Genomic DNA, 57,671 nt, shown 5'->3' with positions numbered 1-57,671 from the left:
ACGCACTCGATGCCAGCCTGTGCCAGCGCATGATCGACTCGTTCCAGCAGTTGTCGCGCCTGCAGACGCGAAACGAGCGGGGCTCGATCAAGGCACTCACGTCGAGCGCGTGGACCGAACTGAACGTCAGCAAGGTCGCCGATGCGTCCTTTGAAGGGCTGTTCCGCGAACAAATCCAGCGCCACCTCGATCTCTACAACGAGCGCACCGGACTGACCCTGCCGGTGCCGGCACGCGGCCGGCTGGAAAACCTGCGCATCAAACGCTACCTGGTCGAAGCGGCCGACCAGTTCCAGCCACACTTCGATGCGCTGGATTACACCTGCAACCGCTACATGGTGTTTCTGTGGTACCTCAACGACGTGAGCGAGGGCGGTGAAACCGAGTTCTGCGACCTCGACATCCGCGTCAGCGCGTGCGCCGGTCGCCTGCTGATGTTTCCGCCGTACTGGATGTTCCAGCACGCCGGGCTGCCGCCGCGCTCGAACGACAAGTACATCATCTCCACTTATTTGCTGTTCTGATCGACCGTTCGCGACGACTCGACCGTTCGGGACGACGGATCCAGCCAGATCACGCTGGCGAGGCGGCCGCTGCTCGCGCCCTCCCGACGATACGAATAGAAGCGCGTATCCACGAAGGTGTCGTGGCCGCCACCATGGATTCGCGTCACTCCTGCCGCCTGGAGCCGTCGCCTCGCCAGGGCCGGCAGGTCGCATAGCCAATGACCGGATCGCGTTGCAACGAAGCAATCGGCCGACGCCGGGTCGGTCGCCATGAAATTCCGGCGGACTTCTTCACCCACTTCGTAGGAGGCCGCCCCGATGCACGGCCCCAACCAGGCCAGCAGGCGTCCTGGCGGGGTTTCCAACTGGGTCAGGGTCGCCTCCAGCACGCCCGCCGCCAACCCGCGCCATCCGGCGTGGGCGGCGCCAATCTCACTGCCATCGTCGGCGCAGAACAGCACCGGCAGGCAGTCGGCGGTGAGAATCGCCAGCACCGTGCCCGGGATATGCGAGACCGCCGCGTCGGCCTCCGGCTCGTCGGTGCTGGGCAAAGGGCCGAGTTGGGCGACGTTGACGCCATGCACCTGGTGCAACCAGCGCGGCGCGGAAGGCAGGCCGAGCACCTGCTGCAGGGCGCCACGATTGGACTGCACCGCATCGGGGGCATCGCCGCTGCGCAAGCCGAGATTGAAGCGCTCGAACGGCGGCGCCGAAATACCCGGGCCGTGCCGGGTGGTGATCGCGGCGTGCACCTGCGGCGGAGCGGGCCAGTCGGGAAATATCCAGCTGTCGTTCATGGCAACGGGAATGGGGTGGGGAGTCGCGGAGCATCGCATACTCGATGCCTTTATTCCGCGCACCCGGTCAATGGTGATCCGGACCGTTCTCCACCAGATCCGCGCGCAAGGCCTCGATCAGCAACCGCTGGTCGTCCGGTCGCTCAACGCTGAAGCTCATGGCTTCGCCGGTGGCCGGGTGGATGAATGACAGTTTTTCGGCGTGCAGCGCCTGGCGGCGAAAGCCGCGCAGGGTTGCCGCCAGCTCCGCGGTGGCACCCTTGGGCAGCTTCAGGCCCCCGCCGTACAACGGGTCGCCGACCAGCGGATGGCCGATATGCGTCAGGTGCACGCGGATCTGGTGGGTGCGCCCGGTCTCGAGCTGGCATTGCAGCAGGCTGTGCGCGCGGAAACGCTCGCGCAGGCGGTAATGAGTTACCGCACGCTTGCCGTCCTCTTCGTCGCGCACCGCCTGGCGCAGGCGATCGCCCATGCTGCGGCCGATCGGCTCGTCCACCGTGCCGCCGGCCACCATGGTGCCCAGCACCACGGCCTCGTATTGCCGCTCCACCTCGTGCCGGGACAGCAGATCGACCAGCGCGGTATAGGTGGGCAGGGTACGCGCCACCACCATCAGGCCGGAGGTGTCCTTGTCGAGCCGGTGCACGATCCCGGCGCGGGGCAGTTCCGCCAGCTTCGGATCGTGGTGCAGCAAGCCATTGAGCAGGGTACCGGCCGGATTGCCGGCACCGGGATGCACGACCAGGCCAGCCGGCTTGTCGAGCACCAGCAGGTGTTCGTCCTCGTGCACGATGTCCAGGACGATCGCCTCGGGGTGGCTGCGCACCTCGGTTTCCAGCTCCACGTCCAGTTCCACCCGCTCGCCGCCGCGCAGCAACTGCCGCGGGGGCGCGGGGGCACCGTCCAGGGTCACCACGCCGGCCTTGATCCAGCTGCTGAGGCGGGAACGCGAGTATTCGGGGAACATCTCGGCCAAAGCCTGGTCGAAACGCCGTCCTGCCGCAGTCAGCGGAACCTCGGCCTGTTGCCGGATCGTGGTCATGTCCGTCTCCGCGGGCGGAAGCCGGTTTCGGCTATCATGCATCTTCTTTGTTCAAACATCTGAATTCATTCCTATGCGCCTATCAAGCGGCTCGCCCACGTTGTCGTTGTTCCCACTGCCTGCCGTCAAGCTGCTCGCCGCATTCGTGCTGGTCCTCTCGATCAGCGCGTGCTCGATGTTTGGCCACAAGCGCGAAAACATCGACACGATGTCGCTGGATGCGCTGTACAACACGGCGCACAGCGCGATGGAAAACGGCAACTATGCGGTGGCCAGTCGCGCCTACCAGCGCCTGATCGCGCGTTTCCCCTCCGGCGCGTACAACGAGCAGGCCCAGCTTGACCTGGCCTATTCGCAATACAAGGACAACCAGCCGGACGACGCCCTGTCGACGGTCAACCGCTTCATCAAGACGTTTCCGGCCAACAAGCATGTCGATTATGCCTATTACCTGCGCGGCCTGATCAATTTTGGCCGCACCACCGGTTTCGTCGAACGCGTCACCAAGAGTACCGGCGGCCAGTCGCGGCGCGACCAGGCTTACAACCTGCAATCGTTCGACGACTTTTCGGAACTGTCGCGACGTTTCCCCGACAGCGCGTACACTGCCGACGCACGCCAGCGCATGATCTACCTGCGCAACCTGCTGGCGCAGTACGAGATCAACGTGGCCGAGTTCTACCTGCACAACAAGGCCTATGTCGCCGCCGCGGATCGTTCCCAGTACGTGATCGAGCACTACCAGCAGGCGCCGCAGACCGGCGATGCGCTGGCCATCCTCACGCGCAGCTATCTGGCGCTCGACCAGAAGGAACTTGCCACGCAGACCCGCGACGTACTGGCGCTGAATTATCCGCATCACCCGTACCTGACCGACCCGAAGTGGCCGCGTGCGCCGTCCACGCTGCGCAAGTTGATCCCGTTCTCCGGGCATCACTGATCCGGCCGCTGCGCGAGCGGGAATGGGGTCGGCATTCCCCGTTCCCTCTTCAATGCCATCCTGATGTGATGGGATAGCGCCGTTCGCGCCCGAACGCACGGGTGGTCACGCGCGGACCGGGAGCCGACTGTCGGCGCTTGAATTCGTTCAGCAGCACCAGGCGCACCACCAGGCGGACGGTATCGGCAGCGAAACCCTGCGCCACGATCTCCGCCTGCGCCTGCTCGGACTCGATGAAGCGGCCCAGGATGGCATCCAGTTCGTCGTAAGGCGGCAGTGAATCCTGATCGGTCTGGTTGTCGCGCAGTTCGGCCGACGGCGGGCGTTCGATGACTTCTTCCGGGATTGGGGATTGGGGATTGGGGATTCGGGAAAAGCCGGCATCTAGCGGAAGCGCGCCTTTACGAATCCCGAATCCCCAATCCCCAATCCCGGCTCTATTGCGCCAGCGCGCCAAGCGGTACACCACGGTCTTGTAGACATCCTTCAGTGGCGCATAGGCACCGCACATGTCGCCGTAAAGCGTGCAATAACCGACCGCCATCTCGCTCTTGTTGCCGGTGGCCAGCAGCAGTTTGCGGTGCTTGTTGGACAGCGCCATCAGCATCACGCCGCGGGTGCGCGACTGCAGGTTCTCCTCGGTGGTATCGCTGCCCTTGCCGGCGAAGGCCGGGGCCAGCGCGATGATGAACGCGTCGACGGTCGGCTCGATGTCGATGACGTGGTATTCCACTCCAAGCCTTTCGGCCTGCGCGCGTGCACCGTCCAGCGACAAGGACGAGGTGTAACGCGTGGGCATCATCACCGCGGTGACCCGATCCGCACCAAGCGCATCGACGGCCAGCGCCAGGGTCAGCGCCGAATCGATGCCGCCGGACAGGCCAAGCAGCACCCCGGGGAAACCGTTCTTGTCGATGTAGTCGCGGATGCCACGCACCAGCGCGGCGTACAGCGTCGCCTCGATCGAACTGTCGGCTGCCACCGGCCAGTCTTCGGCGGACAGGGTGCGCGTGGCCGGATCGAACTCGGCCCACAGCAGGGCATCGACGAAGGCCGGTGCGCGCGCGGCGATCGAGCCGTTGCCATTCACCAGCAGCGCGCTGCCGTCGTAGACCACCTCATCCTGGCCACCCACCAGATTCAGATAGACGATGGCGCAGCCGCTTTCCTGCGCCCGTGCCTGCAGCACGGCTTCACGTTCGGCCTGCTTGCACTCGTCCCACGGCGAAGCGTTGATCACCATGATCAGCTCCGCGCCGCTGGCCGCAGCCTGGGCCACCGGCTCCGGCTGCCAGACGTCTTCGCAGATCAAGATGCCAAGGCGCACGCCATCGATCACCGTGGTGACGGTTGCATGGCCCGGACGGAAATAGCGCTTGTCGTCGAACACCCCGTAGTTCGGCAACGCCTGCTTGTGCGCCGTGCACTCCACCTTGCCATCGCGCAGCAGGCTGGCCGCGTTGAACACCTCGCCCTCGCTGTGCGGGTGGCCGACCACGGCGGCGATGCCGTGGGTGCGCTCGGCCAGGGCCTTCAACTCGTCATCGCAGGCGGCGAGGAAGCTCGGTCGCAGCAACAGGTCTTCCGGCGGATACCCGCTCAAGGTCAGCTCGGGAAACGCCACCAGTCCCGCGCCACCGGATCGCGCCTGCGCGATCAGCCCGCCCACCTTCGCGGCATTCGCCGCCACCGCGCCGACCGCAAAATCGTATTGGGCCAGCGCCAAACGCAGCTTTGCCATGAACTCGAGCTCCAGAGACGACGAAGGCCGCGACGCGTCGCGGCCTTCGCATTTTACGGTACGGCGATGCCGACTTACTTCATCAGCTTCGCAAGCGCCTTGCCCAGGTCGGCCGGCGACTTCACCGTGGTGACGCCCGCCTTCTCCAGCGCGGCGAACTTGGCGGCTGCCGTGCCCTTGCCGCCGGAGATGATCGCGCCGGCATGGCCCATGCGCTTGCCGGCCGGGGCCGAGGCGCCGGCGATGAACGACACCACCGGCTTGGTCACGTACTCGCCGATGAACTCGGCCGCGTCTTCCTCGGCGCTGCCGCCGATCTCGCCAACCATGATGATGCCTTCGGTCTGCGCATCGTCCTGGAACAGCTTCAGGCAGTCGATGAAGTTCAGGCCGTTGATCGGGTCGCCACCGATGCCGATCACCGTGCTCTGGCCGAGGCCTTCGTTGGTGGTCTGGAACACCGCTTCATAGGTCAGCGTGCCGGAGCGCGAAACCACGCCGACCCGGCCCTTCTGGTGGATGTGACCGGGCATGATGCCGATCTTGCATTCACCGGGGGTGATGATGCCGGGGCAGTTCGGCCCGATCAGCACGATCTCCGGGTGCTGCTGCAGCACGTTCTTGACGCGCAGCATGTCGAGCACCGGGATGCCTTCGGTGATCGCCACGATGACCTTGATGCCGGCGTCGATCGCTTCCAGGATCGAGTCGGCCGCGAACGGCGGCGGCACGAAGATGACGGACGCATCGGCACCGGTTTCGAGCACGGCTTCATCGACCGAGTTGAAGACCGGCAGGCCGATGTGTTCGGAGCCGCCCTTGCCCGGGGTCACGCCGCCGACGACCCTGGTGCCGTAGTCGAGGCACTGCTGTGCATGGAAGGTGCCCTGCTGGCCGGTGAAGCCCTGCACGATCACCTTGGTGTTCTTGTTGACGAGTACGCTCATGTTTCGATTGCTCCTCAGGCCTTGGCCGCAGCCACGGCTTTCTGCGCCGCGTCGTTGAGATCGTCGGCCGGCGTGATCGCCAGGCCGGAGTTGGCCAGCAGTTCGCGACCCTGATCGACATTGGTGCCCTGCAGGCGCACCACCACGGGGATCTTCAGGCCCACTTCCTTGACTGCGGCGATGATGCCCTCGGCGATCATGTCGCAGCGCACGATGCCGCCGAAGATGTTGACCAGGATGCAATTCACCTTGTCCGAGGAGGTGATCAGCTTGAACGCCTCGGTCACGCGCTCCTTGGTGGCGCCGCCGCCGACGTCGAGGAAGTTGGCCGGCTCGCCGCCCGCCAGCTTGATCACGTCCATCGTGGCCATCGCCAGGCCGGCGCCATTGACCATGCAGCCGATGTTGCCGTCCATCGTCACGTAGTTGAGATTGCTCTGCTGCGCCGCGGCTTCGGCTGCGTCTTCCTGGGTCAGGTCGCGCATGGCGGCCAGGTTCGGATGACGGTATTCGGCGTTGTCGTCGGAGTTGACCTTGCCGTCGAGCGCGGCGAGGTTGCCGTCTTCCAGCACGGCCAGCGGGTTCAGCTCGACCAGGGCCAGGTCCTGCTCGTTGAACAGCTTGTACAGGCCCAGCATGATTTTCGTCAGCTGGTTGACCTGCTTGCCGTTGAGATCCATCGCGAAACCGAGCTGGCGGCACTGGTACGGCTGCAGCCCTTCGACGAAATCGATCACGATGGTGTGGATGTCTTCGGGCGTGTCCTTGGCGACCTGCTCGATGTCCACGCCGCCATGCTTGGAGGCGATGAACGAAACGGCCTTGGAGTCGCGATCGACCAGGATCGACAGGTACAGCTCGCGGGCAATGTCGGTGGCGTCGGTGACCAGCACCAGGTTCACCGGCAGCGCGCGGCCGGCCGACTGGTAGGTTTCCATGTTGGTGCCGAGCATGCCCTTGGCGGCGGCGCGCACATCGTCAAAGCTGCGGCAGAACTTGACGCCACCGGACTTGCCGCGGCCACCGGCGTGGATCTGCGCCTTGACCATCCATTGCGTGCCACCCAATGCCTTGGCGGCATCGACGGCGGCGTCGGGGGAGTTGGCAACCTTGCCCGGCGGCACGGCAATACCGTACTGCGCAAACAGTTCTTTGGCCTGGTATTCGTGGAAATTCATTCGATACCTCGAGCGAACGGAGAAACGATGGCGGCCGCACGCGCGAAATGGAGCGTGGGTCAGGAGAGTCGGACGGTGGAATGACACGCTGCCGGGACGGGACGCAGCGGCCAGACACGGGCTGAACCGCACCATACGGCCGCCTATTTTCGCGGAAGCGGGCCACAATGGAAAGGGCAACCGCCCAGACAGGCCACGCAGGCCGGTTTCATGCGGCCCGGCAGGCAACCGCGGCGCCAGTGGCGCGCCGGTCGGCCCGTCATATACTCGTCCGCAACCGCCTTGGAATCATCAGCCACGTGTCCAGTCCAGCATTGCTCACAGACCCGCGCGCAGGTACGGCAACGATCCGCCACGAGCTCTCGTTCCTCAATGTGTTCCGGCTGGTGCAGTCCCTGGTGTACATCGGCCTGGCCTTCAGCCCCGCCGGCATGGGCTGGCCGCAACTGACCTCGCCGGTCTTCGCGCGCACGCTGTCCACGGTTTACCTGATATTCGCGCTGGTGGCGCTGCTGCTGAACCGGCGCAGCATGTCCTATGTCCGCACCGCGGTGGCGGTGACCCTGGTGATCGACATTGCCGCGGCGATGATGGCCATCGCGGCAATGCACGATGCACGCATCGGGATCGCGATGATGCTGGCGGTGAACCTCTGCGCCGGCGCGCTGATCCTGCCGTTGCGCCTGTCCGGGTTCTTCGCCGCGCTGGCCACGCTGGGCATGCTCGGGATTTCCGTGTTCGGCTGGTCCCTCGCCGCCCATGCCAGCGATCGCGACCTGCTGGAAGGTGCCCTGTTCGGCCTGGCCTACTTCGCCACGACCGCCCTGTGCAGCGTGCTCGGCCAGCAATTGCGCGCCACCGAGGCGCTGGCCGAACAGCGCAGTACCGACCTGGCCAACCTGTCGCAGATCAACGAGTTGATCATCCGCCGCATGAAAACCGGCGTGCTGCTGGTCGACGACGCCAACCGCATCCACCAGATCAACGAGTCCGCCTGGATGCTGCTGGGCAACCCCGGCGCCGACCAGCGCGACCTCGGCCAGCTGGCGCCGGAGCTGTCGCGCCGCCTGTACCACTGGATGACCTCCGGCAAGCTGGACGAAACCGCCACCCAGCTCGCCGACGGCGTGCCCGAGGTGGTGCCGCGCTTCACCCGGCTGGCGCCGAACGACGACTCGCACGTGCTGATCTTCCTGGACGACACCTCGCTGCTGTCGCGGCGCGCGGAGGAACTCACCCTGAGTTCGCTCGGCCGCCTGTCGGCCTCGATCGCGCACGAGATCCGCAACCCGCTGGCGGCGATCCGCTATTCCGCCCAGTTGCTGGCCGAATCCCGCACGATGGACAGCACCGACCAGCGCATGGTCGAGATCATCAACAACCACTGCATCCGGCTGAACGAGATCATCGAGAACATCCTGCAGCTGTCACGGCGCGAGCGCTCGCGCCCCGAGACACTGGACCTGGGCCACTGGGCACAGGACTTCGTCGAGGAATACAGCCAGGGCAACGACCTCGGCGTCGACTCGCTGCGCTCGATCGCCACCAGCAGCGTGCCGGTGGTGGCGCTGGCCGATCCGCAACAACTGCAGCAAGTCGTCTGGAACCTGGTGCAGAACGCCCTGCGCTACGGTCGTCTGCCGGGCGAACCGGCCCGCGTCATGGTGGTCGCCCGCCAGGGCGAGCATGGCGTACCCATCCTCGAGGTGATCGACCGCGGCCCGGGCATCGCGCCCAAGGTGGCGGCGCAGATCTTCGAGCCGTTCTACACCACTCACGAGTACGGCACCGGCCTCGGCCTGTACCTGGCACGGCAGATGAGCGAAGCCAACCAGGCCGCGCTGGAGTACGTGCGCGTGGCCGGCGGCGGCAGTTGCTTCCGGCTGACCTTGACGCCAGCGCAGATGAACAAGGCCACCAGCGACGACGACGACGAGAGCTGAAGACCCGGGTGCGCCGTTATCGCTGCCGAACCGGCAGGACGGCGGCCGATTCCCGTCACCAACGATGCAGAGTATCGTGCCTGCGGTGCCGGAACAGGTCACCCGATGAGTCGTCTTGCGTGGATATTCCCCTTGCTCGGCCTGCTCTCTCTGCCGTTGTTGGCAGAGGTTGTTCAGCACGCACCCATACAGGTCGGCAACGCGGACAACCGGATCGCCCTGCAAGCCGGCGCGTCGGCGCCACGCTTGTTGTGGCTCGTGCATGATGGCGATTCCGCATGGCAAGGCGTGGTGGCTGACACCCTGATCGGGCACGCCAGGATCGGCGATGCGGACATTCCCCTGCACTGGCGATTCGATCGCGACGCCAGTCGAAGCCGCGGGGACTCCGCGAGCCTGGTGTACGAGGATCGGGCGGCCGGGTTGCGGCTGTATTGGGAATGGCGCGCGCCCGCACGGCATGGCCCCCTCGAGCATGTCATCCGGATCGAAAATCTCGGTGGAAAGGAAATCTGGATTCCGTTGCAGGACAGTTTCCGCTACGCCTGGAAAATCCCGGCGACCCAGCCGCTGCAGCAGCTGTGGATCGACAAGGGTGCCGGCGAACCGCCGCCGGTCGGGACGCATCTGGTATCGATCGCCGATGGCCATGACTGGCACGCCACATCGAGCACGTTTGCACACCCGCGCCCCGGCGAGGCACGCGAGATCATCCCGTGGCTGCTGGTGCGCGGCGCGGATCCGAAGACGGGCGGCTGGTACGTTGGGGTCGAGTTCAGCGGTCGCGTCGCGATGACGCTGAAACGGCGCGGCGCGACGCTCGAAGGCTCGGTCGGACTCAACCCCGAACCCGGCCCGTTCAGCACCCGACTGCTGCCGGGTGAAACCTTCGCCACCCCGACCGTCTTCGTCGGCGCCGACGACGGCGACATCGACGATACCGGCAACATGCTGCATCGCTGGGTTCGCCAGGTACTGAACGACCCGGGCACGCTGCGCAATCCCGACTATCCGCTGGTGACGGTCAACAGCTGGGGCAGCGCGATGGCGATCAGCGAGGCGCAGGCGCGACGCATGATCGACGATGCGCAGCGCCTGGGTTTCGAGATGTTCCATCTGGACGCGGGCTGGTTCCGCGCGGTCGGCGACTGGCATCCGGACCCGAAGAAATTCCCACATGGCCTTGCAGCGCTGTCGGATTACGCACACCGGCACGGCCTGAAGTTCGGACTCTGGGCCGACTGGGCCCAGGCCGGTACCAGCCCCGGAAAAGGTGCGCTCAACGTCGCCGATCCGAAAGTGCGCGACTGGCTGACCACGGATCCGCCGCCGGGCTGGAAGCCGGCCGGATTCAAGGGCATCACGATCGACCTGGGCGTACCCGCTGCGCAAGCCTGGGCAACCGGCGAGACCAACCGCATCGTGCACGACTACCATGTCGACATGCTCGAGCACGACGGCTATGTGGTGGCCCAGGGCTGCGATCGCAGCGATCACCCGCACGCCGCGATCGATCCGGCCAGGACGCACCGTTACAGCGACGACGACTTCCTGTGGGTCGACAGCTCCAACTCGACCGATGTCAGCCTGCATGCCACGCGCGCCTACTACGCGATCCAGGATGCACTGAAACGCCATCATCCCGGCCTGCTGCTGGAGATCTGCAACGACGGTGGACGCATGGTCGATTTCGGCAGCGCGGCCCACGGCGACTACTTCTCCATCGTGGATTCCTACGACCCGCTATCCAACCGGCAGGCCTTCTACGACGCCAGCCACGTACTGCCGCCCGCCATGCTCGAAACCTACGTCAAGGCGTGGCCGACGCCGCGGATCGAGAATTTCCGCTACATGCTGCGCAGCGGGATGATGGGCTGGTTCACGCTGATGATCGACACCAACAGCTGGACGCCCCGGCAGCATGCCGTCGCAGCGCGGGAAATCGCGTTCTACAAGTCGACGTTGCGCCCGTTGATCCGTGCCGCGGATCTGTACCACGTGGGCCCGCGGCCGGACGGCAAGGGCTGGGACGGAACCGAATACTTCGATGCCGGGCGCGACCAGGGGGTGCTGTATGCCTTCCATGGCAGCGCGGCGACACCAGGCGCGTTCCGATTCAAGCTGCGCGGGCTGCGCAGCGGACATCGGTATCGCCTGCATTTCAGGGACCACTCGTCACCCGACAGCGTGCTGGACGGGGGCGACCTGATGCGGTCCGGCTTGTCCGTGTCGCTGCCGACGACGAATTCTTCCGAGCTGGTGGCGATCGAGGGCCTGCCATGACGAGAAGACATGGCTGGCCGCTGGCACTTGCCCTGCTCTGCGCGTGCACCTCACCTGCGGCATGGCCAGCCGCCACCACGCCCCTTGCCGTCAGTGCAGGCAAGCCGGCAATCGACGCATACTCCGACGGCAAACTGGTGGTTCAACCCGCCGTGATCATCGCCGCCGCCAAGGCCTTCCGGGATCCGGATCCCGCCCTGCAGGCGATGGTGCGTTCGGCCCTGCTCAATACCGGCACCCAGATCGTGGCAGCAGCCGACGGCACCGCCTACGTCAGGACCGGCGACATTCCCGCCGAATGGTTGCGCGACTCCAGTGTGCAGGTCGAGGCGACCTATCTCGACTATGCCTACGATCCGCAAATCCGCGCCCTGATCAAGGCGGTGATCCAGCGCCAGGCGAAGTACCTGATCGTCGATCCCTATGCGAACGCATTCAGGCAGGACTATACGGTGTGGGAGCGCAAGTTCGAGCTCGACTCGTTGTGCTACCCGATCCTGCTCGCCTGGAAATACTACAAGGTGACCGGCGATGCGTCGGTGTTCACGCCCGAGGTCAGAAAGGCCTTCCTGCGCGTGCTCGACGTCATGCGGATCGAACAGCACCATCGGCGCCGGAGCTCCTATCGCTTCAAGTCCGACACCCAGCAGGCAGGCGTCAATCCGGTGGCGTGGACCGGCATGATCTGGACCGGCTTTCGCCCATCCGATGACCCCTGTGTCTACAACTATCTGATCCCCGCCGAGATGATGGCGGTGCAGGCCTTGACGGCACTGAAGGAGATTGCCGCGGTCTATCACGACCCGAAGATGGCGGCTCGCGCCGAAACGCTGCGCCAGCAGGTGCATGCCGGCATCCAGAAATACGGCATCGCCAAAGGGCCCGACGGGAAGCCGATCTACGCCTACGAAGTCGACGGACTGGGCCACGCCAACCTGATGGACGATGCGAACCTCCCCGATCTGCTGGCGGCGCCGTATTTCGGGTATGTCCGCATCGACGATCCGATCTACCAGAACACGCGGCGCTTCGTGCTTTCCGCGGCCAACCCATTCTACTACGCCGGTCCGCTGGCAGCGGGGCTGGGCAGCCCGCACACGCCACCGGGCATGGTCTGGCCGCTCGGCCTGCTGGCCGAAGGCTTCACCACCGACAACCCGGCCGAACGGCAACGCGTGCTGAAAATGCTGCTGGCCAGCGATCCCGGCGACCATCGCCTGCACGAGTCGTTCGATCCGCACGACGCCCGGAAATTCACGCGCGAAGACTTCGGCTGGCCGAATGCCTTCTTCACCGAATACATCGCAAGGCTGCGCGGCGCGCCTGCGCATCCCGTGCCGAGTCTGGCGGGCCTGCGATTCGCCAGGCGCGCGGCACACTGATGCAGGTGCTGCAGCCTCCCGATTTGCGGACAGACTCGCAGGTCGCAGCGTCTTTCGGCCAATCGCCGCAACTCATGGGATCATCGATGAGTCGCCAGGCAAATTGCCGCGGCACGGAAACTTGCATGCGCCGCTGACGCGCGCGCACTATTCCGGCCATCGGCCGAACCACGCCTCTCCTCGCCGGAGTTGGGTGGATCACACAGGGAAACAACGGATGGCTGGAAATTTCACGCTCAAGCCAGCCGGCGGCACCAACCCGACGTCACCCGCCGTCGCGCCCGCGCTGCGTTCCTTCGATCTGTTCCCGACCCGGATCTGGCAAGCCGGCCTGCCCGCCCTGGCGCCGCGCCTGCAAGAGTGGATCACGGCCACGCTGGCCCTGCGCGCGGCCCATCCGCAACCAGCCGGTCGAACCAATCGCCAGGGCTGGAACAGCGAAGACATGTCGATACTGGAGCAACCGGTGTTTGCCCCGTTGCGACAGGCGATTCATTCCGGCTGTGCCGCGGCGCTGGGCGAGATGGGCGTGCGCGGTGCTCGGTTCGCGCTGCAATCGTGGATCAACCTGCACGACCGCGGCGGCTTCAATTTCCTGCATGTGCATGAGGGCTGCCTGCTGTCCGGCTGCTTCTATCTGAGCGTGCCCGCCGGCTCCGGCAAACTGGTGTTCCGCGACCCGCGGCCGGGCGTGATCCACGGCTACGTCAAGGGCGCAGTGCCGAACGGCTACAGCGATATCCGGCTTGCACCCGAGACCGGCCTGCTGGTGTTGTTCCCGTGCTGGATGGAGCATTTCGTGGAGCCGCACGAAAGCGACGAGCCGCGCATCTCGATCTCCTTCAATGCAGTGACGGCCTAAGCGCGGCCATCGGGTACCACATCGAACGCCACCGTCAGGCGCGTCCGTTCACCGGAAAAAGGCAGCGTGCCGTGCCAGAAATACGACGGGAACAGCACCAGCATGCCCACTTCGGGGCGCACCACGTGCTGCGCCGGCAAAGTCGGCGTGGTGACGATGCCGGGCTCACCGAAGCTGAGCAAGCCGTCCCGGCTTCGCGTGTCGGCCATGCTGTCGGGCAGGTCGATATAGCAGGCCGACGAGATCCATCCGCGCGGATGCACGTGGCTGGTGTGGAAACCCGCCGTGCGCAACCTGACCGACCAGCTGCCATTGAAACGCCAGCCGCCGTGGTTGCGCCGGCGCAACGGGTCGGTGCCGTGGCCAATGTGCTGCAGGTAAGCATCGATCGGTGCCGCAAAAGTCTTGAACAGCGCCTGGATCGCCGGGTCGGCGCTGCGCGTCAGGTCGTCCGTGGTCTCCGTGCCGTGGCGCAGTGACTGGAACAGCAGCGGGTGGCGCTGCCCGTCATGCAGGCGCGCCAGGCTACGTTTCACGTCGGCAAGAAAACTGGCCTGATCGTCCCAACCGGGCGGCACGGCCACCGCCTGTGGCAACACCCATTGTGCGTAGTCACAGAGTTCTTGGTAGCGCGGATCACCGAGCAGTCGCCAGGCCGTGGTCTGCAGGGCGATGAGGTATTGATCGTCGGGAGCGGCCGCCAGCAACACATCGCAATCGGGCAGCGCGCCGAGCGCGTCGCCGACGCCGAGCCGGGCAGCCACCAGCAAGGTGCGCGCGGCCATGTCCGCAGGCGCAACGCGCAGCGCGCGCGCGGCCAGCTCCAGCGCGATCGACGGCTCGAATTCCAGCGCGGCCAAACCAGCGCGCACCAGCAACGCCGGCGCGGCGTGCGCGAGTGCGGCCGGCGCTGACAGACAGGCATATGCTCCACGCGGGTCGCCGGCGCCCTGCAGGATGGCCGCCTTCGCGGCGCGCAAGGCATCGTCGTTGGCGAACATGAGCAGGGCCTGATCCAGCGTCGCGGTAGCCTGCACGCGGTCGCCGGTGCGCATCCAGACCAGCCGGGCAAGATGGCTTTGCGCGTCGGCCAACTGCGGTTGCAGGCGCAGGCAATCGCGCAAGGCCGCCTCGGCACCCTCGAAATCGCCAAGCGCCGTCAGACTGCGGCCACGCGTGTAGTAGAGCAGCGCGGTCGGGCGCCCCTGCGCCACCGCCCGGCGCGTCAGTCGCTCGGCTTCCGTGGGTTGATTCGCGGCGTCGAGCGCAATGGCCAGGGCATGCGCAGCAGCAGGATGATCTGGCGCCGCGGCCACGACATGCCGATAGAACGCCACCGCGTCATCCTGTCGGCCCAGCGCGGCGAGCGCCGCCACATGCTGGGTGACCAGTTCGGCGTCCGCGCTGCCGCCGGTGCAGTGGCGCTCCAGCACCTCAAGCGCCTGCGCCGGGCGCTGCGTATCGTTGAAATGGCGGGCGAGCACGAGAGCGGCCCGCGGAAACGCCGGCGTGCCGATGGCGGCTTGCTGCAACAGCGGCTCGGCCTCGCCGGCGCGGCCGCTATTGAGCAGCAGCTCACCCAGGGTGGCCAATGTAGGCGTCCAAGCCGGATCGATCAGCAGCGCCTCGCGCAGGAGTGCTTCGGCGCCCACGGCGTCGCCCAGCGCCAGGCGGGTTCCGGCCAGCAGGCGTTTTGCCTCGGCAAAGTCCGGATGCTCCGCAACGATCGCTGCGAGCCGGTTGTGCGCGTCGCGGAAACTTCCCTGCTGCAGCAGGGCGCTGATTTGCCGCATCGCTTCGATGACCGCGGGGGACGTCACGGCCATGCGACGACGCACTCGCATGATGGATGCATGTTTCACCTCTCAGAGCTTGTGACGAAAACCACATCCTGCGGTTTTCTTCTATCGCGAATCCGGCACATGTCCGGACTCGCTCACGCGAATCAATCACTTGCGTGATCGATCCGCGTCCGGCCATCGGGCAACTGCTCCTGCGTTGCCTCAACTCGGGCATCCTTGCCCTCGCCATGGCCGGGCTTCGAGTTTGAAAAAATCACAAACTCTCATGCCATCGACCGTTGAACGCCGGATCGCAGCATCGAACAGGCGATGAGCGTGCAGGGCGACTTGAAGGCCTCAATGTAACTGGCCGGTGCGCCAAACGAAACGGCCCGGATCGCCGAGGGAAACGATCCGGGCCACCCTGAACGATGCATCCAGGGTAAGTCGAGGAGCTAGAAGCTGTACTTGGCCTGGAGATTCACCTCGCGGCCCTCGATCGAACGGGCCATGATCACGCCGCCGATACCGGTATTGACGCCAAACACCCGCGAGTTGCCTTCAGTCAGACCGATTTCGTTGGTCAAGTTGGTTCCGCGCAGGGTGAACTGCCAGTTCTGCTGGACATTGGCAACGATGCCCGCATCCAGCGTGTGGTACGGACCCAATGGCTGCAGGCCGGACTGGTCTTCATAGCGCTGACCGATATGCGTATAGGTCACGAATCCGGTGATGTCGCCCCACCCGGTCACGATGCGGTAGCTCGGGGTAAACATGTAGCGCAGCTTCGGCTGGCGTTGCAGCGGCTGGCCATTCAGGCCGACGCACTGCGTGTTGCCGTTGATGTCGGTGAACTCCGCGCAGCCGTTGTAGTTGGTGTAATGGCCGTCCATGTAGTTGCCGACCAGGGTCAGCTTCAGGTTCTCGATCGGCGACCAGGAACCATTGAAGTTCAGCCCCTTGGTCGAGGAGCCATAGGTGGAAATGGCCCCGATCGGCACGCCGGAAGTCGAGGTCTCCTGATATTGCAGACCGGTGAACGTGCGGTGATAGACGCTGAGATCCACATAGACGGTGGGCGACTGGTACTTGAAGCCCGCCTCGAGGTTGCGCACCTTCTCCATCGGCGCGAAGTTGCCGCCGGTGCCCCGGATGCCATTGTCAAAATCGTCGAAATGCGCACCGGTATTGGCCCGCACGTACACGCTCATGTTGCTGGCGATCTCGTAGTTCGCGCCGATCGTGAACGAGGGATGGCTCTTGTTGTAATCCTCGTGATCATACGTGCCGTTGCAGACCGGCGTACCGTTGTCGTAGAGCGTGTAGGCATTGCCGTCCAGATCGATCTTCGTGGTGTTGCAGGTGTTCTGCGTGACGTGCTGGTTCTCCACGCGGCCGGAAACGTCGAACAACCACTGGCCGATCTTCCAGGAGTCCGACAGGTACAGGGCCTTGTTTACGGCCACGCCGTTTTCCGCGATGTCGTAATTCCCGGTGAAGTCGACAAAGCCCTGCGGGTTGGTCACGTAGTAGGTCTGGCCACCCTGCACATAGCTCAAGGTGATTGGCCGGGCATTGTTGGTGTTGGTCATCAGCATCTGGTTGCCGAGGGACCAGTTGTCGGTGTCGGTCGAGCGGGCGTAGTAGAACCCGGCGGTCAGGGTATTCCCGTCGAAAAGATCCTTGCTGACGCGGAAGTCGTTGTTGAACGTGTGCAACTCTTTCTGGATGAACCACCAGCCCTGGTGGATGACGCTCTGATCCATCGGGACGGCGCCGCCGCCGACATAGTTGGCCTGCACGTTGTAGCTGGTGGGATAGTTCAACGTGTCGCCGTCGACGGGCTTGTTGCTCGCGTCGCAGAAGCCGGCCGGCTGGGCCATGTTGCAGCCATACAGGTAATAACTCAGCGGCTTCGGGTTGGGGCCCGAGAAGAGCGCATTGGTATTGAGCTGCCCCCCGCCGACCACGAAGTGGTCGTCCACGCTCCATTCGCCGAACTTGCCGCTGTAGCTGCCGCCGAAATAGTTCAGCTTGCCGCCTCGTCCGTTGGCGAGATCGGCGTTCAACATGTTGCCGTAGGGTCCGGGCACCTGGACGTGCTGCATCGCCTTGCTGTAGTAGGTTCCAGTCAGCGCGTCGATGCCGGGGAAGCTGGAGTAGTTGGAACCGCTGCCCTGGATGATCGCCGTCGGCGTGATGAACTGGTTCTTGTCGTCCAGTGCACGCGCCCACAGCAGCAGGCTTCCATTGTCCATGTCGTGTGACACGGTCGCCGTCAGCTGGCCACCGTTATCCGACAGGAACTGCGGATCGCGCACGCCATCGGACCGGCGATAGAAGCCGCCGATGCTGCCATACCAGCTCTCGGCGATGGGGAAGCCGAAGAAGCCGTCCACGCGATACATGCCTTCATTGCCGTAGGTCACGCCGACGTCACCCGAGGGCACGTCCGTGCCCTGGCGCAGAAGGAAGTTGGCGGTGGCGCCCATTTGTCCGGGGCCGAAGATCGCGCCCGGTCCACCCTGCACGATCTCGACGCGATCAATGGTGTCGTCGAGACGGAACAGCGAGCTGCTGTCCATGAACGACAGCGACGGCAGTCCATACAGTGGCGTGCCGTTGACCATCATCGTGAAGAACGGCGCGTCGCCACCGCCCGGAAAGCCGGCGATCTCGATGTTGGCGCCGGTCTGGCCGCCGCTGGACTCCGGCCAGATCCCGGGCGAGATCTTCAGCAGATCTGCGGTGCTCTTCGGATTGGCGTCGGTGATCTGCTGGCGATCGGCGGTGACGACGTTGTAGCTCGCATCGATTTTCTTCACGCCACCGGCGTTGGCGGTCACCACCACGGCCTGCAGGGACTTGACATCCTTGAGGTCGGACTTGGGGCCTCTCTTGGCGGCCGGAGTGCTGGCGGCCTGCGTATCGGTCTGGGTATCGGCCTGCGCCGCCGGTGCAGGTCCGTTGGGGCCTGCCGCCCATACCATCTGCGGAAGCGCGGCGGTGATCGCAGTCACCAGCGCGAGTCTTATTAGTTCAGGATGATTCATGGTACTCCCTCCTCAAGGCGGTGTAGGAACACCGGTTTCTGATTCAAAGTTGCGTACGTTCTGATTTACCGACGGTCGATCCGGTGACAATCCCGCTCAGCTCCACACCACAAAATCCTCCAGCCTGAATGCGGCCAGATCCGGCAACACGGCATCGGCCTCGCGCAGAACCTGTGCGTCTCCGATACCCAGGGCCACCATGCCCGCAGCCTTGATTGCCGCTATTCCTGCCTGCGCGTCTTCGATGCCCAGACAGTCGGCGGCATCGACGCCCAGGGCGTCGGCGGCACGCCGGAAGATCTCCGGATCGGGCTTCGCCCGGACGATCGCCGAGGCATCGACGATGTGATCGAAGAATTCGCCGATCCCCATTCGATCGACCAGTTCGCCCGCGCTACGGCTGGCCGACGCCAGCGCCACCTTCAGGCCGGCGCGGCGCACCCGCTTGAGCGCCTCCAGCGCGCCCGGAAGCAGGTCGGCGGCCGAGAACGATTCGATGGCCTTCCGGTAGTAGCCATTCTTGCGGTCGGCAAGTTGTTGCTTCTGCTCGGACGTGTAGCCGACAGCGGCTGCACCAAGCACCAGATCCAGCGAAGCGGCGCGGTCGACGCCCTTGAGCTTCTCGCCCAGGCTGTCGCTCCAGGGCAGACCAAGCTCGTCGGCCAACCGCTTCCAGGCTGCCTGATGCAGGTGGGCGGTATCGGCCAGCACGCCGTCGAGGTCGAACACGATGGCCTTGAATGGTCGCGGGAATGCCGTCGCCGATGGCGGCGGATATGTATCCCGTTCGCGCTGACCGCTCAGCGCCAGCGACTGGGTGTCGCCTTCACGCAACAGCACAGGCTGGCCGGCATGCACGATACCGAGCGGGGCACCCTGCACGAGGGTGTAGTGCGCCGTGCCGGCATCGACCGCGACCGTGATGCAGCGCTCCTTCCAGAAGACACCGAAGCGATAGCCATTCCAGCCTGTCGGCAGCATCGGATCGAAATGCAGCCCATCCGCCTCGACGCGCAGGCCGCCGAATCCCCAGGTCAGGGCGAGCCAGCTGCCGGCCATCGCGGCCATGTGCGCACCGTGACCGGTGTTCGCATGGAGGTCGTCGAGATCGACGCGCAGGCCGTCCATGAAATAATCCCGCGCCTTTTGCGCATGGCCGACTTCGGCCGCGAGCACGGCGAAGGACGACGCGGACAGGGTCGAGTCGTGCACGGTGACCGCCTCGTAATAATCGAAGCTGCGGCGCTTGGTGGCGCGATCGACATTGTTTCCCGCGAGCACCAGGGCCAGCAGCGCGTCGGCCTGCTTGCACACCTGATGCCGGTAGAGCGTCAGCGGGTGGTGGTGCATCAGGAGCGGGTATTTTTCCGGCGGCGTGCCGGCAAAGTCCCACGGCGGCTTGTCCAGGAACGTATCGTCCTGCGCGACGATGCCCAGGCGGTCGTCATGCGGCAGGTACATCGCCTCGGCGGCGCGCGACCAATCGGCGACTTCATCGCCCGAAAGTTCCAGCTTCCGCTGCAGCGCATCGAACAGTGCCGGCGCGCTCTCGGCCATTCCCCGCGTTACCTCGACGGCATGGCGAAGATGCTCCTGCGCCATGCGGTTGGTGTAGTAGTTGTTGTCGACCAGGGCGGTGTACTCGTCGGGCCCGGTGACCTCGTTGATGCAGAACGCGCCGCCACGGCGGGCATTGAAATGTCCGACCTGCAGCCAGATCCGCGCGGTCTCGATCAGGATTTCCGCGCCGCCCTCGGCCAGAAAGGCGCGGTCCCCGCTGGCGTCCACGTAAAGCCTGATCGCAAACGCGATCGCGGCGTTGATGTGATATTGCGCCGAGCCGCTGGGGTAATGCGCCGAGCACTCGTCGCCGTCGATCGTGCGCCACGGGTAGAGCGCACCGCGCTCGTGATTCATCTCGCGCGCATGGGCGCGGGCCCGGTCGAGCGTGCGCAGACGCCACAGCAGACTCGGCTTCACCAGCGCCGGATCGATCAGCGCGAGCGCCGGCAGCACAAAGGTCTCCGAATCCCAGAACACATGGCCCTCGTAGCCTTCGCCGGTCAGGCCCTTCGCAGCGATGCCGCCCCGACCGTCGCGCGCAGCCGACTGGAACACGTGGAACAGGTTGAACCGGAGAGCCTGTTCGCTGGCCTCGTCGCCGTCGACCGAGAGAACGGCGCGCTGCCAGAATGCCGCGAGCTCGCGCGCCTGCGCCTGCAGCAATCCGTCGAAGCCGGCGTCGATGGCGAACTCGAGCACGGCCGCGGCGCGAGCATGCAGCGCGTCCGCCGATACCGCCTGCCGCGGCTGATCCCACGCATAGGCGACATATTTCTCGATCGCAACGCTCTGGCCGGCCTCGATGTGCCCGGAGTAGGACTGGCTGACGCTGTCCGCTTCGGCCAAAGCGCCGGAAAAAACCAGCCCGCTGACCCGATGACGCTGCACGCAGACCAGGCCAATCGCGCTTTCGCGGGTGCGCTGCTCGAGCCATGCCTCGCTCTGGGTAGCAATCACCCGCTGCACCTGCAGGGCGATGCCGCTGCCGGTACCGAAACGTGGATCCTCCCCCTGCGCGGCTGCGCTATGGCTGCCCGAGATCGACGATTCGAATTCGATCGGGCCGGCATAGTCGATCGAGCGCAGGCGCAGGCGAATGGCCAGCAGGCCGGGCCGCGCGAGCGGCACGACACGCTCGGCATCCAGCTCGAAGGTGTGGCCCTGGTCGGTGCGCCAGCGCAGATGACGCGAAAGCCTGCCTTCGCGCAGATCGAGCACCCGACTGAAGGCGAGGATTTCACCCTGGGTCGGATCGAGCTGGCCCTGTCCCTGGCGCATGCGGATGGCGGTCGCGTCGGCGACCGGCACGCGGGTGTCCGTGGTTCGCGCGAAGCCGAAGTGACGCTCGTGGTGGTGGATCGGCGCACGCTCCCAGACCCCGGCCAGAAAGCTTGCCTGGGTCGGACTGGCGGTCTCCTCGAAACCGCCGCGCACACCCAGCGAACCATTGGCCAGCGCAAACAGGGTCTCATCGCGCGCGGCGTGCATCGGCTGCCATTGCGACTGGGTGAGCTGCCAGGAACCGTCTCCCGCGGTGGGCATATCGAACCCGGCCGCCAGTTGCTCCGCACCGGCGAAATCCTCGCCCTGGTTGACCCCTGCCCGCAGCTCGGGATGATCCGCACTCATGCACACACGCTTTCCCGGGGCGGCCACGCCGGACCGGCGCCGCCATCCGCGCACGCGGACACCATCGATGAACGTTGCTGGATCAACACTTCCCTCCACGTGGCTCGACGGTGCCGGGACTCATGCATCGGGCTTCAGTCGGTCTTAGCGCAAACCTAACATCGAACTGTTATCGATATCAAGTTATCGGTAACAATTGCTGCATTGCAGCCTGACGCACACCGCCAACCGCACCTACCACGGCGGCTCGCGGCCCTTCCCCACGGCAACCGTCGTTGTCGTGACACGCCGCCCGGGCCGGGCGTAGGATCGAAACGATTTCGCCTGAGCAGGTTTTGCGATGAGCCGCGATTTCAATCCAGCGCGACGAACCGTACTCAGATACGGTGCGCTGTCGGCCGCCAGCCTGGCGTTGTGGCCAGATCATGCGCCCGCTGTCGTGGCGCCAACGCCACAGCCGCTGGCCGAGCTCGGTTACGCGCAGGTTCGACTGGCGCCCGGCCCGCTCGAACGGCAGGTACGCGAGAACCATCGGCTGGTCCTGAATCTCGATGAGGATTCACTGCTGCGCCCGTTCCGCCTGCGTGGCGGCTTGCCCGCTCCCGGACAGGAACTCGGCGGCTGGTACGATACCTGGGGCTTCGCACCGGGCGCGACGTTTGGCCAGTGGATGAGCGCCTTGTCGCGCTACTACGCGATCACCGGCGATGCGGCGACCCGGGCCAAGGTCGAACGACTGGTGCGCGGGTATGCGGCGACGATCGAGCCGGATGGCAGGTTCTATCGCAACAACCGGTTCCCCTCCTACATCTACGACAAGCTGGTCGGCGGCCTGATCGATGCCAGGCAGCTGACCGGCAACGTTCTGGCGCTGCCCACGCTGAAGCGCACGACCACGGCGGCCCTGCCCTATCTGCCGGCGCACGCGGTGCCACGCAACGAGCACGCGCTGCCGGGAGAGGATTTCAGCCAGCACGCCTGGGACGAGAGCTACACCCTGCCGGAAAACCAGTTCCTCGCCTTTCGCCTTACCGGCGACGGGCGCCACCGCATGCTGGCCCGGCGCCTGATGTACGACGACTTCTTCCTGCCCTTGGCGCGTGGGGAAAACGTGCTGCCGGGCAAGCATGCCTACAGTCACATGAATGCGCTGAGCTCGGCGGCGCAAGCCTATCTTTCACTCAACCAGCCGGTGTACCTGGAGGCGGCCAAGCAGGGTTTCGCGATGGTCGACGCACAAAGCTTCGCCACCGGCGGATGGGGGCCTGACGAGCACTTTGTGGCACCCGGCAGCGGCAAGCTCGGTGCGGGCCTGGCGACGCAGCACAAGAGCTTCGAAACACCGTGCGGTTCCTACGCGCACTTCAAGCTCGCCCGCTACCTGCTGCGCGTGACCCGCGACTCGCGTTATGGCGACAGCATGGAACGCGTGCTCTACAACACCGTGCTCGGTGCGCTGCCGATCCAGCCGGACGGGCATGCGTTCTACTACTCGGACTACAGCCGGCAGGCGCACAAGGGCTTTCATCCCGATCGCTGGCCGTGCTGCTCGGGCACCTTGCCGATGATCGCAGCGGATTACCGCATCAGCACGGCCTTCACCGACCCCCAGGGCATCTATGTGAACCTGTATGTGCCGGCACGGCTCGACTGGGCGCAGAACGGCCAACCGTCGAGCCTGTCGATCGACACCCGTTATCCGCATGCGAGTGCGATCAACATGACGATGCACATTGCCACCGCGCAGACCTTCTCGCTCAACCTGCGCATTCCTGCCTGGGCCACCGGCGCAAGCGTTCGCGTCAACGGACGGCTTGAAACAGGGTCCCTGATCCCCGGGGCCTTTGCCACCTTGCGTCGCGAATGGCGCGCCGGCGACCGGATCGAGCTCGACCTGCCGCTGCAGATGCGGCTGCAAAGCGTCGATGCGGAGCATCCCGACACCGTGGCCGTGCTCGCCGGTCCGCTGGTACTGATGCATCTGCTTGACGGCAGCTCGCCGGAACTGCTGACCCGCCAGATGCTGCTGTCGGCACGATCACGGCAGGATGACCCGACACGCTGGCGCATCGGCCGCGGCACAGCCATCACCCTGCGTGCCTTTCCCGACATCGGCAAGGAGAGCTACAGCACCTACCGGGATGTCGTGGCCGCCTGACTCCCCACCGTTGCCTTGGACTACTCGGCGTGTCCCAGGGGAATCCTAGGTCGAGCGCACGACCAGACTCACCGGCAAGGTCTCCGATGCTGCGGATTCCCCGCGGATCAGCGCCAGCACCTTGCGCGCCAGCAGGATGCCGCCCTCCTGCCAGTCCTGATGTACCGAACTCAGCGCCGGCAGGAAACTTGCGCCCAGCGGCATGTCGTCGTAACCCACCACCGAGACATCGCCAGGCACGGAACGCCCCACTTCCTGGATGCCGCGAATCGCCCCCATCGCCAGCAGGTCGCTGCAGGCGAAGATCGCGTCGAAATCGACCCCGCGGGCATGCAACGAGTGCACTGCACCGGTACCGGAGTCGGGCGTGAATTCATCGCGTCGCATCAGCAGCGGCTTGATGGCATGCGCGCCCAGCGCGGCCACGAACCCGTTGAGGCGCTCGTGGATCTCCGGATGACTCGGGTTGCCGATGAACACCGGACGCCGCCGTCCCAGGCGAAAGAAGTACTCGGCCACCACCGCCCCGCCCAGCCGGTTATCGCTGCCAACCACCACATGCGAATCACCCTTCAGGCCCGCCCCCCATACCACCATCGGCACACCGAGCTTGTGGAACCGGTGTACGGCATCCTGATGCACGCCCTGGCCGAGCAGGATCAGTCCGTCGGCCGCCTGCACGGCGGCGACAGCGGCACCCTGGCGCGTGGTCAGCAATACGCTGTAGCCGGCCGCCGTCAGCTCCTGCGAAATGCCGCCGAGCAGGCCCAGCGGATAAGGGTCGAACATGGTGCGGTCGCTGGACGGTTTCATCTCGACGATCACCGCCACCGTGTGGCTGTGCCGGAGGCGCAGGTTGCGTGCGCTGATATTGAACTTGTAGCCGTGCTTCTGTGCCAGTTCGCGGATCCGTTCGCGCGTCTCCGGATTCACCAGCGGGCTGTCGCCCAGCGCCCTGGAAACGGTGATTTTCGACAGCCCCGCCAGCCTGGCCAGATCCGCCATCGTCGGGCCGGCCGACAGCAGCTTGCCTCCTCCCTGTTTCTTGCTTGTCCGGCTCAATGCCCGGCCCTCCCATTGCGATTCGGACTCATGCCCGACCTGGTCCAGTGTGGCCATTTACGCCAAAGGCGTCCATGCCGCTTCAGGGCAGGCCTTCTCCCGGCGACAACGTCGGCCCGGTCACGCCTCTGTGCGCTCCTGCACTTTGGCACGCACATGATACCGTTACCATGACTTGATACCGATACCATTTGTCGGCACACTCCGAACTCGATCATCGATCCGTTGCGTACCGGCATCGCGCATCGCATCCCGTCGCGATGCACGTTGCCGCGCTTGCGCGGATTCACCACGAAGCAGGTGCCCATGAACCGATTCCGCATGATCGTCGCGCTGGCGCTGATCTACATGGTGTTCGCGATCCTGCTCAACAGCGTCGGCACGGTGATCCTGCAAGCCATCGTCAGTTTCGGCGTGGACAAGCCCCAGGCGAGTCTGCTCGAGTTGTTCAAGGACCTGACGATCGCGGTGACCTCGCTGCTGGTGGCCTCCTTCCTGCCCCTGCTGGGCTATCGCCGCGCCATGATCCTCGCGCTGGCGATCGTCGGCGGCGCCTGCATGCTGATGCCGCTCTACCCCGGCTTCCACACCACCGAGCTGCTGTTCACCTGCATCGGGGTTTCGTTCGCGTTGACCAAGGTCGCGGTCTACTCGTCGATCGGATTGCTGACCAGCAACAAGGCCGAGCACGGCCGGCTGACCAATACCATCGAAGGCCTGTTCATGGTCGGCGTGCTGGCCGGCGGCTGGATCTTCAGCGCCTTCATCGATCACGCCGCGCCGGCCAATCCGTCCTGGCTGAATGTCTACTGGCTGCTGGCCGGGATGTGCGCACTGGTGATCGTGCTGCTGGCGGGCTCGCGGATGGACGAATCGGCGGCGCACACCGAGAAGACCAATTCGATGCGCGGCTCGCTGCTGGAAATGTTGCAGCTGTTCCTGCGTCCGCTGGTCTATGTGTTCCTGATCTCGGCGTTCCTGTACGTGCTGATCGAACAGAGCTTCGGCACCTGGTTGCCCACCTTCAACAACGAAGTGCTGAAGCTGCCCAACGCGATGAGCGTGCAGGTGGCCAGCATCCTCGCCGGCACCACCGCGATCGGCCGCCTGCTGGCCGGTCAGGTGCTGCGGCGGGTGCCCTGGTACGTACTGCTGAACATCTGCGTGATCGGCATGGGCGTGCTGGTGCTGGTGACCCTGCCATTGGCCGAGAACGTGGTCGCCCGGGCCAATGTGGGCTGGTTCAACGCGCCGATCGCCGCGTACCTGATTCCGCTGATCGGCCTGCTGATGGCGCCGATCTACCCGGTGATCAATTCGGTGGCGCTGAGCTCGCTGCCCAAGCCGTCGCATGCCGCGATGACCGGACTGATCGTGATCTTCTCCGCACTCGGCGGCACCCTGGGTTCGCGCATCACCGCCATCGTGTTCTCGCGCTTCGACGGCATCCACGCGTTCTACTTCTCGCTGGTCCCGATGACGCTGCTGCTGGTTTCGCTGTTCCTGTTCAAGCGCGAGACCGATCGCGAGGGTGCGGCGATCCCGCTCGGCATCGGCCTTGTTGCCAAATAGACGTCGCCCCCGAACCGGGACACGCCTTGCAATCCCTGGAGCCAGCATGAAAATCCGCCATGCCCTGTTCGCCTGCCTGTGCCTGCTCGCCGCCGGCGCATCCCTGCCCGCGTTCGGCCAGACCGACCCGAGCTTCCTGCTGACCGGCACCGCCTCCAATTTCGGCAGTTATTTCCCCAGCTATCTGGCCAACGGCTACTTCTCCACGATGACCTCGCCGCGCGGCACCGAGCCGGACATGGGCTACATGGTCGCGTTCATGGATTACGCCAAGGGCGACATCGCGCGCCCCGCGGCGATCCCCGGCTGGAGCGAGATCGACTACAACCCCGGTGGCGGCTGGCTCAATTCGATCCGGCTGGACCCGAAGATCTTCGCCGGCTACACGCAGACACTGAACATGCACGACGGCACACTGTCGACCGGCTACCGTTTCGACTACGCCAACAAGTCGACCGACGTGCGGGTAACCACCTTCGTCAGCCAGGCCGACCCGCACCTGGCCGCCACCCGGCTGACGATCACCCCGCAGTTCGACGGCAAGGTGCAGCTGACCTTCCCGTTCCGGCTGTGGTCGGAGCATCAGCCACGCTTCCCGATCGCCACAATGACCGGCGACGAGATGATCAACGCGGTGATCGCCAGCGGCCAGAACCTGCAGAACAAGCCGGTACCGACGCCGGATCGCGCAGCGGTCTGGTATCCCGGCCATACCCGCATCCTTGCCAGCGACGGCGACGCGAAGCAGCTTCTGCTGTGGCTGGACGGCCAGGCCGAACAGGGCCTGCACATGGCCGAAGCCGCGGCGATCAGCCTGCCGGCCGGCATCAAGATCGATGCAGCGAACCTGGAGAAAGGCCCCGACAAGCTGTCGCTGAACCTCACCGTCAGCGTGCAGAAGGGCAAGACCTACACCTTCACCAAGTACATCGCCGCCTCCCGCCAGGACTGGGGCGGCGATGCAACGGCCGACGTGAAGCTGGCCGCAGCGGCGCGCGATACCGGTTTCGAGCACCTGCTCGCGCGCCATGTCGCCGCCTGGCACGCGTTGTGGAAGGCCGACATCGTGATCGATGGCGATCCGAAGGTGCAGCAGGCGGTGCATTCGGATCTGTACTACCTGCTGTCCAACACCACCGTCGGCACCGCGTGGCCGATGGGCGCCTGCGCACTGACCCCCGGCTACGCCGGCCACGCGTTCTGGGACAGCGATTCGTGGGTGTTCCCGGCCCTGTTGCTGCTGCATCCCGAGCGCGCCAAGCCGATCGTGATGTTCCGCGACCGCACCATGCAGCCGGCGCGCGAGCGGGCGAAACAGTACGGCGCGAAGGGCACCATGTACCCGTGGGAAGCCGATCCGCAGACCGGCGTCGACAACACGCCGCATTTCGCCTACGGCGTGTTCCGCGAGATCCACGTCAACGCGGATATCGCGATCGCGCAGTGGCAGTACTACCTCGCCAGCGGCGACAAGGCGTGGCTGAAGCAGCACGGCTGGCCGGTGATCCGCGAGATCGCCGAGTTCTGGAAAAGCCGGGTCAGCTGGAACGCCAAGGCAGACCGCTACGAGATCTTCCACGTCACCTCGCCTGACGAGGCCTATGACGACGTGCCGAACGACTCGTTCACCAACGCCGCCGCGCGCAAGGCGCTGGAGATCGCCGACAAGGCTGCTGCCGTGGTGGGTGCAACGCCCGACCCGAAGTGGGCGGAGATCGCCGCGAAGATGTACATCCCGTTCGACGAAGCGCAGCAGCGCCACCTCGACTTTGATGCCTCGGTGCCGCACGACAAGATCACCTGGATGGGCTCGTCCCTGGTCTGGCTGATGTACCCGAACCTCGACCTGCCGATGACGCCGCAGGTGCGCCGCAACGATTTCGCGTTCCAGTTGCAGGAGCTCAAGACCCACGGCGACGACCCGAACGAGATGATGATGGTGATGCTCGCCGTCGGCGAGGCGGAACTGGGCGACGGCAAGGCCGCCGGCGACTGGATCCAGCGCAACCTGGTCGGCTTCCTGAAGCCGCCGTTCAACGTGCGCACCGAGACCGTGGCCAACAACGCGGGATACATCCTGGCCACCTCGGCGGGCTTCGTGCAGAGCTTCGTGTATGGCCTGTCCGGCCTGCGCATCGAGGACAAGGGCCTGATCGAAGCGTACCCGCCGGTGCTGCCGCCGTCGTGGAAATCGCTGAGCCTCCGGCATGTCAGCTTTCGCGGCAAGCGGTACGACATCAGCATCCACCGCGACGATGCCGGCAAGGTGGTGTTGACCCGCAAGGAGCTTTGAATCGCCCAGGGCGAACACGGCCCCGGCGCCACGAGCCATTGCACAGATCTAAAGAGGTGAGCATGCGACACCGACATCCACCGCTGGCCTGGCTGGCCGCGCTCCTGGTCGCCTCCGCGGCGCCGCTGGCGCAGGCTGCAACCACCGACCCGAGCTTCCTGCTGACCGCGACCTCGGACAACTTCGCCAGCTATTTCCCGGGTCAGCTGGCCAACGGTTACCTGTCCACCACGACCGCGCCACGCGGCACGGAAGGCAACCTGGCCTACATGGTCGGCTTGATGGACTACGCCAAGGACGACATGTCCCGGCCGGCAGCCATCCCCGGCTGGACCGAAATCGACTACAGCACCGGCCAGTCCGACGCGGGTCATTTCTGGATGAACCAGGTCGACCTGAGCCCGTCGGTATTCCAGGACTACCGGCAGGTGCTGAACCTGCACGACGCCACCCTGACCACCAGCTATCGCTACCTCGATCACGGCAAGGCCACCCGGGTCAAGGTGGTAAGCCTGGTCAGCGAAGCGTCGCCGCATCTGGCCGCCAGCCGGATCTCGATCACGCCGGAGTTCGACGGCGTGGTGCAGCTGTCGTTCGCGTTCAACCTGTGGGCGCCGTACCAGCCCAGGTTGCCGCTGGCGAAGTTGAGCGGCGACCAGATGCAGATCGCCGTGGCCGCGCACAACCTGACCCTGCAGGCGGTTCCACCGGCCACACCGGATCGCGCCGCCGTGTGGTACCACGGCGACACCCACGTGCTGGCCGATGACGGTGACAGCGGGAATCTGACCCTGTGGCTCGATGGCCGCGCCGAGCAGGGTCTCGGCATGGCCGAGGCGGCCGCGGTCGGCCTGCCGGAGGGACTGAAGCCGGTCGAGGTCACGCTGGACAAGAGCGTCTACCGGCTCTCACTCGATCTTCGGGTGCAGATGCGCAAGGGCCAGACCTATACCTTCACCAAATACGTCGCGGCGTCGCGCGCGGACTGGGGCGGCGACGCCAGGGCCGATCTCGCCCTGGCCAAGGCGGCCCGCAGCGACGGCTTCGACGCCCTGCTCGATGCGCACAAGGCGGCGTGGGCCAACCTGTGGAAGAGCGACATCCGCATCGACGGCGATCCGAGCGCGCAACGGGTCGTGCATTCGGACCTGTACTACCTGCTTGCCAACGCGACGCCCGACACGGCGTGGGCGATCGGCGCCTGCGGCCTGACCACCGGCTATGTCGGCCACATCTTCTGGGACAGCGATTCGTGGATCTTCCCGGCACTGTTGCTGCTGCATCCGCAACATGCCAAGTCGCTGGTGATGTTCCGTGACCGTACCCTCCCCGCCGCGCAGCAACGCGCGCAGGCGCGTGGCCTGCAAGGCGCGATGTACCCGTGGGAGGCTGATCCCGAGAACGGCACCGAGCAGGTCGTGCATGCCGCCTGGGTGCTGGGCGAGCGCGAGAACCACGTCAACGCCGACGTCGCCATCGCGCAATGGCAGTACTACCTGGCCAGCGGCGACAAGACCTGGCTGAAACGGCATGGCTGGCCGGTGATCCGCGACATCGCGCGCTACTGGACCAGCCGGGCGACCTGGAATGCCGGCAAGCAGCGCTACGACATCCTGCACGTAACCTCGGTCGAGGAAAACTACAACGACGTCCCGAACGACACCTTCACCAATGCCGAAGCAGCGCGGGCTCTGACCATCGCGAGCGCCGCGGCGGTCGCCCTCGGCGAGAAGCCCGATCCACGCTGGGCCGACATCGCGAGCAAGCTCTACCTGCCGTTTTCCGCCGCCGCCGAGCACCACCTGGACATGGATGAAAGCGTGCGCCACGACCCCGGCGACAGCGACCTCGCCTTCCTGTCGTTTCCTTCGCTCGACCTGCCGATGAAGGCGCAAGTGCGGCGCAACGACTACCGCATCGCGACGCAGGCGATGGGGGATGGAAATCGCACGCCCAACACCATGGGCCTGGCGCCGATCTCGATCGCCGCGGCCGCCGCCGGCGACACCGCCGGCGCGGCACGCTGGATCGAGCGCAACGCGGCAACGGACATGTTCAAGCCGCCATTCAACGTGCGACCCGAAACCGCGGGCAACAACACCGGCTATTTCCTCACCGGCTCGGGCGGATTCGTGCAAAGCCTGGTCTTCGGGCTCAGTGGATTGCGCATCGAGGCGCAGGGACTGGTCCAGCGCTATCCGCCGCTGCTGCCGTCGACGTGGAAATCGATGACGCTGCAGAACATCAGCTTCCGCGGCCAGCGCTACGACATCACCATCGATCGCGATGCCGCGGGCAAACCCCGGCTTCGACGCAAGCGGCTTTGAGCGGACGGGAGGAGACCTGCAATGAGCAACCCGAGCCACCGGCGAACACGCCTGATCGCCTGCCTTGGCGCCCTGTTGTCCTGCGCTTCGCTGGCTGCCGCGCAACCGCCCGGCGTGGACAGCCAGGGCAGCGCGACCGTCGCGGGGTTCGCGGTACCGTATTCGACCTATGCCTCGCCGCAGGCGCACCGGATGTTCCAGCGCGTGCTCGACGAAGGCCGGCATGCGCCGCCGCTGACCGGCCCGATCGCCGCCAGCCGCGCCTACTACGATCGCATCAACACCGACCGTGCCGAACGCATGCGACGGCTTTATCCGGTGAGGATCGAACAACGCACGATCGCTGGCGTGCCAACCCAGGTGGTCACGCCGGCACAAGGCATCGCCGCCACCCAGCAACGTCGCGTGCTGATCAACCTGCATGGTGGCGCCTTCCTGTGGGGCGCCGGCAGCGGCGGCCTGGTCGAATCGATCCCGATCGCCAGCCTGGGCCGGATCGAGGTGATCACGGTGGACTACCGCCAGGGCCCCGAGCATACCTTTCCCGCGGCGAGCGAGGACGTCGCGGCGGTCTACCGCGCGCTGCTGAAAAACTATCCGGCCCGCAACATCGGCATCTACGGCTGCTCGGCGGGCGGCTTCCTCACCGCCGAATCGGTGGCCTGGTTCATCGCGAAGAAACTGCCGGTGCCCGGCGCCATCGGCACGTTCTGCGGCTCGGTCACCGAACTGGACGGCGACTCGGCCTACGTCGCCCCGGTACTGAATGGCGAGCCCGCGCCAAGGACGCTGTTGAAGCTCGCCGACCTGCCGTATTTCAAGGGCGCGAAAGCCACCGACCCGCTGGTGTTCCCGGCCAACTCGCCGGCCGTGCTGGCGCAGTTCCCGCCGACCCTGCTGATCACCGGCACCCGCGATTTCACCATGAGTTCGGTGATCCAGAGCCAGCGCCTGCTGACCGCGGCCGGCGTCGATGCCGAGCTGCATGTGTGGGACGGCATGTGGCACTCGTTCTTTTCCGATCCCGAGATGCCCGAATCGCGCGAAGCCTACCAGGTGATCGTGGATTTCTTCGGGCGCAGGCTGGGTCGATAGCCCGCTGCCGGCTGGGCAGCCGAGCCGGGTCGGCCATGCCGAACGCCCGCGCCAGGCTTGCATTCGGCTTTGCTCTTGCCCGCAGCGACGGGTATTCTCTGCGCACCATCAGTCACGCGACGAATCATGAGCCTGCAGACCGTCCTGGTCATCGACGACGAACGCGACATCCGTGAACTGCTGACCATCACGCTGGGGCGGATGGACCTGCAGGTCGAAGCGGTCGGCACCGTGGCCGAAGCCCGCCGTGCACTGACCGAAAACACCTACGACCTGTGTTTCACCGACATGCACCTGCCCGACGGCAACGGTCAGGAAATCATCGAGCTGATCGCCGGGACCTGCCCGGATACCCCGGTGGCCATGATCACCGCCTACGGCAACGTGGATGCGGCGGTGAACGCACTCAAGGCCGGCGCGTTCGATTTTGTCTCCAAGCCGGTCGACATCCAGATGCTGCGCGGACTGGTACGCACGGCCTTGCGGCTGGCCGAGGAAAAGCGCGAGGGCGGCGCCGCCGCGAAGGCCACCGGCTCCAGCGACCGCCTGATCGGCGACTCGCCGGCCATGCAGCAGGTGCGCGCCACCATCACCAAACTGGCGCGCAACCAGGCGCCGGTCTACATCGCGGGCGAATCCGGTGTCGGCAAGGAGCTGGTCGCGCGGCTGATCCACGAGCAGGGGCCGCGAGCCAGCGGGCCGTTCATGCCGGTCAACTGCGGCGCGATTCCGTCCGAGCTGATGGAGAGCGAGTTCTTCGGCCATCGCAAGGGCAGCTTCACCGGCGCCAGTGCGGACAAGGAGGGCCTGTTCCAGGCCGCCCAGGGCGGCACCCTGTTCCTCGACGAGGTCGCCGAGTTGCCGCTGCACATGCAGGTGAAGCTGCTGCGTGCGATCCAGGAGAAGGCGGTGCGCCCGATCGGCGGCCGCGACGAGATCCCGGTGGACGTGCGCATCCTGTCCGCCACCCACAAGAACCTGGGCCAGCTGGTCGAGCAGGGCCAGTTCCGCCAGGATCTGTTCTATCGCATCAACGTGATCGAGCTGCGCGTGCCACCGCTGCGCGAGCGCCGCGGCGACGTGCCACAACTGTCCGCGTTCATCCTGAAGGCGCTGTCCGGCAAGAGTGGCGAGAGCATCGGGCAGCTGTCAGCGGCGGCGCGTCAGGCCCTGGATGCCTACGATTTCCCGGGTAACGTGCGCGAGCTGGAGAACATCCTCGAGCGGGCCATGGCCATGTGCGATGGCGCCAACATCGAGGCATCCGACCTGATGCTGCCGCAACGTGGCGCGCACGCTGCCCACGCCGAGGCCGCGCCTGCGGGCGCCGGCCATGCGCCGTCACCAGTGGCAGCATCGCCCACCGCGGAAGATGGCGGGCTGGACGACTACATCAGCAACATCGAGCGCACCGCCATCGTGAAGGCGCTGGAAGAATCGCGTTACAACAAGACCGCCGCCGCCCGCAAACTCGGCATCACGTTCCGCGCGCTGCGCTACAAGCTGAAGAAGCTCGGCATCGACTGAGCCACCAGCGGTATTTCGATCAGACCGAACGGGTCGCCTCCGCCGGCGGCACGGCGGCGGCGCGCCGCGCCGGGCCCAGCACGGCAAGCTGACCCAACAGCCAGAGCAGCACGGCACCGAGCAGCAACAATCCCGGCGGCAAGCGTGGCAGTTCGTATCGCCGCATCAGGGCCAGATTGGCCAGCACGCCCAGCCCGCTGCCCAGCACCACCCCGGCGCTCACGATCAGCAGGTTCTCGATCTGGAAGTGGCGCAGGATGTCCTTGCGGGTGGCGCCGAGTGCGCGTCGCACGCCGATTTGCCGGCGCCGCTGGCTGACCCAGAAACTGCTCAGGCCAACCACCCCACCGGCGGTGGCCAGTAGCAGCAGCACGCATACCGCCGCCATCATGATCGCCACCCCGCGGTCAGTGGCATAACCCTGCGCACGCGCCTGGATCAACGAGATCACGCCACCGTTCGGGTTGATCGTGCGCAGGCGGTCATGGGCAAACAATGCCGCGGGCGCAGCGTGCATCAGCGTATCCAGCTGGCCGGGCTGGCTGCGCACGATATAGACCGTACCTGCAGGATCGGCCAGACGCGCGGGAACCAGGATGGAGTCCTCGTCGATCGTGCGCGTGGTACTGCCTGCATATGGCCCCTGCAAGATGTCGACGATGCCGACGATGGCGCTGGGGCCATCACTTAGATACACCGTTCGACCCAGGGCGGAGTCATCCGGAAAGAGTTTGTTCGCCAGGTCGCGAGTGACGATGATGGTCGCCGGTGCCAACTTGTCGTACGGTCCCCTGCTCGCAATTTCGTCAGCGCGGAAATTCCGTCCTTCGACCAAGCGCGTGCCGAACGTATCCAGTGCATGCTGATCGGCGAAATAGACGATCGCCAGCGCGGGACGCGCACGCTGCTCCGGTTGCAGCTTGACGCGGGCCAGCAAGCCCCAGCCGCCTTCCAATGGATAGGCCTCGCTGGCAAACGCGTCACGCACGCCCGACAACCGCCGCAACGCATCGAGGTCTGCGCGCATCCGGGCGTCAACCTGCTGAACCGCCGGGCTGCCGATCCAGCCGTTCCTGATGACGAAGATGTGCGCTTCATCCGTACCCGTCGGACGCGACAGATGCACCACCCGCGTCCGGACGATGAACAAGGCGTTGCTGACCACGGCAAGCGTCAGCGCGATCTGCAGCACGATGAGCACGGTCGCCATCTTGTGCCGGCGCAGCGCGGCAAGGATCGGCGGGATCTGCATGCAGGATCGAAAGCCGCTCATTGCGGCGCCGTCATCCATTGGACTTCAGCTGCCAGGCCGGTTGCACCTGGGCGGCGCGCCAGGTGGGATAGAGTCCGGCGATCAGCGTCGTCGCGACTGCCAGCGCGACGGTCGACACGACCAGTGACGTGTCCAGATGCGCCAGTGCCGCAATTTGCGGCTCGAACACCAGCCCGATAGCCGCCATCCCGACCGCGGTCAGCAACAGGCCCAGCGCGCCACCGGCCAGCCCGATCGCGGCCGCTTCGACCAGGAACTGCCGACAGATCGCTCCGCGCGATGCACCCAACGCACGCCGCACGCCAATTTCCGGTGCGCGGCGCATGAACCGCGCCAGCATCAGTCCCACCACGTTGAGGAGGCAGATCGCCAGGAAACTGAGCGCGACGATCAGCGACAGCGCCGAAGCCTTGGGCACCACGCGTTCGACTTCCATCCATCGCCTCAGGCTGCGCAAGCGCACGTTGGGCGGCCAGTCGAAACGGCCGATACGCTGCTGCTCCGCCGCAAAATTGTGTAGATAGCCCAGGTAGCGAGCGGCATCGGCGTGCGTCGGCAACTCGGCCCACGCGGCAATCCAGGTGCATTCGCCATGCAGGAAGCTGCCCCAGTCCGGTACTTCGGGATCGTCCTTGCGCGCACCGCAAATGACATTCCCCGCCGGGGCCTCGTGCAGATCGATGGCGCGGCGGAACGGGATGAAGATCTGCACCGGCTTGCCGAAGGCATCCCAGGCGCTGGCATGGTCGAAGATGCGTGGGCGCGGTTGCCAGTCGTCCAGCACCCCGACAATTCGATACAGGTGCGTATCCAGGCTGATCTCGCGGCCCACGCTGTTGGCCCCGCCGAACAGTTGCTGGTTGAGCGTGCCGTTGATCACGACCACGGCCGCCCCCTGATCGTCGTCTGCGGCGCTCCATCCGCCGCCATGGCGGAACGGCGCATCGAACATCGCAAAGAAATCGCCGGTGACCGCATCGGCCGGCTCGGAGAACGGTTGCCGCTGCCGATCACCGGGCACGACAGCCAGCTTGACGGCATAGAGCAAGGTCTGCCGCTGCGCCTGATGGGCGTGAAGCAGGGCGATGCCATCGGCATAGCTCAGCAGGTCGGGGGGCTCGCCTGCGTTGTTGTTGGTCGGCCCGAAGTTGTCGATCTGCGGCACGAACAACTGGCTCGACTTCCACGGAATCGGATCCGCCGACGTGGCGCGGAACACCGCGTACGTCACCATGCAGGTGGCCACCCCGCAACCCATCAACGCGATGACCAGGACGGTCAGCGCCTTGCTGCGCCGACAGCTGCGCCAGGCCAGGTCGAGGTAGTAGCTGATCATGCTGGCGCGTCGGAGCGGCATGCGCGAAGCACCGGGGTCGCGCGACTCAAGCCACTCCGCCTGCGCCGGCGCCACCCAGCGCCTTGCGCAGCGCGCGCAACAGCGCCAGAGTGGTGATCGGCTTGTCGATCACGTGCAGGTGCTCCAGCGGCGGCAACTCCTGCAGATCCGGCGGTGCATCCGGGCGCGCCAGCAGGATCACGCCGCCCTGGTAACCATGGTCGACCAGGGCCGCAAGGGTGCGCACACCCGTCAACAGGCTCATGTCCGCATCCAGCACCACCAGATCCGGCAGGCCGCCGGCCTCGATCCACTGCAGCGCCGCGGCGCCGCTCTGGCTGGCATGTGCCTGGTAGCCCCAGGTGTCCAGGGTATCGGCCAGTATCGACAACTGGCCAGCTTCCTCGACCACCACCAGCACCCGCTCGGCCGACCCTTCCAAGCCCTCCAGGTCGTTCAGCGAGGTGGCGTCGGCGACCAGTTCGTCCAGCGGGATGTAAAGGTCGAAGCGGCTTCCGCTGCCCGGATTGCTGTCCACCCGCATCACGCCGCCGTGGCTGGCGACGATGCGCTTGCACGACAGCAGCCCCAGGCCGGTGCCGCTCTCCTTGGTCGTGAAGAACGGCTCGAACAGGTGCTGCAGCACGTCCTGATCCATGCCGGGCCCAGTGTCGATCACGCTGATGCACAGGTAGCGACCGTCCCGTGTCTGCTCCTCGGGCCGGAAGAATTCCACGTCCAGCCGCGTCTGCGAGGCCTCGATGCGCAGCTTGCCGCCGTCAGGCATCGCCTGGATCGCGTTCAGGCACAGGTTGAGCAGGCACTGCTGCAATTCGGTGTGATTACCCTCGAACGAAAGCTCCGGGTCGTCGATGGCCAACTCCATCGCCACGGCGCGTGGCACGCTGCCCTGCATCAACAGCCCGAACGCGTTGAACAGGGCGCCGAGGCGCACCTGCTCGGCGCGCCGCGCGCCACGCGCAAACGACAGCATCGAGTGCACCATGTCCAGGCCGCGCTTGCCGCAGTCGCGCACCAGCTTGCCGAGCCGGGCCAGGCGCGGATCGTCCTGGTAATCCTGCAGGCTGTCGCCTGCCAGCAACAGCGGCTGCAGCAGGTTGCGCAGGTCGTGGCTGAGGCCGCCGGCCAGCATCGCCAGGCTCTCGAAACGCTGCGCGCGAAGCAGCTCCGCCTCGGCCCGGCGACTCGCCTTGCGCGCGTCCACTTCGGCAAGCGCGCGACGCACCGCGCTGGCCAGCCGGGCCGGGTTCTGCTTGAGGATGTAATCGGTGGCGCCCTTGCGCAGAGCCTCGATCGCCGCCTCCTCGCCGAGGGTCGCGGAGACGAAGATGAACGGCAGATCCTCGTCGCGTTCGCGCAACAACTCCAGCGCGCGCTGGCCGGAGAAGCCCGGCACGCTCAGGTCGGACAGGACGATGTGCGGGTCGAACTCCTTCAGCGCCGCGAGGTAGCCTGCTTCGTCATCGACCAGACGCGCTTCATGCGGGATGCCATCGGCTTCAAGCTCGGCCAGCACCAGCTCGGCATCCAGCTCGCTGTCCTCCACCTGGAGGATGCGAATGGTCGGCATCGCCTGCGACCGGTTTGGCATGGTATTCCTCGTTACGCCGTCGCGACATCGTGCTGCAATTGGCCGCTTGCCGGTCGGGCGTACCCCTGATGAACGCCATTGTGCATCAAATCCGTTCCGATCACTCCGCTTCTGGCGCCTCGTTCAGCACGGCCCAGAACTGCCCCAGCGTGCGCACGGCCTCGAAGAACTGATCCACGTCGACCGGCTTGATCACATAGGCGTTGGCGCCGAGATCCCAGCTGCGCGCCAGATCGCTCTCTTCGTGCGAAGAGGACAGGATCACCACCGGGATTCGCCGCATCCGCTCGTCGGCGCGCAACTGCGTCAGCACGTCGAAGCCATTCATCCGCGGCATCTTGATGTCCAGCAACACCACCGCCGGATCGCCCGGATCGCGCGAGGCCCATGCTCCGCGCCCATACAGGTAATCCAGGCATTCCACCCCGTCTTCCACATGCACCACGGGATTGGCCAGGTGGGCCTCGGTCAGGGCGTCCATCGTCATTTCCGCATCGGCCACGCTGTCTTCCACCAGCAGCACGGTGCGCAACTCTTTCTTGTTCATGGCCCAGAATCTCCGTTGCGTGCACCGGCCACGTCGGTGGCCGGCAGCGTGAAATGAAACCTTGCGCCCTGGTCCGGCTTCGCCTCGGCCCAGATCCGGCCGCCGTGGCGCGCGACGATGCGCCGCACGTTGGCCAGGCCGATGCCGTTGCCGGGAAATTCCGTGGCCCGATGCAGGCGCTGGAACACCCCGAACAGCTTGTCCGCGTACTGCATGTCGAAACCGGCGCCGTTGTCGGCCACCGTGAACTCGTAATCGCCGCGGCTCCCATGCCGTGCGCTCACCTCGATCCGCGCCACCTCACACTTGCCGGTGTACTTGACCGCGTTGCCGAGCAGATTCTGCCATACCGTGCGCAACATGTTGGCGTCGCCGATCACCATCGGCAGCGCCGCGATCGTCCAGACGATGCGCCGGCCCTCATGGCCGGATTCGGCCAGCGCACCGGCCTCCTCGGCCAACGATTGCATGTCCACCGCCTGCAGCCGCAGCGGCCCGCGGCCCAGCCGCGAAAAGACCAGCAGGTCGTCGATCAACTGCGCCATGCGCTGGGCCGAATTGCCGATCACCTCGAGGTAATGACTCGCCTTGTCGTCGACGCGCTCGCCCAGATGCTGTTCCAGCTTGCGCACGAAGCCGGCGATGTGACGCAGCGGTGCGCGCAGATCGTGCGATACCGAATAACTGAACGCCTCCAGCTCGCGATTGACGTCGGAAACCTGCGCCACCTTGCCTTCCAACTGGTGGTTCAACTCGTTGACCTTCTGCTCGGCCAGCGCGCGGGTGGTGACATCGCTCACCGTCAGCAGCAGCGCCGGTGCGTCGGTGTCCTGTTGGCGCAGACGCCGTGCATTGACCACCACATGGCGATCGACCCCGTCGACGGTGCGCTGGATCACGTCGTGATCCCACAGTTCACGATCCCGCAGCAGCACGTCGCTCAGCCGTTGCAACAGGACACTGTCGTTCCAGGCGCCGTCGCCAATCTGGCTCAATGGCTGGGAACGGGCCTGCGGATCCAGTCCGTACAGCTCGCCGAAGGCGTTGTTCACCAGCAGGCTGTTCAGATCCTGGTCGAACAGCGCGATCGGCTCGCGCACAGCCTGGAAAATCAGCTGCGAGCGCTGCACCGCGCGGCCCTCACGAGTCTCTGCCTGCCGGCGCTGGCCGATCTGCCGCTCGGAGGCGATCACGATGATCGTCAGCAGCAGCAGCTGCGCCAGCGCGGTGATCGAGAGCACCAGGCGACCATTGAAGGCCTGATGCTGCGCCTCCGACTGCCGCAGCGTCAGCAACGTGTTCTCGTTCTTCACGATGCCGGCAATCTGCGCATTCATCCCGAACAGGTCGTCGGCGTCACGCAGCGACTGCCGGGCACCGGGCCGATCGCCGCGCTGCAAACGCGCCAGCGCCTGATTCATCAGGGTCATGCGGCCATTCACGCTGCTTTCCAGCGAGCCGATCAAGGTCTGCTGCTCGGCGTTGTCGCGCGTCATCAACCGCAGTTGCCGCAGCAGATCCGGCACTTCCCGGGCGACGCGCGCGGCGCGCGCGCGCGTCGGGTCATTCTCGTCGCCCGCCAGCAACCGATAGATCGCCGCCTCGCTGTCATGCACGACGTAGGCAACCTGATAGGCCCGCGACCTCACCTCGGCCGAATGGGTTACCCATTCGGTGGCCAGTTCGGTATCCCGCGAATTCCCCAGCGTGACGATGTACGGCAAGCCGACAATGATCAGCATCGCCAGCAGCAGGCCGGCGGTGCGCCAGCGGATGATTTCCCGCACTTTCATCTGGCGTGCAGCATCGGCCAACCCGACCCGGAAAAGACTGCGGACATTCTGGCATGTTTCGCCGCGCCGTCCGTGAAGCCGCCGGCGCCGCTCACCGGCCTGGCTGGCTCACCGCCACGGGCCGCGCGGCGGCGCCGTTGCCCCAGGCCCTGTTCGGCTCGGCCTGCATCGTGAAATGCAGTTCGCCGCCGGCCAGGATCTCCGCGTGCCGCAGATAGGTGCGCTCCAGTGGCTTGCCATTGAGGGTGACCGCCCCGACCCACGGGTGCGCCGCGTCCAGCGGCGATGCCGTGACCGTGAACGCATGCCCGTTGGGCAGGTGGATGGTGGCCTGGCGCACGAACGGTCGCCCGATCGCGTACACGTCGCTGGCCGGCGTCACCGGATAGAAGCCGAGCGCGGTGAAGATGTACCACGCCGACATCTGGCCCAGGTCGTCGTTGCCGCTGAGGCCATCGGGGCGCGGCGCGTACTGGCTGTCCATGATCTGCTTCAGCCGCTGCTGGGTCTTCCACGCTGCCCCGGCATAGTCGTACAGGTAGGCGATGTGATGGCTCGGCTCGTTGCCATGCGCGTACCAGCCGATCAGGCCGGTGATGTCCTCGACGTTCTTGAAGTGCGCCGGGTCGACCTTGGCGTCGAACACCTGGTCGAGTTTGGCCGTGAACTTCGCATCGCCGCCCATCGCGCGGATCAGCCCGGGCACGTCCTGCGGCACGTACCACGAGTACTGCCAGGCATTGCCCTCGGTGTAGTCGCTGCCGTAGCCGGCGAAGGTCGGATCGAACGGTTCGCGGAACTGGCCGTTGCTGAGCTTGGCCCGCATGAAGCCGGTCTTCGGATCCCAGGCGTTGCGCCAGTTGCCGGCCCGCTGCATGAAGGTGGCGGCGATGCCGCGCTTGCCCATCGCGCCAGCCATCTGCGCCAGCGACCAGTCGTCGTAGGCGTATTCCAGCGTCTTCGACGCCGCCTCGGGCTCATGGTCGATCGGCACGTAGCCGAGCTTCATGTAATCGGCGAGGTCGCCGTAAGGTCCGTAGGTGGCGCTGGCGACCATCAGTTTCAGCGCGGCGTCAGCGTCGAATCCGCGCACGCCCTTGATGTACGCATCGGCGATCACCGGCACCGCGTGGTAGCCGATCATGCACCACGTTTCCAGGCCCTGGTACGCCCACACCGGCAGGATACCGAACGGGCTGGCCTGGCCGGCGGCGATCAGCGAACGGATGAAGTCCGTGCTGCGGGCGGGATCCAGCAGCACCATCAGCGGCTGCTGCGCACGGTACACATCCCACAGCGACCAGCTGGAATAGAAATCGAAGCCCTGCGCCCGATGCACCGCGTGATCCGGGCCCCGGTATTCGCCATTCACATCCATGCTCAGCGTCGGCGCCAGCATCGCATGGTAGAGCGCGGTGTAGAACATGGTCCGGTCCGACTTCGGCGCATCGACATCGATCACCGCCAACGCCTTGTTCCACGCCGCGGTCGCCTCGGCACGACGTGCATCGAAATCCCAGCCCTTGCCGTCCTGGTCGAGGTTGGCCAGCGCGTTGGCTTCGCTCACCGGCGAGATCGCCACCTTCACTTCCAGCGGCTTGCTCAACTTGCCGAAGTCGAACACGCCCTCCAGCGCACGACCGTTCTGTGCGTCATGGTCTTCCGCCCGGTTGCCTGGCCCGGCGAAGCCCTTGTAGACCAGATCCGTCTCGCGGTTGTAAAGCTCGCGCGAGATCATCGGCTGCGAGAAGCGCATCGCGAAACACAGCTCGCGCCCCGGTGCCCAGCCGCGCGTGGTGCGGCAGCCGGTGACGCTGCCATCGGGGTGCACGCGCAGGCTCGCCCACAGCACCTTGCCCGGGTAGTCGTAGATGCTAGGCCGCAGGTCGAGCAACAGATGCGCCGGCTGATCCTTCGGGAAGGTGTAGCGGTGCCAGCCCACCCGCCGCCCCGCGGTGAGCTCGGCGCGCACGCCGTAGTCGCTCAGCGTCACCGCGTAGTAACCGGTCTGCACCACTTCGCTGGCATGCGAAAAGCGCGAACGGTAGCCGCTGTCCGGCCTGGACGGATCGCCCGGGTCCAGTCGCACTGCGCCGGCAATCGGCATCACCAGCACGTCGCCCAGGTCCGAATGGCCGGAGCCGGAGAAGTGCGTGTGCGAAAAACCCATGATGGTGGGATCGCCGTACTGGTAGCCGGCGGCCCATTTGTAGGCATGCTTGAAATCCGGCATCGCGGTGTCCGGCGACAGCTGGATCATGCCGAACGGCACCGTGGCGCCGGGAAAGGTGTGGCCATCGCCGCCGGTGCCGATGCGTGGGTCGACGTCGCCTGCGTGGCCGCTCGCGGCGGCAACCGGCGCACTGATCGCCAACGCCAGCAGCGCCGGCAGCAGAACCATGAATCGGGACATCGGACGTCTCTCCGGCGAACGGCAAATGCCGACGGTAGCACTGCCGGCGGGGATGTTGCACCGCGTGATTGGCAGACACATGAAAACGGTTACATTGTCGCAGCTGCGCGTCCGCCTGCCGGACCCGCGACACCGCCCACCATCTCAGCAACGGAAAATCGCCATGGCCTTTGCCGCTACGCCCGTGCCCGCATCCGCGCCGGGTGCCGACGCATCGCACGACCGTTACACCAGCCACCCGCTGGCGCTGGGCGTGCTCACCACGATCTTCTTCATGTGGGGCTTCCTGACCTGCCTCAACGACATCCTGATCCCGCATCTGAAGTCGAGCTTCCAGCTCAACTACACCGAAGTGATGCTGGTTCAGTTCACCTTTTTCGGCGCCTACTTCCTGATGGGCATGCCGGCCGGCCGGCTGGTGGCGGCGCTGGGTTACAAGAAAGGCATCGTGGCCGGCCTGGCGATTGCCGGCATCGGTGCGCTGGGTTTCTGGCCCGCCGCGGCACTCCATCTGTATCCCGCCTTCCTGGGCGCGCTGTTCGTGCTGGCCACCGGCATCACCGTGTTGCAGGTGGCCGCCAACCCGTATGTCGCCCTGCTCGGGCCGGAGAAGACCAGCTCCAGCCGGCTGACCCTGGCGCAGGCGCTGAATTCGTTCGGCACCTTCCTGGCGCCGTGGTTCGGCGGACTGCTGATCCTCTCCAACGTGGTGAAGAATCCGACCGAACTGGCGGCGCTGGCCCCGGCCGATCAACTGGCCTACCAGGCGCAGCAGGCGCACGCCGTGCAAGGTCCGTACATCGGCCTGGCGGTGGTGCTGTTCCTGCTCGCGGTATTCGTCTGGCTGTTCCGCCTGCCCGCGCTGGCCGAGGCCACCGACAAGGACGACCATGGCCGCCACAGCTTCGCCGAGGTGTTAAGCCATCCGCATGTGCTGTTCGGCGTGCTCGGCATCTTCTTCTATGTCGGCGCCGAGGTATCGATCGGCAGCTTCATGGTCAACTACCTGTCGATGCCCGACATCGGCCATCTGAGCGAGCAGCAGGCCGCGAAATACGTTTCCTGGTACTGGGGCGGGGCAATGATCGGCCGCTTTGCCGGCTCATGGATCATGGCCTGGTTCTCGCCACGCAAACTGTTGGCGACATTCGCCGCGATCAACGCGCTGCTGGTAGCCACCACCATGCTGAGCACCGGCAACGTGGCGATGTACAGCATCATCGCGATCGGCCTGTTCAACTCGATCATGTTCCCGACCATCTTCGCGCTCGGCATCGAGCGGCTGGGGCCGATGACCAGCAAGGCCTCCAGCCTGTTGATCATGGCCATCGTCGGCGGCGCGGTGATCCCGCAACTGCAGGGCGTGATTGCCGACCACGTGGGCCTGCATCACGCGTTCTTCCTGCCGTTGCTGTGCTATCTGTACATCGTGTTCTACGGCGTCAGTGGCTCGAAGATCCGCAGCAGCGCCGACTGATCTTGCTCCGTCCCCGCACATGACCCAACGACCCATCCTCTGTTTCGGCGAGGCGCTCATCGACCTGCACGCCAGCGGCGTCGATCCGCACGGTTTCGCCGCCGCCTTCACGCCGTTCGCCGGCGGTGCACCAGCCAATGTCGCGGTGGCGGCGGCGCGGCTCGGCGGCGTCGCGCGCTTCGCCGGCATGCTGGCCGCTGACCCGTTCGGCGACTTCCTGCTGGCCAGCCTGCAGCAGGCCGGCGTCGGCACCGCGGATGTGGCGCGTACCGACAACGCCAACACCGCGCTGGCCTTCGTCAACCTGGACGCCCACGGCGAGCGCAGTTTCAGCTTCTATCGCGAGCACACCGCCGACCTGCAATTCCGCGCCAGCGATTTCCGCGCGGAGGCGTTCGCCGAGGTGGCGGTATTCCACGTCTGCTCCAACAGTATGACCGACCCCGCCCTGGCCGCGCCCACGCGCGAGGGCATGCAGCGCGCGCAGCGTGCCGGCGCCCTAGTCAGTTTCGATCTGAACCTGCGCCCGGCATTGTGGCCAGCCGGTGTCGATCCATTGCCACTGGTGTGGCCGGCGCTGCACCTGGCCGACGTGGTGAAACTCTCCGCCGAGGAGTTCACCTGGCTGGCGGTGGACGGTGAGCAGGCCGCGCTCGATCGGCTGTGGCTGGGCCGCACCCGACTGCTGGTGGTCACCGATGGCGCGAAGCCACTGCGCTGGTTCCATCCCGACGCCGAGGGCGAACTGCCCGGCTATGCGGTAAAGGTGGTCGACAGCACGGCGGCCGGCGATGCCTTTGTCGGCGCCTTGTTGTGCTGCCTGGCCGAGCTCGAACCATCGCCCGACCGGCTCGACCAGCTGGTGAGCCAGTTGCCACGCCTGCACGCGATGCTGCGCTTCGCCGCGGCCAGCGGGGCACTCACCGTGACCCGCCAGGGTTCGTTCGCCGCCATGCCGAGCGGCGACGAAGTGCTGGCCTTCATGGAGAACCAGGCATGAGTGCCACGCCCGATTTCCGCTCGCCCGAATTCCTGCGCGAACACATCGCGCAAACGATGGCGTTCTACCACCCGCACGCGATCGATCCGGCCGGCGGCTTCTTCCACTACTTCAAGGACGACGGCACGATCTACGAGCGCAGCCATCGCCATCTAGTCAGCAGCACCCGCTTCGTCTTCAACTACGCGATGGCGGCGATCGAGTTCGACAACCAGGCATATCTGGACGCCGCCCGCCACGGCCTGCGCTATCTGCGCGAAGTGCATCGCGACCCGTACACCGGCGGCTACGCCTGGACGATCCGCGACGAGCAGCCGGAAGACCGCACCAACCACGCCTACGGTGTCGCCTTCGTGCTGCTCGCCTACGCCACCGCGTGCAAGGCCGGCATCGCCCAGGCCGCTGCCTGGATGGACGAAACCTGGAACCTGCTGGAGCAGCACTACTGGGATGCCGACGCCGGCCTGTACCGCGACGAAGCCGACGCGGACTGGCACTTCAGCGACTACCGCGGGCAGAACGCGAACATGCACATGTGCGAGGCGATGCTGGCCGCGTACCAGGCCAGCAGTGACCCGCGCTACCTGGAACGCGCGTACACCCTCGCCGACCACATGACCCGCCGCCAAGCCGCCAAGGCCGACGGCCTGGTGTGGGAGCACTACGACCGCGACTGGGCCATCGACTGGGACTACCACCGCGACGATCCCAAACATCTGTTTCGCCCGTGGGGTTTCCAGCCCGGCCACCAGACCGAATGGGCCAAGCTGCTGCTGATCATGGAGCCGCTGCTTCGCAAACGCGGTCGCAAAGAAGACTGGCTGCTGCCCACCGCGCAACACCTGTTCGACACCGCGCTGGCGCGTGCGTGGGACAACGACTACGGCGGCATCTGCTACGGCTTCGCGCCGGACGGCAGCGTCTGCGACGACGACAAGTATTTCTGGGTGCAGGCCGAATCGCTCGTTGCCGCCGCGCTGCTGCATGCGCGCACCGGTCTTGCCGCCTATGACGATTGGTACGGGAAACTGTGGGCGTACGCGTGGCAGCATTTCGTCGATCACAAGTACGGCGCGTGGTATCGCATCCTCACCCGCGACAACCGCAAGGTCGACGACGACAAGAGCCCGGCCGGCAAGTGCGACTACCACACCATGGGTGCCTGCCACGAACTGCTGCGCCTGCAACAAGCCGCCAACTTGTAGGAGCCCGCTTGCGGGCGATGCTCTTGCAAATCCCGTCTTTCAACAGACGAACGTCTGGTCATCCCGAATCCCGTGTAAAGAGCATCGCCCGCAAGCGGGCTCCTACCGGAGAATCACATGCGCCCACCCCTTCGTCTTGCCACCCTGGTCGCCAGCGCGCTTTTCAGCGTCGCAGCGATCGCGCAATCGCCTGCTTCATCGGTCAACCCGCTGATCGGCAGCAGCAACGGCGGCAACACCTTTCCCGGCGCGATGCTACCGTTCGGCATGCTGGCGTGGAGCCCGGAAAACACCCGCGGCAAGCACAACCGCACCGCGGCACCGGGCGGCTATCTGCACAGCGCCACGCGCATCCGCGGCTTCAGCCTGACCCATCTGTCCGGCACCGGTTGCGCCGGGGCCAGCGGCGACGTGCCGTTCATGCCGATCACCGCGGCGATCGGCACATCGCCCTCCGCCGATGACGACGACAGCCGCTACGCCAGCGATTTCAGCCACGCCGACGAACACGCCGAAGCGGGCTACTACCAGGTGAAGCTGGCCAACGGCACCGACGTGCAGCTGAGCGCAGCGATGCACAGCGGCATCGCCGGCTTCGCGTTCCCGGCCGGCAAGCCGGCCAACCTGCTGGTCCGCAGCTCCGACTCCGAAGTGGGCAGCAGCGCCGCCGACGTGCATGTCGATCGCGCCAATCGTAGCGTCACCGGCTCGGTCACCAGCGGCAACTTCTGCGGCTACCTGGCCAAGGCCGACCAGCGCAGCTACTACACGCTGTATTTCGTGGCGCAGTTCGACCAGCCGTTCACCCACACTGGCAGCTGGCACGATGCCGACGTGCAGCCGGGCGGCACCGCGGCCAGCGGCGGCACCAGCTACGCCGACAAGGGATTCCCGCCGCTGGGCAAGGGCTCCGGCGCGTGGGTCGGTTTCGCCGATGGCAGCAGCGTGCACGTACGCGTGGGGATTTCCTACGTCAGCCTCGCCAACGCGCACGCCAACCTCAAGGCCGAAATCCCGGCCGGCACCACGCTGGCACAAGTCCGCCAGCGCGCGCACGACCGCTGGGACAAGGCGCTCGGCGGCATCGCCATCGAAGGCGGCAGCGTCGACCAGCGCACCACGTTCTACACCGCGCTGTACCACGTGCTGATGCACCCGAACGTATACAGCGACGTCAACGGTGAATACCGCGGCTTCGACCAGCAAACCCACTGCCTCGCTCCCGGCCAACACGCGCAGTACGCGAATTTCTCCGGCTGGGACATCTACCGCTCGCACCTGCAACTGGTGACCTGGCTGCAGCCGCAGACCGGCAGCGACATCGCGCAATCGCTGTACCACCAGGCGCAACAGAACCACGGAGAGTGGGATCGCTGGACGCACAACTCCGGCGGCACCCACGTGATGAGCGGCGACCCGGCGGTGCCCGCGCTGGCCGACATCGTGGCGTTCGGCGGCCATGGCTTCGACCTGCGCGGCGCCTACGATTCGCTGCGCACGGCGGCCACCGTGGTCACCGCCAACGACCTCAGCGACGACGGTTGCAACGTCGAGTGCGTGGGTCAGCGGCCCTCGCTCGACCAGTGGCTGAAGCTGCACTACATCGCCAGCAAGTCGCACGCCTGGGGCGGTGCCGGCGAGACGCTGGAAGATGCCAGCGCCGACTTCGCGCTGTCCGAACTCGCGCGCCGCGTCGGCGACCACGCCGGCCAGCAGCGCTTCCTCACCCGCGCCGGCTACTGGCGCAACCTGTTCAACCCCAAGGCCACGCCGAAAGGCGGCTACATCCAGAACCGCAACGCCGACGGCAGCTGGCCCGCGTTCACGCCGGACACCGACGACGGCTTCGTCGAGGCCAGCGCCGCGGTCTACCTGTGGATGGTGCCGTTCGACGTGCACGGCCTGTTCGATACGCTGGGCGGCCGCGACAAGGCCACCGCACGGCTGGACGCGTTCTTTCACGACAAGAATGGCCACTGGGCGCTGACCAAGGCCGGCCTGCTGCACGCCGAGCTGGACAACGAACCGTCGGTGGCCACGCCATGGCTGTACGACTACGCCGGCCAGCCGTGGAAGACGCAGAAGGCGGTGCGCATCGTGGTCGACACGATCTGGAAGAACGCACCGGACGGCATCCCCGGCAACGACGATCTCGGCGAGATGTCGTCGTGGTACGTGTGGGCCGCGCTGGGCATGTATCCGGAAATCCCCGGCCGCGCCGAACTGCTGCTGGGCAGCCCGCTGTTTCCGCATGCCGTGGTGCACGGCAGCGGCGGCGACGTGACCATCGAGGCGCCCGGCGCCTCGGCGCGCGCGCTCTTCGTGCAGTCACTCAGCGTCGATGGCAAGCCACACGACCAGCCCTGGCTGACACCGGCCCTGGTCGTGCATGGCGGCACGCTGCATTACACCCTGGGTGCCACGCCGAACCCTGCATGGGGCGCCGGCGCTGCCGCGTCGCCGCCCTCGTTTCCGCCGCCGGCTGGTCGACCCGTGCGCACCCGGCACGATGGTTGAGCCAGCGGTCTCTGCGCACTCCCGCGCCGCACCTGTCTTCCGATCCATGGAATTCCTGCACATGACGAAAGCAACAATCATCCGTCTCGCCATCGGCGTGGCGTGCCTGCTGACGGCCAGCCAGCCGCTGCAGGCGGCGGACACGGCTACCGGCAATTTCAATCCGCTGCACACGTTTGCACCGTTCACCTACCCGCAGCCGGCCAACGCCATGCGCGACGCCAGTGGTCGGCCCGGCCCGGCGTTCTGGCAGAACCGCGCCGACTACACCATCAAGGCCACGCTGGATCCGTCGACGCGCAAGCTCAGCGGCAGCGAAATCATCAGCTACACCAACCACAGCCCGGACGCGCTCGACGTGATCTGGCTGCAGGTGGAACAGAACCGCTACCGCAAGGATGCGCGCGGCGCCTTCGGCGGCGATCATTTCCCCACCGAATTCACCAGCGGCGAGCACATCCGTTCGGTCGAGGTGGAAGATGCCGCCGGCCATCGGCAGAACGCGACGTGGGTGATCAGCGACACCCGCATGCAGGTCACCTTGCCGACTCCGCTGAAGGCGCATGACGGCAAATTGAACCTGCACATCCGCTGGGACTACACCGTGCCCGGCGAATTCGGCGGCCGCACCGACGTCAATGCGAACCGGCAGGGCGACATCTTCGAGATGGCGCAGTGGTACCCGCGCGTGTGCGTCTACGACGACCTGCGCGGCTGGGACACGCAGCCGTTCCTCAACAGCGAGTTCTATCTCGAATACGGCGACTTCGACTACAGCATCACGGTACCCGCGGACATGATCGTGGTCGGCTCCGGCGAGCTGCTCAACCCGCAGGACGTGCTGACCCGCACCGAGCGCGTGCGACTGGACCAGGCCCGTCACAGTGATGCCACCGTGATGATCCGCACCGCCGCCGAGGTCGACGACCCGGCCAGCCGTCCGCAGCAAGGTGGCACGCTGACCTGGCACTTCGCGATGAAGAACACCCGCGACGTGGCCTTCGGCGCGTCGAAGGCCTATATCTGGGATGCAGCGCGGATCAACCTGCCCGACGGCAAGACCGCGCTGGCGATGTCGGCCTATCCGGCGGAAAGCGCCGGTGACCAGGCGTGGGGCGTGGCCACGCAGGACCTGAAGAAATCCGTCGAGTTCTTCTCGCGCACCTATTACCCGTACCCGTGGCCGGTTGCCATCAACGAGGCCGGCACCGCCGGCGGCATGGAGTACCCGGGCATCACCTTCGACCACAAGAAGGCGGCCGGCCGCGACCTGCAGGGGCTGATCGCGCACGAGATCGGGCACACCTGGTTCCCGATGATCGTGGGCAGCAACGAACGGCGCGACGCCTGGATGGACGAAGGCTTCAACACCTTCATCGACGTCTACGAAGCCGAGGCCTTCGACGGCGGCAAGTTCGCACCCAAGCGCGACAGCGAATACGCCCCCGGCAAGGGCACGCCGGCCGAACAGATCGCCGCCATCCTGAAGGATGCCGACGCACCGCCACCGCTGACCTACGCCGATGCGGTCAAGGAGAAATACCGCCACCCGATCACCTACTTCAAGACCGCCTTCGGCCTGGTGTTGCTGCGCGAACAGATCATCGGCCCGGAACGCTTCGACCCCGCCTTCCGCCGCTACATCGCCACCTGGGCCTACCGGCACCCCAGCCCGTCCGACTTCTTCCGCTTCATGGAAAGCGACACCGGCGAAGACCTCGGCTGGTTCTGGCGCGGCTGGTTCGAGCACAACTGGCAGTTCGACATGGCCGTGACCAAGGTTGCCTACACCGACGGCGACTACCGCAAGGGCGTCGACATCACCGTGGCCAACCTCGACCAGCTGGTGCTGCCCGCCACGCTGGAACTCGTCTACGACGACGGCAGCAAGCAGGACGTGCGCGTGCCGTGGGAAACCTGGATGCAACACCACAGCTACGTGATCCACGTCGACGGCACGCGCAAGCTGAAGTCCGCCACGCTCGATCCGGCGCGCGCCCTACCCGACAGCGACCGCAGCAACAACACGGTGCAGATGAAGTAAGCCAACCACGAGTTACACGATCGTCATCTCCAAGGTCGTCATTCCTGCGGAGGCAGGAGTCGCTCTGCAAAATCGAAGTGCGATCCCTGCCTTCGCAGGGATGACGGCAAAAGAGTAGAAACCCATCGAAAGCCGAAACAACCGATCTCGTCATTCCTGCGAAGGCAGGAATCGCTCTGCAAAATCGAAGAGCGATCCCTGCCTTCGCAGGGACGACGGCAAAAGAGTAGAAACCCATCGAAAGTCGAAACAACCGACCTCGTCATTCCTGCGGAGGCAGGAGTCGCTCTGCAAAATCGAAGAGCGATCCCTGCCTTCGCAGGGACGACGGCAAAAGAGTAGAAACCCATCGAAAGTCGAAACAACCGACCTCGTCATTCCGGCGAAGGCAGGAATCGCTCTTCAATGTCAAAACTCAAACCTCGCCGTACATCGAACGATTCTGAAGCGCAGAGATTCGTATCAGCGATGTCCACGACGGGATCTCGAAAACGGATATCTGCACGCTTCAATCAATGTGTAGTCTCTTCCACCCCGTCAACGGGATATCGCCATTCGGTCGCGGCGGCACCTTGTAGCTCAGCATGTCACCGCTCAGTGCATAACTGCGCACCTGGGTAGTTCCCTCCCAATTCGGATACGTTGCTCCTTCGATATGGAAGGTAAGCGTGCCCTTCATGGGGTCGATGGCGACGGTGCCGAAATGAGAGCTTGTTCCCAGTGCGGCGTCCCGGAATTCACTCGGCGTCCCTGCTTTCTTGTCATTGGCGGCGAACCTGGGGCGAGAACTGTCGAAGATAAACAGCGAATAGTGCCCGGCATGATCGATTTGCAGCCTGCCCTTGGGAGCATCGCCGTAGTCATGTGTGCGCGTTCCATCCGGATGTTTGACGTCGGCAAAGGCAAGCGCCCAGGTGCCTTCGATGGCAGCCACTGTATTCATTCTATCGGGCTCCGAGGCGGTGACTGCGTGGACCGGGAGAAGGGTCAGTAGGGCGAATAGCAATGTCTTTGCTGATTTCATGACTGGGTATCCTGCGAGGTTCTGCCGAATCGGCTGTATGGCTGCCTGATGTATTCGTCCTTTCGGTGTTCTGTTGTGCTTTCCATGCGGACGGATCGGCCCATCGGAGCGTGCGACGCGAATCGACGACATGGCCGTGCAGCGTCAGCAGACCGTGCCAGAGCGAGCGCATGAGCAAGTACCTGTTCAGATGATGGCTGGAAGCCGGCCCACGAACGGATTTGCCGCTTCGATTGACGATGTGCGGCGCAGTGTGTGCGCTATCATTCATTTAGAAAACATATGAATGTGTATTTCAGTCATTTAAAAATGACATGGACTAGCCATGAAATCCCTCGACCTGGATGCCGTCAAGGCGTTTGTCCTGACCGCCGAGCTGCAGAGCTTCACCCGTGCCGCAGACGCGCTGGGCAGCACGCAATCGGCGATCAGCCTGAAATTGCGCCGCCTGGAAGACCAGTTGGGCCGACGACTGCTGGAGCGAACGCCGCGCCAGGTGCGGCTGTCTGCCGAGGGGGCCGCTTTCATGGAGGCCGCGCGCGAGTTGGTTGGGGCGCATGAGCGTGCCATCGCCTCATTTGAAGTGAAGCAGCGCCGGCTGGTTATCGGCATCAGCCACCAACTGGTGGGCAGCGAGTTGCCCGGCTTGTTGCGTCGGATGAACGAGCACGATCCGAATCTGCTGATCGAGCTACGCGTAGCCGGCTCGAACGAAGTGCTCAAGGCCTACGACGATGGCGTGCTGGATGCTGCCCTGGTATTGCAGCCGGAAGATCGTCGTCGCAACGGTGAAGTGCTGTTCGCCGAATCGTTCGCCTGGATCGCCGCCGCGCACTGGCAGCCGCGTGCAGGTCAACCGTTGCCGCTGTCGACCCAGGGGGAAACATGCAGCATCCGTGCGGCAGCGGTCCGTGCGCTTGACGATGCCGGCATCGCCTGGACGGAGGTGTTTATCGGCAAGGGCGCCGCCGTGGTGGGGGCTGCAGCGACGATTGGATTGGCTGTCGCCGTGCTGCCGAAGCGTGCTGCGCCGTCTGGCACCATCGATATCGGCCACGCGCTTTCATTGCCTCCGCTACCCACGCACGAGGCGGTGCTGTATTCGGCGCTACATGACCGCCGATCGCGCAATGCGCTGCATACGCTGGTGATGGCATTCAAGAATCTGTCCAAAACTGCCTGATCGATAGACTGATCTGCCAACGACAAGGCACCGTGTGAGTCTGCGTTCTGTGCAAAGCGAGAAAGAAGAAGCCCCGTAAAACGGGGCTTCCAGGATATTTTTCTCACCGTTTTTAACTAAGCGTTCGCTAAAAAGGAATCTCGTCATCCGCGAAGCCGCTGTCGGCCGGGGCCGGCGACTGCCGCGACTGGCCGCCATGATCGTCACCGCCGCGCGACTGGCCACCGTAGTTGCCGCCGCCCTGGCGCTGGCCGCCGCCGCTCTGCGGACGCTCGCGCTGGTAATTGCCACCACCGCCACCGCCGCCCTCACCGCTGCCCAGCATCTGCATCTCGCTGGCGATGATGTCGGTGAAGTACTTTTCCACGCCGTCCTTGCCGGTGAACTTGTCGGTGCGGATCGAGCCTTCGATGTAGACCTGGCGGCCTTTCTTCAGGTACTCGTGGGCGATTTCGCCGAGGCGGCCGAAGATCTTGATCCGGTGCCATTCCGTGCGTTCCTGCTTCTCGCCGGACTGCTTGTCGGTCCACGACTCGGAGGTGGCCAGACTGAAGCTGCAGATGCTGGTGCCGCTGCCGGTGCTGCGCAGCTCCGGGTCCGAGCCCAGGTTGCCGACCAGGATGACTTTGTTGACGCCACGTGCCATGGGTGTGTCCTCGGTTGAGCCGGCCGCAAATTCTTCAGTGGGTTGCGGCCGGAGTGATGAAACTGGCTGGCTATCATAACCGCGGGCGGGGCGGCGTCCAGACGGCAGCAGCCTGAACAGGCGTCAGCCCCGGCCGCACCGGGCCGTGCGCGGCGAACGGCGGCACATCGGGCGACGGCTCAGGCGGTCAAATGCAGCGGATCGTCGCCGCGGGCGGCGGGGTCCGGCGGCAGCCGCTCGATCGCATAGCCGGCCGAATCCCACGCATCGAGCCCGCCCAGCAGCGGGCGCACATGACGGTAGCCGAGCGCGATCAGCAGCTTGGCCGCCTTGGCGGCGGAGACTTCGTTGGGGCAGCTGCAATAGATCACCAGTTCGCGATCTGGCGGGATGTCGTGCAAGGCACGATCGACGCTGTCCAGATCGGCCAGCAGCGCGCCGGGAATGACCCGGGAGTCCAGCATCCGCGCCATCCCGGAGCGCACGTCGACCACCACCGGACTCTGTCCGGCCGCGATCGCCTCATTCAGCTCGTCGACGGTGACGCGCGCCATTCGCAGCGTGCGCAACAAGCGCCGGCGCTGCCACCACTTGACCGCGATATACAGCGCGAGCAGGGCCAGCACCGCCTCGAACGCCATGGTGCCCGCATTGGCCAGGGCCGCGAGCAGGGCATCGATCTGGCTGGCGAACACCTGCCCCAGCGCCACCGCGATACCCACCCATAGCAGCGAACCCAGACCGTCCAGCCACAGGAACGCGGGCAGCCGCAGGCCCATCGCCCCGACCAGCGGCGGCGCCACGGTCGACAGGCCCGGGACGAACTTCGCCACCAGCAGCACCCGACCGCGCCAGCGCTGGAAGCGCAGTTCGGACTGTTTCACGCAGGAATCCGGCGACAGCGAAATGCGGCAGATCGTGCGCATCACGCCGCCACCGAAGCGGCGCCCGGCCCAGTACCAGAGCAGGTCGCCGAGCAGACAGGCGAGCAGCGCCACCCCCACCACGTCGAGCAGCGGCAGCTTGCCGCTGGCGGCCAGCGCGCCGGCCACCATCAGGGTCGGCACTGCCGGCACCGGTACGCCGACCTGTTCGACCAGCACGTTGAGGAACACCAGCAGCAAGCCGTACTGGGCCATCAGCAGGATGATGTCATGTGCCATCGTCGAACCCCGGAGGCGTACGTGAACCGCAGGCCCTGCTTGATGGGGGCGCCGGGCGGCGGATTCAAACCCCATCCCGCATGCCAGCCCGCTGCTCAGGCGGCGACGGTCGCGCCGGCAGCAACCACCCGTGATCGTCCCCACAGCAACAGCGGCAGCCACAGCAGGGTCAGCGTCGCCGCCGCCGCGAACACCGCGGACACGCCGGCATGCTGCAGCATCATGCCGCCCAGCACACCGCCAACGCCAGCACCCAGGAACTGGCAGGTGGCGTAAGCACCCAGCGAGGCACCGCGCAGGTGCGCCGGCGCCAGCCGCGACACCAGGCTCGGCAGGCTGGCCTCCAGCAGGTTGAACGCGCTGAAGAACACCACCGCCGACAGCCACAGCAGCAGGTGGCCATGACCGGCACGGCTGAAACCGTACAGCGCCAGCCCCAGGCCAAGGGCACAGCTCAGCACCAGCCGCATGCTGCCGGCGACCGAGGTGACCCGCCGCAGCACGCCGCCCATGATCACGGCGGAGATCAGCATCACCGGCAGGTAGAGTTCCCACTGGCTGTCCAGTGCGATGCCGGTGTCCTGCTTCAGCATCAGCGGCAACGCGACGAACGCGGCGGTCAGCATGGTGTGCATCATGAAAACCGACACGTTCAGTACCGTCAGCTGCGGCTTCACCAGCATCCGCAACACCGAACCCGGCCGCGCCGCGGCGGGTGCGCGATGCTCGGCGAGCCGGGGCACCAGCACCCACAGCAACCCGATCGCGGCCAGCGCAAGCACAGCGGTCAGGCCGAACAGGCCGGCCAGGCCGCCGATCCGCGCCAGCGGCGCGCCGAGGACGATCGCCAGCACGAAGGCCGCGCCGATGCTGATCCCGATGATGCCCATCACCTTGCTGCGGTTGTCGTCGCGCGAATGATCCGCCGCCAGCGCCTGGCTGGCGCCCGATACGGCGCCCATGCCCTGCAGCACGCGGCCGATGATGATCCCGTGGATACCGTGTGCCCAGGCCGCCACGACGCTGCCGATGACGAACACCAGCAGGCCCAGGGTGATCGTGAGGTGCCGCCCGATCCGGTCGGACAGCAGGCCCACCGGTATCTGCAGCGCGGCCTGGGCGAAGCCATAGATGCCGATCGCCAAACCCACCAGCAGCGGCGTGGCACCCGGCAGGTGCAGCGCATAGGCGCTGAACACCGGCATGATCAGGAACAGGCCGAACATGCGCAGGCCGACCACGCTGGAGAGTGCAAAGGATGTCTTCAATTCACCCTTGCTGAGCTTGCTCACGGCGTCGCACCCACCTTGTTCGATTGCACAAGCGTTCGATTATAGGCGGCCTGGCCCGCGTCCCCGCTGCGGCAGAACGTCACGAACATCGCCTGCGACGGCGACACCGATCAGGCACGCCGTCGCGGCGACCGGCACAGCGCCCGCCCGCAAACCCTTATAATCGGCGCCCACGTCTTCACGAAGCATGGCATGAGCACGCCCGCCGAATCCCTCAACGGACCCTCACACGACTTCGCGCGGATACGCGACCTCGCGGCCGCCGACATGCAACGGGTCGACGCGTTGATCCGACGACGGCTGGCCTCGGACGTGGTGCTGATCAACCAGATCGCCGACCACATCATCGCCTCGGGCGGCAAGCGCCTGCGCCCGATGCTGCACGTGCTGGCCGCCGGCACTGCCGGCTATCGCGGCGAACACCACGTCAAGCTCGCCGCGATCATCGAATTCATCCACACCTCCACCTTGCTGCACGACGACGTGGTCGACGAGTCCGACCTGCGTCGCGGCCGCAAGACCGCGAACGCCTTGTGGGGCAATGCCGCCAGCGTGCTGGTCGGCGACTTCCTGTATTCGCGCTCGTTCCAGCTGATGGTGGAACTCGATGACATGCGCATCATGCGCATCCTCGCCGACACCACCAACACCATCGCCGAAGGTGAAGTGCTGCAACTGCTCAACATCGGCAACGCCGACGTGAGCGAGGCGGATTACCTGGCCGTGATCGAACGCAAGACCGCCGTGCTGTTCGCCGCCGCCACCGAACTCGGCGGCATCCTCGGCGGCCTGCCGGAGAATCAGGTGGCCGCGTTGCGCCGCTACGGCATGGAACTGGGCTACGCGTTCCAGATCGCCGACGACCTGCTCGACTACGTCAGCGACGCCGGCACCCTCGGCAAGAACATCGGCGACGACCTCGCCGAAGGCAAGCCGACCCTGCCGCTGATCTACGCCCTGGAGCAGGCCAGCCCCGAACAGGCGCAGTCGCTGCGCCACGCGATCGAACATGGCGGACTGGATTCGCTGGACCGCATCATCGCCTCGATCCGCGACTCCGGTGCACTGGAACGCACCCGCCAGCGCGCCTTCGCCCATGCCAGCGCCGCACGCGAGGAGCTGGCCTTGCTGCCGGCGTCCGACTATCGCGATGCGCTGGTCACGCTGGCCGACTACTCGGTGCAACGCTCGTTCTGAGGGTTGTCGTGTTTCGGCCGCGGTCGATTCGGAGCAAAGGGTTTTCGCGCTGCTGCTGTAGCCGGGGCACCGCTCTCACTGGCTGGCGAGCAAGAGCTTTCGGCCTCCTTCGGAGGCCGAGTTACTTTCTCTTTGTGTGGCTGTTTAGACCGATGACATGGGTAACGGACGTGCCAGGACATGGGTAACAGTTTAGTCGGCTTCACGCATATCGATGCTGGCCAGCCGATGATGAGCGAAGTAAAGCGTGTAAATGCCGTCCTGGTTG

The 57,671-nt window shown here is 65.8% G+C and carries 38 protein-coding genes (1 of these 38 running past the window's edge); 19 read left to right on the top strand and 19 right to left on the bottom strand.

Translation table 11 applies throughout. The annotated features are described in order from the left end of the window. Window positions 1–524: the 3' portion of a 2OG-Fe(II) oxygenase gene (locus B0E47_RS03295; RefSeq protein ID WP_254422784.1), read on the top strand. It extends 82 nt beyond the left edge of the window; only the last 524 of its 606 coding nucleotides appear in the window; its start codon lies off the left edge, out of view; its stop codon occupies window positions 522–524. Here B0E47_RS03295 and pgeF read toward each other — a convergent pair. Together pgeF and rluD are read right to left on the bottom strand one after the other, a co-directional pair. Further along, complete coding sequence (gene pgeF, locus B0E47_RS03290) at window positions 509–1,303, bottom strand: peptidoglycan editing factor PgeF (protein WP_077512503.1); 795 nt, start codon at window positions 1,301–1,303, stop codon at window positions 509–511. The two genes, B0E47_RS03295 and pgeF, sit on opposite strands and share 16 nt — an antisense overlap. A gap of 67 nt (window positions 1,304–1,370) precedes the next feature. Next, window positions 1,371–2,345, bottom strand: coding sequence for a 23S rRNA pseudouridine(1911/1915/1917) synthase RluD (gene rluD / locus B0E47_RS03285; RefSeq protein WP_077512500.1), 975 nt, complete (start codon window positions 2,343–2,345; stop codon window positions 1,371–1,373). Window positions 2,346–2,418: 73 nt separating this feature from the next. Here rluD and B0E47_RS03280 point away from each other — a divergent pair, with 73 nt between their 5' ends. Then, entirely contained in the window at window positions 2,419–3,285 is an 867-nt protein-coding gene (locus B0E47_RS03280) for an outer membrane protein assembly factor BamD (protein ID WP_077512498.1), read from the top strand. A gap of 49 nt (window positions 3,286–3,334) precedes the next feature. On the opposite strand, the gene B0E47_RS03275 is transcribed toward B0E47_RS03280, so the two are convergent. From B0E47_RS03275 to sucC, 3 genes are all read right to left on the bottom strand, one after another. Beyond that, entirely contained in the window at window positions 3,335–5,026 is a 1,692-nt protein-coding gene (locus B0E47_RS03275) for an NAD+ synthase (RefSeq protein WP_077512496.1), read from the bottom strand. 74 nt (window positions 5,027–5,100) lie between these two features. After that, the gene (gene sucD, locus B0E47_RS03270) at window positions 5,101–5,973 is read right to left on the bottom strand and encodes a succinate--CoA ligase subunit alpha (protein WP_077512494.1); all 873 of its coding nucleotides are present in this window, start codon (window positions 5,971–5,973) and stop codon (window positions 5,101–5,103) included. A 14-nt stretch (window positions 5,974–5,987) separates the two neighbouring features. Then, on the bottom strand, window positions 5,988–7,286 hold the full coding sequence (gene sucC / locus B0E47_RS03265; protein WP_256363529.1) for an ADP-forming succinate--CoA ligase subunit beta: 1,299 nt from the start codon (window positions 7,284–7,286) through the stop codon (window positions 5,988–5,990). A gap of 164 nt (window positions 7,287–7,450) precedes the next feature. Between sucC and B0E47_RS03260 the strand changes: the two genes are divergently transcribed. From B0E47_RS03260 to B0E47_RS03245, 4 genes are all read left to right on the top strand, one after another. Continuing rightward, on the top strand, window positions 7,451–9,094 hold the full coding sequence (locus B0E47_RS03260) for a HAMP domain-containing sensor histidine kinase (protein WP_077512490.1): 1,644 nt from the start codon (window positions 7,451–7,453) through the stop codon (window positions 9,092–9,094). A 105-nt stretch (window positions 9,095–9,199) separates the two neighbouring features. Further along, on the top strand, window positions 9,200–11,377 hold the full coding sequence (locus B0E47_RS03255; RefSeq protein ID WP_077512488.1) for a glycoside hydrolase family 36 protein: 2,178 nt from the start codon (window positions 9,200–9,202) through the stop codon (window positions 11,375–11,377). Further along, a complete protein-coding gene (locus B0E47_RS03250; protein WP_077512486.1) occupies window positions 11,374–12,759 on the top strand; it encodes a glycoside hydrolase family 125 protein in 1,386 nt (461 codons plus the stop codon). The genes B0E47_RS03255 and B0E47_RS03250 overlap by 4 nt, the downstream gene beginning before the upstream one ends. A 217-nt stretch (window positions 12,760–12,976) precedes the next feature. Next, a complete protein-coding gene (locus tag B0E47_RS03245) occupies window positions 12,977–13,621 on the top strand; it encodes a TIGR02466 family protein (RefSeq protein WP_077512484.1) in 645 nt (214 codons plus the stop codon). Here B0E47_RS03245 and B0E47_RS03240 read toward each other — a convergent pair. From B0E47_RS03240 to pgmB, 3 genes are all read right to left on the bottom strand, one after another. After that, window positions 13,618–15,447 (bottom strand): tetratricopeptide repeat protein, encoded by a 1,830-nt coding sequence (locus B0E47_RS03240; RefSeq protein ID WP_168170997.1) that lies wholly within the window; start codon window positions 15,445–15,447, stop codon window positions 13,618–13,620. The genes B0E47_RS03245 and B0E47_RS03240 overlap by 4 nt on opposite strands. A gap of 410 nt (window positions 15,448–15,857) precedes the next feature. Further along, a complete protein-coding gene (locus B0E47_RS03235) occupies window positions 15,858–18,455 on the bottom strand; it encodes a TonB-dependent receptor (protein ID WP_077512480.1) in 2,598 nt (865 codons plus the stop codon). Between the two features lie 96 nt (window positions 18,456–18,551). Continuing rightward, entirely contained in the window at window positions 18,552–21,647 is a 3,096-nt protein-coding gene (pgmB, locus tag B0E47_RS03230) for a beta-phosphoglucomutase (RefSeq protein ID WP_077512478.1), read from the bottom strand. 340 nt (window positions 21,648–21,987) lie between these two features. Between pgmB and B0E47_RS03225 the strand changes: the two genes are divergently transcribed. Beyond that, window positions 21,988–23,805 carry a beta-L-arabinofuranosidase domain-containing protein gene (locus B0E47_RS03225; protein WP_077512476.1) on the top strand — a complete coding sequence of 606 codons (1,818 nt, stop codon included), beginning with the start codon at window positions 21,988–21,990 and terminating at the stop codon, window positions 23,803–23,805. A 45-nt stretch (window positions 23,806–23,850) separates the two neighbouring features. Here B0E47_RS03225 and B0E47_RS03220 read toward each other — a convergent pair whose 3' ends face one another. Further along, window positions 23,851–24,810, bottom strand: coding sequence for a LacI family DNA-binding transcriptional regulator (locus B0E47_RS03220; RefSeq protein ID WP_077512704.1), 960 nt, complete (start codon window positions 24,808–24,810; stop codon window positions 23,851–23,853). Between the two features lie 363 nt (window positions 24,811–25,173). Between B0E47_RS03220 and B0E47_RS03215 the strand changes: the two genes are divergently transcribed. The 5 genes from B0E47_RS03215 (at window position 25,174) to B0E47_RS03195 (ending at window position 33,681) form a co-directional block, all read left to right on the top strand. Then, complete coding sequence (locus B0E47_RS03215; protein ID WP_254422783.1) at window positions 25,174–26,439, top strand: MFS transporter; 1,266 nt, start codon at window positions 25,174–25,176, stop codon at window positions 26,437–26,439. Window positions 26,440–26,485: 46 nt separating this feature from the next. After that, window positions 26,486–28,732 carry a glycosyl hydrolase family 65 protein gene (locus B0E47_RS03210; protein WP_077512473.1) on the top strand — a complete coding sequence of 749 codons (2,247 nt, stop codon included), beginning with the start codon at window positions 26,486–26,488 and terminating at the stop codon, window positions 28,730–28,732. Between the two features lie 62 nt (window positions 28,733–28,794). Beyond that, window positions 28,795–31,059 carry a glycoside hydrolase family 65 protein gene (locus B0E47_RS03205; RefSeq protein WP_077512471.1) on the top strand — a complete coding sequence of 755 codons (2,265 nt, stop codon included), beginning with the start codon at window positions 28,795–28,797 and terminating at the stop codon, window positions 31,057–31,059. Window positions 31,060–31,080: 21 nt separating this feature from the next. Further along, window positions 31,081–32,154 (top strand): alpha/beta hydrolase, encoded by a 1,074-nt coding sequence (locus tag B0E47_RS03200; RefSeq protein WP_077512469.1) that lies wholly within the window; start codon window positions 31,081–31,083, stop codon window positions 32,152–32,154. A 126-nt stretch (window positions 32,155–32,280) separates the two neighbouring features. Then, on the top strand, window positions 32,281–33,681 hold the full coding sequence (locus B0E47_RS03195; protein WP_077512467.1) for a sigma-54 dependent transcriptional regulator: 1,401 nt from the start codon (window positions 32,281–32,283) through the stop codon (window positions 33,679–33,681). A gap of 19 nt (window positions 33,682–33,700) precedes the next feature. On the opposite strand, the gene B0E47_RS03190 is transcribed toward B0E47_RS03195, so the two are convergent. From B0E47_RS03190 to B0E47_RS03165, 6 genes are all read right to left on the bottom strand, one after another. Next, on the bottom strand, window positions 33,701–34,933 hold the full coding sequence (locus B0E47_RS03190; RefSeq protein WP_077512465.1) for an FtsX-like permease family protein: 1,233 nt from the start codon (window positions 34,931–34,933) through the stop codon (window positions 33,701–33,703). Between the two features lie 31 nt (window positions 34,934–34,964). Then, complete coding sequence (locus B0E47_RS03185; RefSeq protein WP_077512702.1) at window positions 34,965–36,290, bottom strand: FtsX-like permease family protein; 1,326 nt, start codon at window positions 36,288–36,290, stop codon at window positions 34,965–34,967. 46 nt (window positions 36,291–36,336) lie between these two features. Continuing rightward, a complete protein-coding gene (locus B0E47_RS03180) occupies window positions 36,337–37,902 on the bottom strand; it encodes a hybrid sensor histidine kinase/response regulator (protein WP_254422782.1) in 1,566 nt (521 codons plus the stop codon). A gap of 100 nt (window positions 37,903–38,002) precedes the next feature. Then, on the bottom strand, window positions 38,003–38,449 hold the full coding sequence (locus B0E47_RS03175; RefSeq protein WP_077512461.1) for a response regulator: 447 nt from the start codon (window positions 38,447–38,449) through the stop codon (window positions 38,003–38,005). After that, complete coding sequence (locus B0E47_RS03170; RefSeq protein ID WP_077512701.1) at window positions 38,446–40,242, bottom strand: ATP-binding protein; 1,797 nt, start codon at window positions 40,240–40,242, stop codon at window positions 38,446–38,448. Before B0E47_RS03170 ends, B0E47_RS03175 begins: the two co-directional genes overlap by 4 nt. 91 nt (window positions 40,243–40,333) lie before the next feature. Then, complete coding sequence (locus B0E47_RS03165) at window positions 40,334–42,655, bottom strand: GH92 family glycosyl hydrolase (protein WP_077512459.1); 2,322 nt, start codon at window positions 42,653–42,655, stop codon at window positions 40,334–40,336. A gap of 274 nt (window positions 42,656–42,929) precedes the next feature. Between B0E47_RS03165 and B0E47_RS03160 the strand changes: the two genes are divergently transcribed. The 5 genes from B0E47_RS03160 (at window position 42,930) to B0E47_RS03140 (ending at window position 50,898) form a co-directional block, all read left to right on the top strand. After that, the gene (locus tag B0E47_RS03160) at window positions 42,930–44,132 is read left to right on the top strand and encodes a sugar MFS transporter (protein ID WP_254422790.1); all 1,203 of its coding nucleotides are present in this window, start codon (window positions 42,930–42,932) and stop codon (window positions 44,130–44,132) included. A 19-nt stretch (window positions 44,133–44,151) separates the two neighbouring features. After that, on the top strand, window positions 44,152–45,132 hold the full coding sequence (locus B0E47_RS03155; protein WP_077512455.1) for a carbohydrate kinase: 981 nt from the start codon (window positions 44,152–44,154) through the stop codon (window positions 45,130–45,132). Further along, the gene (locus tag B0E47_RS03150) at window positions 45,129–46,337 is read left to right on the top strand and encodes an AGE family epimerase/isomerase (protein ID WP_077512453.1); all 1,209 of its coding nucleotides are present in this window, start codon (window positions 45,129–45,131) and stop codon (window positions 46,335–46,337) included. Before B0E47_RS03155 ends, B0E47_RS03150 begins: the two co-directional genes overlap by 4 nt. A 117-nt stretch (window positions 46,338–46,454) precedes the next feature. Then, window positions 46,455–48,854, top strand: a complete 2,400-nt coding sequence (locus B0E47_RS03145) for a GH92 family glycosyl hydrolase (RefSeq protein ID WP_077512451.1) — start codon at window positions 46,455–46,457, stop codon at window positions 48,852–48,854. 61 nt (window positions 48,855–48,915) lie between these two features. Further along, complete coding sequence (locus tag B0E47_RS03140; protein WP_077512700.1) at window positions 48,916–50,898, top strand: M1 family aminopeptidase; 1,983 nt, start codon at window positions 48,916–48,918, stop codon at window positions 50,896–50,898. Between the two features lie 508 nt (window positions 50,899–51,406). On the opposite strand, the gene B0E47_RS03135 is transcribed toward B0E47_RS03140, so the two are convergent. Continuing rightward, window positions 51,407–51,922 (bottom strand): lipocalin-like domain-containing protein, encoded by a 516-nt coding sequence (locus tag B0E47_RS03135; protein ID WP_077512449.1) that lies wholly within the window; start codon window positions 51,920–51,922, stop codon window positions 51,407–51,409. A gap of 325 nt (window positions 51,923–52,247) precedes the next feature. Here B0E47_RS03135 and B0E47_RS03130 point away from each other — a divergent pair, with 325 nt between their 5' ends. Then, window positions 52,248–53,105 carry a LysR family transcriptional regulator gene (locus tag B0E47_RS03130; protein ID WP_077512447.1) on the top strand — a complete coding sequence of 286 codons (858 nt, stop codon included), beginning with the start codon at window positions 52,248–52,250 and terminating at the stop codon, window positions 53,103–53,105. A 127-nt stretch (window positions 53,106–53,232) separates the two neighbouring features. On the opposite strand, the gene ssb is transcribed toward B0E47_RS03130, so the two are convergent. From ssb to B0E47_RS03115, 3 genes are all read right to left on the bottom strand, one after another. Further along, window positions 53,233–53,751 carry a single-stranded DNA-binding protein gene (gene ssb, locus B0E47_RS03125; RefSeq protein WP_077512445.1) on the bottom strand — a complete coding sequence of 173 codons (519 nt, stop codon included), beginning with the start codon at window positions 53,749–53,751 and terminating at the stop codon, window positions 53,233–53,235. A gap of 179 nt (window positions 53,752–53,930) precedes the next feature. Further along, window positions 53,931–54,914, bottom strand: a complete 984-nt coding sequence (locus B0E47_RS03120; protein ID WP_077512443.1) for a VTT domain-containing protein — start codon at window positions 54,912–54,914, stop codon at window positions 53,931–53,933. Window positions 54,915–55,009: 95 nt separating this feature from the next. Continuing rightward, a complete protein-coding gene (locus tag B0E47_RS03115; RefSeq protein WP_077512441.1) occupies window positions 55,010–56,206 on the bottom strand; it encodes an MFS transporter in 1,197 nt (398 codons plus the stop codon). Between the two features lie 192 nt (window positions 56,207–56,398). Between B0E47_RS03115 and B0E47_RS03110 the strand changes: the two genes are divergently transcribed. Next, window positions 56,399–57,403, top strand: coding sequence for a polyprenyl synthetase family protein (locus B0E47_RS03110; protein WP_077512439.1), 1,005 nt, complete (start codon window positions 56,399–56,401; stop codon window positions 57,401–57,403). The last annotated feature ends 268 nt before the right edge of the window (window positions 57,404–57,671 follow it).

This window comes from Rhodanobacter sp. B05 (assembly GCF_002001085.1).
In the GTDB taxonomy this organism is placed as follows: Bacteria; Pseudomonadota; Gammaproteobacteria; order Xanthomonadales; family Rhodanobacteraceae; genus Rhodanobacter.
Note: the sequence above shows the minus strand (reverse complement) of the source record. Positions and strands in the feature narration are given on the sequence as shown.

Excerpts from the sequence above, each read along its gene's own strand:
- pgeF (WP_077512503.1), bottom strand. The coding sequence starts at position 1,303 with ATGAACGACAGCTGGATATTTCCCGACTGGCCCGCTCCGCCGCAGGTG.
- rluD (WP_077512500.1), bottom strand. The coding sequence starts at position 2,345 with ATGACCACGATCCGGCAACAGGCCGAGGTTCCGCTGACTGCGGCAGGA.
- B0E47_RS03280 (WP_077512498.1), top strand. The coding sequence starts at position 2,419 with ATGCGCCTATCAAGCGGCTCGCCCACGTTGTCGTTGTTCCCACTGCCT.
- B0E47_RS03275 (WP_077512496.1), bottom strand. The coding sequence starts at position 5,026 with ATGGCAAAGCTGCGTTTGGCGCTGGCCCAATACGATTTTGCGGTCGGC.
- sucD (WP_077512494.1), bottom strand. The coding sequence starts at position 5,973 with ATGAGCGTACTCGTCAACAAGAACACCAAGGTGATCGTGCAGGGCTTC.
- sucC (WP_256363529.1), bottom strand. The coding sequence starts at position 7,286 with ATGGTGCGGTTCAGCCCGTGTCTGGCCGCTGCGTCCCGTCCCGGCAGC.
- B0E47_RS03255 (WP_077512488.1), top strand. The coding sequence starts at position 9,200 with ATGAGTCGTCTTGCGTGGATATTCCCCTTGCTCGGCCTGCTCTCTCTG.
- B0E47_RS03250 (WP_077512486.1), top strand. The coding sequence starts at position 11,374 with ATGACGAGAAGACATGGCTGGCCGCTGGCACTTGCCCTGCTCTGCGCG.
- B0E47_RS03245 (WP_077512484.1), top strand. The coding sequence starts at position 12,977 with ATGGCTGGAAATTTCACGCTCAAGCCAGCCGGCGGCACCAACCCGACG.
- B0E47_RS03240 (WP_168170997.1), bottom strand. The coding sequence starts at position 15,447 with ATGGCCGTGACGTCCCCCGCGGTCATCGAAGCGATGCGGCAAATCAGC.
- B0E47_RS03235 (WP_077512480.1), bottom strand. The coding sequence starts at position 18,455 with ATGAATCATCCTGAACTAATAAGACTCGCGCTGGTGACTGCGATCACC.
- pgmB (WP_077512478.1), bottom strand. The coding sequence starts at position 21,647 with ATGAGTGCGGATCATCCCGAGCTGCGGGCAGGGGTCAACCAGGGCGAG.
- B0E47_RS03225 (WP_077512476.1), top strand. The coding sequence starts at position 21,988 with ATGAGCCGCGATTTCAATCCAGCGCGACGAACCGTACTCAGATACGGT.
- B0E47_RS03220 (WP_077512704.1), bottom strand. The coding sequence starts at position 24,810 with ATGGCGGATCTGGCCAGGCTGGCGGGGCTGTCGAAAATCACCGTTTCC.
- B0E47_RS03215 (WP_254422783.1), top strand. The coding sequence starts at position 25,174 with ATGAACCGATTCCGCATGATCGTCGCGCTGGCGCTGATCTACATGGTG.
- B0E47_RS03210 (WP_077512473.1), top strand. The coding sequence starts at position 26,486 with ATGAAAATCCGCCATGCCCTGTTCGCCTGCCTGTGCCTGCTCGCCGCC.
- B0E47_RS03205 (WP_077512471.1), top strand. The coding sequence starts at position 28,795 with ATGCGACACCGACATCCACCGCTGGCCTGGCTGGCCGCGCTCCTGGTC.
- B0E47_RS03200 (WP_077512469.1), top strand. The coding sequence starts at position 31,081 with ATGAGCAACCCGAGCCACCGGCGAACACGCCTGATCGCCTGCCTTGGC.
- B0E47_RS03195 (WP_077512467.1), top strand. The coding sequence starts at position 32,281 with ATGAGCCTGCAGACCGTCCTGGTCATCGACGACGAACGCGACATCCGT.
- B0E47_RS03190 (WP_077512465.1), bottom strand. The coding sequence starts at position 34,933 with ATGCAGATCCCGCCGATCCTTGCCGCGCTGCGCCGGCACAAGATGGCG.
- B0E47_RS03185 (WP_077512702.1), bottom strand. The coding sequence starts at position 36,290 with ATGATCAGCTACTACCTCGACCTGGCCTGGCGCAGCTGTCGGCGCAGC.
- B0E47_RS03180 (WP_254422782.1), bottom strand. The coding sequence starts at position 37,902 with ATGCCAAACCGGTCGCAGGCGATGCCGACCATTCGCATCCTCCAGGTG.
- B0E47_RS03175 (WP_077512461.1), bottom strand. The coding sequence starts at position 38,449 with ATGAACAAGAAAGAGTTGCGCACCGTGCTGCTGGTGGAAGACAGCGTG.
- B0E47_RS03170 (WP_077512701.1), bottom strand. The coding sequence starts at position 40,242 with ATGAAAGTGCGGGAAATCATCCGCTGGCGCACCGCCGGCCTGCTGCTG.
- B0E47_RS03165 (WP_077512459.1), bottom strand. The coding sequence starts at position 42,655 with ATGTCCCGATTCATGGTTCTGCTGCCGGCGCTGCTGGCGTTGGCGATC.
- B0E47_RS03160 (WP_254422790.1), top strand. The coding sequence starts at position 42,930 with ATGTGGGGCTTCCTGACCTGCCTCAACGACATCCTGATCCCGCATCTG.
- B0E47_RS03155 (WP_077512455.1), top strand. The coding sequence starts at position 44,152 with ATGACCCAACGACCCATCCTCTGTTTCGGCGAGGCGCTCATCGACCTG.
- B0E47_RS03150 (WP_077512453.1), top strand. The coding sequence starts at position 45,129 with ATGAGTGCCACGCCCGATTTCCGCTCGCCCGAATTCCTGCGCGAACAC.
- B0E47_RS03145 (WP_077512451.1), top strand. The coding sequence starts at position 46,455 with ATGCGCCCACCCCTTCGTCTTGCCACCCTGGTCGCCAGCGCGCTTTTC.
- B0E47_RS03140 (WP_077512700.1), top strand. The coding sequence starts at position 48,916 with ATGACGAAAGCAACAATCATCCGTCTCGCCATCGGCGTGGCGTGCCTG.
- B0E47_RS03135 (WP_077512449.1), bottom strand. The coding sequence starts at position 51,922 with ATGAAATCAGCAAAGACATTGCTATTCGCCCTACTGACCCTTCTCCCG.
- B0E47_RS03130 (WP_077512447.1), top strand. The coding sequence starts at position 52,248 with ATGAAATCCCTCGACCTGGATGCCGTCAAGGCGTTTGTCCTGACCGCC.
- ssb (WP_077512445.1), bottom strand. The coding sequence starts at position 53,751 with ATGGCACGTGGCGTCAACAAAGTCATCCTGGTCGGCAACCTGGGCTCG.
- B0E47_RS03120 (WP_077512443.1), bottom strand. The coding sequence starts at position 54,914 with ATGGCACATGACATCATCCTGCTGATGGCCCAGTACGGCTTGCTGCTG.
- B0E47_RS03110 (WP_077512439.1), top strand. The coding sequence starts at position 56,399 with ATGAGCACGCCCGCCGAATCCCTCAACGGACCCTCACACGACTTCGCG.